Origin of the sequence: Streptomyces sp. NBC_01551, assembly GCF_026339935.1 — a bacterium.
Taxonomy (GTDB): domain Bacteria; phylum Actinomycetota; class Actinomycetes; order Streptomycetales; family Streptomycetaceae; genus Streptomyces.
The window spans coordinates 5,275,137-5,331,024 of sequence record NZ_JAPEPX010000001.1; the positions used below are offsets into that span (position 1 = coordinate 5,275,137).

At 74.7% G+C, this 55,888-nt stretch carries 52 protein-coding genes and 1 tRNA gene (2 of these 53 only partly in view); 25 read left to right on the forward strand and 28 right to left on the reverse strand.

Annotated features, from left to right (window positions below; genetic code table 11):
* From OG982_RS23855 to OG982_RS23870, 4 genes are all read right to left on the reverse strand, one after another.
* On the reverse strand, positions 1-1,363 hold the 5' portion of the coding sequence (locus OG982_RS23855) for an alpha/beta hydrolase (protein ID WP_266783504.1). Its footprint begins 386 nt before the window's first position; the window shows 1,363 of its 1,749 coding nt (coding positions 1-1,363); its start codon is at positions 1,361-1,363; its stop codon lies off the left edge, out of view.
* A 113-nt stretch (positions 1,364-1,476) separates the two neighbouring features.
* Entirely contained in the window at positions 1,477-2,532 is a 1,056-nt protein-coding gene (locus OG982_RS23860; protein ID WP_266783501.1) for a TIGR04222 domain-containing membrane protein, read from the reverse strand.
* The gene (locus tag OG982_RS23865; protein WP_266949966.1) at positions 2,529-3,830 is read right to left on the reverse strand and encodes a DUF692 domain-containing protein; all 1,302 of its coding nucleotides are present in this window, start codon (positions 3,828-3,830) and stop codon (positions 2,529-2,531) included. Before OG982_RS23865 ends, OG982_RS23860 begins: the two co-directional genes overlap by 4 nt.
* A 170-nt stretch (positions 3,831-4,000) precedes the next feature.
* Complete coding sequence (locus tag OG982_RS23870) at positions 4,001-4,756, reverse strand: aminoacyl-tRNA hydrolase (protein WP_266791752.1); 756 nt, start codon at positions 4,754-4,756, stop codon at positions 4,001-4,003.
* Positions 4,757-4,863: 107 nt separating this feature from the next.
* Between OG982_RS23870 and OG982_RS23875 the strand changes: the two genes are divergently transcribed.
* Genes OG982_RS23875 through OG982_RS23890 form a run of 4 tightly spaced genes read left to right on the forward strand, consistent with a single transcriptional unit; the run spans position 4,864 to position 7,238 of the window.
* Positions 4,864-5,538: an AIM24 family protein gene (locus OG982_RS23875; protein WP_266783499.1), complete on the forward strand. Its 675-nt coding sequence runs from the start codon at positions 4,864-4,866 to the stop codon at positions 5,536-5,538.
* A gap of 43 nt (positions 5,539-5,581) precedes the next feature.
* The gene (locus OG982_RS23880) at positions 5,582-6,397 is read left to right on the forward strand and encodes an ATP-binding cassette domain-containing protein (RefSeq protein ID WP_266949967.1); all 816 of its coding nucleotides are present in this window, start codon (positions 5,582-5,584) and stop codon (positions 6,395-6,397) included.
* Positions 6,394-7,032 (forward strand): ABC transporter, encoded by a 639-nt coding sequence (locus tag OG982_RS23885; RefSeq protein WP_266949224.1) that lies wholly within the window; start codon positions 6,394-6,396, stop codon positions 7,030-7,032. Before OG982_RS23880 ends, OG982_RS23885 begins: the two co-directional genes overlap by 4 nt.
* Before the next feature lie 14 nt (positions 7,033-7,046).
* Positions 7,047-7,238: a hypothetical protein gene (locus tag OG982_RS23890; protein ID WP_266783495.1), complete on the forward strand. Its 192-nt coding sequence runs from the start codon at positions 7,047-7,049 to the stop codon at positions 7,236-7,238.
* 43 nt (positions 7,239-7,281) lie between these two features.
* On the opposite strand, the gene OG982_RS23895 is transcribed toward OG982_RS23890, so the two are convergent.
* The 3 genes from OG982_RS23895 to OG982_RS23905 are packed head-to-tail and all read right to left on the reverse strand — an operon-like array spanning position 7,282 to position 10,544.
* Positions 7,282-8,193 (reverse strand): polysaccharide deacetylase family protein, encoded by a 912-nt coding sequence (locus OG982_RS23895; RefSeq protein ID WP_266783493.1) that lies wholly within the window; start codon positions 8,191-8,193, stop codon positions 7,282-7,284.
* A gap of 17 nt (positions 8,194-8,210) precedes the next feature.
* Positions 8,211-9,143, reverse strand: coding sequence for a PPK2 family polyphosphate kinase (locus OG982_RS23900; RefSeq protein WP_266783491.1), 933 nt, complete (start codon positions 9,141-9,143; stop codon positions 8,211-8,213).
* A 54-nt stretch (positions 9,144-9,197) separates the two neighbouring features.
* Entirely contained in the window at positions 9,198-10,544 is a 1,347-nt protein-coding gene (locus tag OG982_RS23905) for an alkaline phosphatase PhoX (protein ID WP_266783489.1), read from the reverse strand.
* 177 nt (positions 10,545-10,721) lie between these two features.
* Between OG982_RS23905 and OG982_RS23910 the strand changes: the two genes are divergently transcribed.
* A complete protein-coding gene (locus tag OG982_RS23910) occupies positions 10,722-11,360 on the forward strand; it encodes a GNAT family N-acetyltransferase (RefSeq protein ID WP_266949225.1) in 639 nt (212 codons plus the stop codon).
* Positions 11,361-11,474: 114 nt separating this feature from the next.
* Here OG982_RS23910 and OG982_RS23915 read toward each other — a convergent pair whose 3' ends face one another.
* A complete protein-coding gene (locus OG982_RS23915; RefSeq protein WP_266783485.1) occupies positions 11,475-11,900 on the reverse strand; it encodes an OsmC family protein in 426 nt (141 codons plus the stop codon).
* 97 nt (positions 11,901-11,997) lie between these two features.
* On the reverse strand, positions 11,998-13,119 hold the full coding sequence (gene zapE / locus OG982_RS23920) for a cell division protein ZapE (RefSeq protein ID WP_266949227.1): 1,122 nt from the start codon (positions 13,117-13,119) through the stop codon (positions 11,998-12,000).
* 36 nt (positions 13,120-13,155) lie between these two features.
* On the opposite strand from zapE, the gene OG982_RS23925 reads away from it, so the two are divergent.
* From OG982_RS23925 to msrB, 4 genes are all read left to right on the forward strand, one after another.
* The gene (locus OG982_RS23925; RefSeq protein WP_266783481.1) at positions 13,156-13,929 is read left to right on the forward strand and encodes a pyrimidine reductase family protein; all 774 of its coding nucleotides are present in this window, start codon (positions 13,156-13,158) and stop codon (positions 13,927-13,929) included.
* 135 nt (positions 13,930-14,064) lie between these two features.
* Positions 14,065-14,532, forward strand: a complete 468-nt coding sequence (locus tag OG982_RS23930) for an indole-3-glycerol phosphate synthase (RefSeq protein WP_266783479.1) — start codon at positions 14,065-14,067, stop codon at positions 14,530-14,532.
* Positions 14,533-14,601: 69 nt separating this feature from the next.
* Positions 14,602-15,999 (forward strand): UDP-N-acetylmuramate--L-alanine ligase, encoded by a 1,398-nt coding sequence (gene murC, locus OG982_RS23935; RefSeq protein WP_266783477.1) that lies wholly within the window; start codon positions 14,602-14,604, stop codon positions 15,997-15,999.
* A 23-nt stretch (positions 16,000-16,022) separates the two neighbouring features.
* Positions 16,023-16,430, forward strand: coding sequence for a peptide-methionine (R)-S-oxide reductase MsrB (msrB, locus tag OG982_RS23940; RefSeq protein ID WP_266783475.1), 408 nt, complete (start codon positions 16,023-16,025; stop codon positions 16,428-16,430).
* Here the strand turns inward: msrB and OG982_RS23945 are convergent.
* The 5 genes from OG982_RS23945 to OG982_RS23965 form a co-directional block, all read right to left on the reverse strand.
* Complete coding sequence (locus OG982_RS23945) at positions 16,411-17,373, reverse strand: NAD(P)-dependent oxidoreductase (protein ID WP_266949229.1); 963 nt, start codon at positions 17,371-17,373, stop codon at positions 16,411-16,413. The two genes, msrB and OG982_RS23945, sit on opposite strands and share 20 nt — an antisense overlap.
* Positions 17,370-18,485: a cytochrome P450 gene (locus tag OG982_RS23950; RefSeq protein WP_266949231.1), complete on the reverse strand. Its 1,116-nt coding sequence runs from the start codon at positions 18,483-18,485 to the stop codon at positions 17,370-17,372. Before OG982_RS23950 ends, OG982_RS23945 begins: the two co-directional genes overlap by 4 nt.
* Positions 18,486-18,639: 154 nt before the next feature.
* Positions 18,640-20,124: a class I adenylate-forming enzyme family protein gene (locus tag OG982_RS23955; protein WP_266949233.1), complete on the reverse strand. Its 1,485-nt coding sequence runs from the start codon at positions 20,122-20,124 to the stop codon at positions 18,640-18,642.
* Entirely contained in the window at positions 20,124-20,870 is a 747-nt protein-coding gene (locus tag OG982_RS23960; RefSeq protein ID WP_266949234.1) for a glycosyltransferase family A protein, read from the reverse strand. The genes OG982_RS23955 and OG982_RS23960 overlap by 1 nt, the downstream gene beginning before the upstream one ends.
* Positions 20,867-21,889: a 3-oxoacyl-ACP synthase III family protein gene (locus tag OG982_RS23965; RefSeq protein WP_266783464.1), complete on the reverse strand. Its 1,023-nt coding sequence runs from the start codon at positions 21,887-21,889 to the stop codon at positions 20,867-20,869. The genes OG982_RS23960 and OG982_RS23965 overlap by 4 nt, the downstream gene beginning before the upstream one ends.
* Positions 21,890-22,118: 229 nt before the next feature.
* Here OG982_RS23965 and OG982_RS23970 point away from each other — a divergent pair, with 229 nt between their 5' ends.
* Entirely contained in the window at positions 22,119-24,179 is a 2,061-nt protein-coding gene (locus OG982_RS23970; RefSeq protein ID WP_266783463.1) for a phosphocholine-specific phospholipase C, read from the forward strand.
* Positions 24,180-24,352: 173 nt separating this feature from the next.
* Complete coding sequence (locus tag OG982_RS23975; RefSeq protein ID WP_266783461.1) at positions 24,353-25,108, forward strand: alpha/beta fold hydrolase; 756 nt, start codon at positions 24,353-24,355, stop codon at positions 25,106-25,108.
* A gap of 54 nt (positions 25,109-25,162) precedes the next feature.
* On the opposite strand, the gene OG982_RS23980 is transcribed toward OG982_RS23975, so the two are convergent.
* The 3 genes from OG982_RS23980 to OG982_RS23990 form a co-directional block, all read right to left on the reverse strand.
* Positions 25,163-25,235, reverse strand: a tRNA-His gene (locus OG982_RS23980).
* Between the two features lie 73 nt (positions 25,236-25,308).
* Positions 25,309-26,112, reverse strand: coding sequence for a hypothetical protein (locus tag OG982_RS23985; RefSeq protein WP_266783459.1), 804 nt, complete (start codon positions 26,110-26,112; stop codon positions 25,309-25,311).
* Between the two features lie 104 nt (positions 26,113-26,216).
* Complete coding sequence (locus OG982_RS23990) at positions 26,217-26,717, reverse strand: hypothetical protein (RefSeq protein ID WP_266783457.1); 501 nt, start codon at positions 26,715-26,717, stop codon at positions 26,217-26,219.
* 69 nt (positions 26,718-26,786) lie between these two features.
* On the opposite strand from OG982_RS23990, the gene OG982_RS23995 reads away from it, so the two are divergent.
* Both OG982_RS23995 and OG982_RS24000 read left to right on the forward strand, forming a co-directional pair.
* On the forward strand, positions 26,787-27,644 hold the full coding sequence (locus OG982_RS23995; protein WP_266949235.1) for a LysR family transcriptional regulator: 858 nt from the start codon (positions 26,787-26,789) through the stop codon (positions 27,642-27,644).
* 91 nt (positions 27,645-27,735) lie between these two features.
* A complete protein-coding gene (locus tag OG982_RS24000; protein WP_266791748.1) occupies positions 27,736-28,812 on the forward strand; it encodes an aminopeptidase P family protein in 1,077 nt (358 codons plus the stop codon).
* A 36-nt stretch (positions 28,813-28,848) separates the two neighbouring features.
* Here the strand turns inward: OG982_RS24000 and treZ are convergent, their stop codons facing one another.
* Positions 28,849-30,618: a malto-oligosyltrehalose trehalohydrolase gene (gene treZ / locus OG982_RS24005; protein WP_266949236.1), complete on the reverse strand. Its 1,770-nt coding sequence runs from the start codon at positions 30,616-30,618 to the stop codon at positions 28,849-28,851.
* 110 nt (positions 30,619-30,728) lie between these two features.
* Between treZ and OG982_RS24010 the strand changes: the two genes are divergently transcribed.
* On the forward strand, positions 30,729-31,292 hold the full coding sequence (locus OG982_RS24010) for a DUF1707 and FHA domain-containing protein (RefSeq protein ID WP_266783451.1): 564 nt from the start codon (positions 30,729-30,731) through the stop codon (positions 31,290-31,292).
* Between the two features lie 76 nt (positions 31,293-31,368).
* Complete coding sequence (locus tag OG982_RS24015; RefSeq protein ID WP_266783449.1) at positions 31,369-31,911, forward strand: GNAT family N-acetyltransferase; 543 nt, start codon at positions 31,369-31,371, stop codon at positions 31,909-31,911.
* Here OG982_RS24015 and OG982_RS24020 read toward each other — a convergent pair.
* The 3 genes from OG982_RS24020 to lpdA all read right to left on the reverse strand — a co-directional run bounded on the left by OG982_RS24020 (position 31,875) and on the right by lpdA (position 35,422).
* A complete protein-coding gene (locus OG982_RS24020) occupies positions 31,875-32,309 on the reverse strand; it encodes a VOC family protein (RefSeq protein WP_266783447.1) in 435 nt (144 codons plus the stop codon). The genes OG982_RS24015 and OG982_RS24020 overlap by 37 nt on opposite strands.
* Positions 32,310-32,389: 80 nt before the next feature.
* Positions 32,390-33,676 carry a M14 family zinc carboxypeptidase gene (locus OG982_RS24025; protein WP_266791746.1) on the reverse strand — a complete coding sequence of 429 codons (1,287 nt, stop codon included), beginning with the start codon at positions 33,674-33,676 and terminating at the stop codon, positions 32,390-32,392.
* Positions 33,677-33,982: 306 nt separating this feature from the next.
* The gene (gene lpdA / locus OG982_RS24030; RefSeq protein WP_266949237.1) at positions 33,983-35,422 is read right to left on the reverse strand and encodes a dihydrolipoyl dehydrogenase; all 1,440 of its coding nucleotides are present in this window, start codon (positions 35,420-35,422) and stop codon (positions 33,983-33,985) included.
* An 83-nt stretch (positions 35,423-35,505) separates the two neighbouring features.
* On the opposite strand from lpdA, the gene OG982_RS24035 reads away from it, so the two are divergent.
* The gene (locus tag OG982_RS24035) at positions 35,506-36,378 is read left to right on the forward strand and encodes a LysR family transcriptional regulator (RefSeq protein WP_266783443.1); all 873 of its coding nucleotides are present in this window, start codon (positions 35,506-35,508) and stop codon (positions 36,376-36,378) included.
* Here the strand turns inward: OG982_RS24035 and treY are convergent.
* Positions 36,361-38,715 carry a malto-oligosyltrehalose synthase gene (treY, locus tag OG982_RS24040; RefSeq protein WP_266949238.1) on the reverse strand — a complete coding sequence of 785 codons (2,355 nt, stop codon included), beginning with the start codon at positions 38,713-38,715 and terminating at the stop codon, positions 36,361-36,363. The genes OG982_RS24035 and treY overlap by 18 nt on opposite strands.
* Before the next feature lie 82 nt (positions 38,716-38,797).
* Here treY and OG982_RS24045 point away from each other — a divergent pair, with 82 nt between their 5' ends.
* Entirely contained in the window at positions 38,798-40,072 is a 1,275-nt protein-coding gene (locus OG982_RS24045; RefSeq protein ID WP_266783439.1) for an MFS transporter, read from the forward strand.
* On the opposite strand, the gene glgX is transcribed toward OG982_RS24045, so the two are convergent.
* Positions 40,057-42,171, reverse strand: coding sequence for a glycogen debranching protein GlgX (glgX, locus tag OG982_RS24050; RefSeq protein WP_266783437.1), 2,115 nt, complete (start codon positions 42,169-42,171; stop codon positions 40,057-40,059). The genes OG982_RS24045 and glgX overlap by 16 nt on opposite strands.
* A 276-nt stretch (positions 42,172-42,447) precedes the next feature.
* On the opposite strand from glgX, the gene OG982_RS24055 reads away from it, so the two are divergent.
* The gene (locus OG982_RS24055) at positions 42,448-43,722 is read left to right on the forward strand and encodes an SAV2148 family HEPN domain-containing protein (protein WP_266783435.1); all 1,275 of its coding nucleotides are present in this window, start codon (positions 42,448-42,450) and stop codon (positions 43,720-43,722) included.
* A gap of 65 nt (positions 43,723-43,787) precedes the next feature.
* Positions 43,788-44,525, forward strand: a complete 738-nt coding sequence (locus OG982_RS24060) for a 3'-5' exonuclease (RefSeq protein ID WP_266783433.1) — start codon at positions 43,788-43,790, stop codon at positions 44,523-44,525.
* A 37-nt stretch (positions 44,526-44,562) separates the two neighbouring features.
* Here the strand turns inward: OG982_RS24060 and OG982_RS24065 are convergent, their stop codons facing one another.
* The gene (locus OG982_RS24065; RefSeq protein ID WP_266783431.1) at positions 44,563-45,420 is read right to left on the reverse strand and encodes a phosphotransferase enzyme family protein; all 858 of its coding nucleotides are present in this window, start codon (positions 45,418-45,420) and stop codon (positions 44,563-44,565) included.
* A 144-nt stretch (positions 45,421-45,564) separates the two neighbouring features.
* Here OG982_RS24065 and OG982_RS24070 point away from each other — a divergent pair, with 144 nt between their 5' ends.
* The 5 genes from OG982_RS24070 to OG982_RS24090 are packed head-to-tail and all read left to right on the forward strand — an operon-like array spanning position 45,565 to position 50,646.
* Positions 45,565-46,467, forward strand: a complete 903-nt coding sequence (locus tag OG982_RS24070) for a carbohydrate ABC transporter permease (protein WP_266783429.1) — start codon at positions 45,565-45,567, stop codon at positions 46,465-46,467.
* A complete protein-coding gene (locus tag OG982_RS24075; protein ID WP_266949239.1) occupies positions 46,464-47,420 on the forward strand; it encodes a carbohydrate ABC transporter permease in 957 nt (318 codons plus the stop codon). Before OG982_RS24070 ends, OG982_RS24075 begins: the two co-directional genes overlap by 4 nt.
* Complete coding sequence (locus tag OG982_RS24080) at positions 47,420-48,778, forward strand: ABC transporter substrate-binding protein (RefSeq protein ID WP_266783425.1); 1,359 nt, start codon at positions 47,420-47,422, stop codon at positions 48,776-48,778. Before OG982_RS24075 ends, OG982_RS24080 begins: the two co-directional genes overlap by 1 nt.
* A gap of 36 nt (positions 48,779-48,814) precedes the next feature.
* Positions 48,815-50,095, forward strand: a complete 1,281-nt coding sequence (mgt, locus tag OG982_RS24085; protein ID WP_266949240.1) for a macrolide-inactivating glycosyltransferase — start codon at positions 48,815-48,817, stop codon at positions 50,093-50,095.
* Positions 50,092-50,646, forward strand: a complete 555-nt coding sequence (locus tag OG982_RS24090) for a DUF1697 domain-containing protein (RefSeq protein WP_266783421.1) — start codon at positions 50,092-50,094, stop codon at positions 50,644-50,646. Before mgt ends, OG982_RS24090 begins: the two co-directional genes overlap by 4 nt.
* Before the next feature lie 43 nt (positions 50,647-50,689).
* Here OG982_RS24090 and OG982_RS24095 read toward each other — a convergent pair whose 3' ends face one another.
* Positions 50,690-52,573 carry a DNA/RNA non-specific endonuclease gene (locus OG982_RS24095; RefSeq protein ID WP_266783419.1) on the reverse strand — a complete coding sequence of 628 codons (1,884 nt, stop codon included), beginning with the start codon at positions 52,571-52,573 and terminating at the stop codon, positions 50,690-50,692.
* 201 nt (positions 52,574-52,774) lie between these two features.
* Entirely contained in the window at positions 52,775-53,623 is an 849-nt protein-coding gene (locus tag OG982_RS24100) for an aldo/keto reductase (protein WP_266783417.1), read from the reverse strand.
* 44 nt (positions 53,624-53,667) lie between these two features.
* Here OG982_RS24100 and OG982_RS24105 point away from each other — a divergent pair, with 44 nt between their 5' ends.
* A complete protein-coding gene (locus OG982_RS24105) occupies positions 53,668-54,669 on the forward strand; it encodes a ketopantoate reductase family protein (protein ID WP_266949241.1) in 1,002 nt (333 codons plus the stop codon).
* 8 nt (positions 54,670-54,677) lie between these two features.
* Here the strand turns inward: OG982_RS24105 and OG982_RS24110 are convergent, their stop codons facing one another.
* Both OG982_RS24110 and OG982_RS24115 read right to left on the reverse strand, forming a co-directional pair.
* A complete protein-coding gene (locus OG982_RS24110; protein WP_266783413.1) occupies positions 54,678-55,118 on the reverse strand; it encodes a hypothetical protein in 441 nt (146 codons plus the stop codon).
* Between the two features lie 112 nt (positions 55,119-55,230).
* Positions 55,231-55,888: the 3' portion of a sirohydrochlorin chelatase gene (locus OG982_RS24115; RefSeq protein WP_266783411.1), read on the reverse strand. 98 nt of this gene lie beyond the right edge of the window; 658 of the gene's 756 nt are visible here — the last part of the coding sequence; the start codon falls outside the window, past its right edge; it ends in the stop codon at positions 55,231-55,233.

The window sequence follows — 55,888 nt, forward strand, 5'->3', positions numbered from 1 at the left end:
CGTTCGCCCAGGTCTCCAGGGGCGCCCGGCGGGCCAGTTCGGTGTTGTCGCGGTCCCAGGTCTCCCAGTCGGCGGGCCACGGGGCGTCGTTGCACAGCACCGCCGTGTAGACCGCCGTCGCGTTCTCCGCCTCGGCCGGGCCGTGCGGGCCGGGGCCGGCGAGGGCGGCCAGCGGGTCCGGATCGCCGTCCAGGAACGCGCTCAGGGCCGCCGCCAGGTCCGGCCAGGCGTCGTCGTAGTAGGCGGCCTGGAGGGCGGCCGCCCGCAGTTCGCCTGTGCCGACCAGGCCGGCCGCCGGAATACGGGCCACCGCGGCCCGGACGCGTTCGTGACTCGCCTGCACGGCCGCCGGGGTGGCGCCGAGGCGGTACGCGGCGTGGTGCCGGGCCGCCCAGGCGCGGAAGTCGTACCAGCGGCGCTCGAACGCCGGTGCCTGGGCGAGGTTGTTGCGGTACCAGACGCGGCGCGGGTCGGGGTCGACCGCCGAGTCGAAGACCATGCGGCGCACGTGGCGCGGGTAGAGCGTGGCGTAGACCGCGCCGAAGTAGGTGCCGTACGAGGCGCCCATGAAGGTCAGCTTGGGCTCGCCGAGCGCGGCGCGGAGCACGTGCAGGTCGCGGGCGTTGTTGAGGGTCGTGTAGTACGGGAGGGCCGCGCCGGCCCGCCGCGCGCAGCCGAGCGCGTAGGCTCGGGCTGCGGCGACGCGTTCCTGCTTGTACGCGGGGGAGGGCTCCGCCGGGACCTGGGTGGGGGCCTTCGCGCGGGCCGCCGGGTCCTGGCAGGACAGCGGGGCGGAGCGGCCGACCCCGCGCGGGGCGTAGCCGACGAGGTCGTAGGCGGCGGCGATCCGGCGCCAGGCGGGGCGGTCGGCGAGGAGCGGGAAGTACATGCCGGAGGCACCCGGTCCGCCGGGGTTGAAGACGAGGGAGCCCTGGCGGGCGGCGCCGCCGGTCGCGGTGACGCGGCTGACGGTGAGGGAGATCTGCGGACCGTCGGGCCGGGCGTAGTCGAGCGGGACCCGCAGGGTGGCGCACCGGACGGGCGCGGGCAGCCCCTCGCCGGCGGGACAGGGCCGGAAGCCCAGCGCGCGCCCACCGACGGCGGCCGCCCGCCGGGCGACGACCTCGGCCCCGGCATCCTCGGCCCCCGTCCCCGCGCCGGGCGGCGTGCCCGCGGCGGCGTGCCCCGTGCCGGCCGCTGTTCCCGCGCCGGCCCCCGGCCCCGCGATGGGCTTGGGCCCCGTGATCGATGAGGTTGCCGTCGGGGTGGTGGGGCCGGCCGCGGCCGGTGGGGGTGGGGTGAGGGCCAGGGCCAGGGTGAGGGCCGTCGCGGCCAGCGCGGAGTGTACGGGTGGCGTCCGCATGGCGGCCCCTTCATCTCATCGGCTGGTCCGATGAGATTCCGGGGCCGCCTCCCGGTAAAGGAGCACCGCCGGACCGCGCCGGCGATTGCCCCCGTTGCCGTAGCGCGGACGGGTCAGGAACTGCTGCTGGAGCAGCTGGAGCTGGACGAGCCGCAACTCGAACTGCTGCTGGAGCAGCTGCTGGAGGACGACCCGCAGCTGGAGCTGGAGGATCCGCAGCCGGACCCGGACGACCCGCAGCCGGAACCGGAGCCGCCGCCACAGCCGGAGCCGCCGCCGCAGCCGCTCGAACCGCCCCCGGATCCCCCGTCGCCGCTCGCGCACCACACCACCGGCAGGATCTCGGCGGAGGACGCCCACGCCGCGTCGGAGCCGTGCGACCCGGCGGACCGGCGGTGCCCGGCCTGGGCCGCCGCCAGCCGGGTGCCGCGCACCGCCGGCACCAGCTGCTCGCGCAGGTACGGGTCGCGCAGCCCCCGCAGCCCGAGCAGCGCCGTCTGCACGTGCGGGGTCTGGTTCGTCAGGTACGCCGACCGCATCGCGCGCAGCGCCGTCCGCCCCGCCGGGGTGATCCGCTGCTTGGCCCGCGAGGCCGCGACGGCGCCGATGACGAGCCCGCCGATCAGCACGGGGAGCACCTTGACGAGGAACGGCACGCGCGAGGTCGGATCCAGCGCGAACCCGAGGATCGTCAGCACCAGCGAGACCGGCAGCAGGGCCCCGCACAGCACGGCCTGCGTCACGCCCCAGCGCCGCCACCGGCGCCCGGAGCCGGGCGGGCTGATCAGTCCGCGCCCGGCCAGCCCGTCCCCGATCTCCTGGATCGCGGGATCGGTCATGGCCGCGTACCGCACCTGGTAGAGCCACCCGGACGGCGCGCTCGCGTGCGCCTGGAGCACGGCCCGCTCGGCGACGTCGACGGCCCGCGCCCCGGGCCGTACCTGCACGATGCCCGGGCCGCCGCCCACCATCCGCTGGTCGCCCAGCAGCGAGACGATGGCCACGTCGACGACGTTGCCCGGGCCGCCCGCCATGAACGCGGCCTCGGACAGGTCGTGCAGCGCGGGCGCGGCGCCGCCCGGCGAGGGCCGGGACCGGCGCAGGCCGGCCAGCAGCAGCACGCTGGAGACGATGACGGCGATCCAGATCGCCGAGGCGAGGACGTTCATGCGGCTCTCCCCACGAGGGCCCGGGCCCAGCGCACGATCCGGCGGGGCGGGCGCACCCCGGCCCGCTCCTGCCACCATTCGGTGAGCCGGCGCCGGGCCGCCGGGTCGGCCGGCAGGTCCCGGATCAGCAGGTGCTCGGCGAAGTCCAGCGCGTCGCGGCGGTAGCCGCCGCCCATGGGCCGGTTGCGGGCGTACGCCAGGAACGCCTCGCGGTACGGCTTCTCGCCGCCCAGGATCCCGGGCAGCTCGGGCGCCACCTTGGCGACGACCCCGGCCCGCTTGGCGGCCAGCGCCCGCGTCTGCACCCGGATCCGCTGCCGGTCGAACCCCTCGGGCACCGGCGTCCCGGCCACCAGCGCCGACAGCAGCGCGGCCTGTTCCAGCCCGACCCGCGTCCGAGCGGCTTCCAGCCCCGCCGGCGTGTGAGGCGCGCGGTCCTGGGCGGCGTCCCGGGAAGCGGGAAGGGGCGGGGAGGGGGCGAGCGCCGCAGAGTTCACCACGCCCCGGATCGCCTCGAGTTCCCCGGCGAGCTCGCCCTCCGGGGGGAAGTCGTCGTCCCGCTCCAGCAGCACGCCGGGCGGGTCCACCCGCCGCCGCAGCTCAGCCAGTACGTCCAGCACGACGCCCGGCACCGGGTGCGCGTGGGTGTCGTGCCAGACGCCGTCCCGCTCGAACCCGCCCGCGACGTGCACGTACGCCAGCGCCTCCAGCGGAATCGCGTCCAGCACGGCCGCCGGGTCCTCGCCCCGGTTCACCCGGTTCGTGTGCAGGTTCGCCACGTCGATCAGCAGCCGCACCCCGGTGCGCTCGACCAGCTCCGTCAGGAACTCGCCCTCCGTCATCTCCTCGCCGGGCCACGAGAACAGCGCGGCGATGTTCTCCAGCGCCAGCGGCACCGGCAGGGCGTCCTGCGCGATCCGCACGTTCTCGCAGAGCACGTCCAGCGCGTCCCGCGTGCGCGGCACCGGCAGCAGGTGCCCCGCCTCCAGGGCCGGCGCCGGCGCTGTCGTCCGTACGAACGCGATGTGCTCGGTGACCAGCGGCGCCCCCAGCGCCACCGCCCGCTCGCCGAGCGCGGCGAGGCTCTCCGGGTCGGGCCGGTGCGCCCCGCCGAGGCCGAGGGAGACCCCGTGCGGCACGACGCGGACGCCGCGCTCGCGCAGCCGCAGCAGCGAATCCGGCAGGTGGCCCGGGCAGATGTTCTCGGCCACGACCTCGACCCAGTCCAGCCCCGGCAGCCGCTCCACCGCGTCCGCGATCTCCGGCCGCCAGCCGATGCCCACCCCCAGGTGTGCCATGGGCTTCATGTCCCCCCGCCCCCTCTCATCAGTCCATGTGCCCATGTCATGGCCCCCGCCGGAACAGGCCAACCTCCGGAGGCGGACGTTCAGAGGAACATTTGAGGTTCCCCGGCGCTCCTCCCGCGGCACGGGGCACCGGGCACGCGACACCGGGGCGGGCCAGGGTCTCAGAGCCGCGCCCGCAGGGCCGGGTGGTCCGCGACCACCGTCGCGCTGCCGGGCGCGATCTCCGTGAAACCGGCGTCCCGGACGACCGGAAGCCCGCTCCCGCCCAGCCGCGCCCACCTCTCGCGCGGGGCCGTCCGTACGGCCAGCCGAAAACCGGAGTCCCGCCACGCGGTCCGCTCCGCGCCGGTCAGCTCCCACCACGCCAGCTGGGCGGCGTGCCCGGCCTGCGCCATCGCCTTGCCGGCGGACATCTCCAGATCCGGGTTCAGCCACAGCACGGGCGCGCCGTCCGACGCCGGACCGGCCGGCTCCGGGTCGTCCAGGTCCGTCCCCGACACCTGGAGCTTGGCCAGCTCCTTGGGCCACCCGTCGAGCGGGACCGGCGGGAACACCCGTACCTCCGCCGCGTCACCGTGCACCGTGACACCCGGCAGGGTCTGCGCCTTGCGCCACTCCGCGCCGCGCGCCCGCCGGACCACCTTGCGGATCCGCGCGTCCTGCCAGTCCCGCACCGCCTCGGCCCATTCGCCCTCGCCGTGCGAGCGCTCGTCGCTCAGCAGCACCAGCACCGCGCGGGCCGCCGTCTCCAGCGCGTCGGTACGGGCCGGGGGTTCGGCCTTCTCGATCCGCACGACCAGCGGGAGCACGAACTGCGGTGCCTCGTCGCGGGCGATCCGCTCCTGCCGGAACGGGCTGTCCGCCCCGACGGCGGGTACCGGGGTGCTGTCGTCGTGGTGCGTGTCCGGGCTGCTCATCGCGCTGTTCATCCCCGGCTCATGCCGCTGTTCATCCTCGCAAAGGATGCCAGCCTCCCCCTTCAGGATGATGCCGCGGGGGCTCGGGCCGGGTGAGGATCGAACCCATGAAGAGCGACCTTTTCGCGTCCGAGCACCTCGCCCAGCCGGCCTCCGCCCCGGGCATGACCCTGCAGAACGCCAAGTCCGTGAAGTACGCCGTCAACGGTGAAATGCTGGCCCGCCAGGGCTCGATGGTCGCCTTCCGCGGCAACCTCCAGTTCGAGCGCAAGGGCCAGGGCATAGGCGGCATGCTCAAGCGCGCCGTCACCGGCGAGGGCCTTGCGCTGATGGCCGTACGCGGACAGGGCGAGGCGTGGTTCGCCCACCAGGCCGGCAACTGCTTCATCATCGACTTCGAGCCGGGCGACGCCCTGACCATCAACGGGCGCAACGTGCTCTGCTTCGACTCGACGCTCTCCTACGAGATAAAGATGGTCAAGGGCGCCGGCATGACCGGCGGCGGGCTCTTCAACAGCCTCTTCACCGGCACCGGCAAGCTCGCCGTGGTCTGCGACGGCCACCCGATCATCATCCCCGTCACCGCCCAGAACCCGGTGTACGTGGACACGGACGCGGTCGTCGGCTGGAGCGCCCGGTTGGAGACGGGCCTGCACCGCTCCCAGTCGGTCGGCTCGATGATCCGCGGCGGCTCGGGCGAGGCCGTCCAGCTGATGCTGAGCGGCGAGGGCTTCGTCATCGTGCGCCCGAGCGAGCTGACGGAGCACGCGGCCGCGCACTGAGCGGGACCGCACCGAAGACGAAGACGAGACGAAGACGATGGCCATGCGCCTGGACGCCGTGGGCCGCCGCTACGGCACGCGGCGGCCCTGGGTGCTGCGCGGCGTCTCGATGGAGCTACCGCCCGGCGCGCTCGTCCGCGTCGAAGGCCGCAACGGTGGCGGCAAGTCCACGCTGCTGCGGCTCGTGGCCGGCATCGACACCCCGACCGAGGGGCGGATCACCGGCCGCCCGCGCCGCACGGCCTACGTCCCCGAGCGCTTCCCGGCCGCCCTGCCGCTCACCACGGCGACCTACCTCGGCCACCTGGGCCGGATCCACGGGCTGGCGCGCGCCGAGGCCGAGCGCCGGGCCGCCGAGTGGCTGGAGCGGTTCGGCGCGGCCGGGCACGCCCGCACCCCGCTGGCCGAACTGTCCAAGGGGACCAGTCAGAAGGTGGCCGTCGCCCAAGCCCTGCTCGCCGCACCGGGGCTGCTCGTCCTCGACGAGGCGTGGACCGGGCTCGACGCGCCCGCGCGCGCCGAGCTGGACCGGGCCGTCGCCGAGCGGACCGCCGCCGGGGGCACGGTGCTGTTCGTGGACCACGACCCGGCGCGGCTCGCCGGGGCGCCCGACCGGCACTACCGGGTCGAGGCGGGCGCGTTGGTCCCCGTACGGCAGGGCGCCGACCCCGGGCCCCGGGTGCGGATCGAGGCCGCCGGGCCGCCCGGAGCCGAACCGCCGCCGGGTCTGGCGGCCGAGCCCCTGCCCGGCGGGGGGTTCCGGCTGACCGTGCCCGCCGCCCGGTCCGACGCGGTGCTGCGCGAGCTGCTCACCGCGCGCCCGCCGTGGCACATCCGCGACCTGAGGGACATCCCGTGACCGCTCTGCTGCGCTACCAGGGGGCCCTCTTGCTGCGCTCGCAGCGCTGGCTCGCGCCGGTGCTGCTGTACGCCGCGTTCCTGGCCGTCGGGTTCCGCCCCGGGGATCCCGTACCGGACTCGCTGGGCTACGCGGCCGCCGCGCTGGTCCCGGTGACGGCCTGGCTGGTGCGGATCTGCGTCACGGTCGAACCCGACGCGGCGCGGGACTGCGCCGCCGCCGCTGCCGGTCCGGTACGGGCGCACGCGGCGGCCCTGCTCACCGGGCTCGGCTGGGGCTTCGGCGCCGGGGTGCTCGGCGCCGTCGCGGTGCTGCTGCTCGGCGACCGCGCCGGTACGACCCTCCCCGCGGCCGCCCTGGCCGGGGCCTCGGCGGTGCTGGTGTGCGCGCTGACGGGCGCGGCCGTGGGCGCCCTGTGCGCCCGGCCGCTGCTGCGGGCGCCCGGGTACGCGGTCGGGGCGGCGGGCCTGGGCTGCCTGCTGGCTCTGGTCACGGCGGGCTCGCCGGCCCGGGTGGCGGTCAGCGCCCTGGTGGGGGGCTCGGTGGCGCTCCCCTTGGGCGCCCTGGCGGGCGCGGCGGTGACGGCCTGCGCGGTCGGCGTGGCCGCCTGCCTCGTCGCCGCGCGGCGCGGGTGAGTACGCTCTCAGGCATGGAGCAGACCGAGCGGACCGGGTCCTACTGCCCCGCGCCGGCGGTGCCCGCCGTGGTCGTGGCGGGACCGCCCTACGCGGACTGCCTGGAGTGCGGCAAGCCCACCGAGTACGGGGTCGAGACCCCCGGCGTGGTGCTGTGCCCGGTCTGCGAGTGGCAGGACGCCCAGCGCACCGCCTGCTCGGGCTAGGGAGTGTCGGGACGGCTCGCGTCGGGACGGCTCGCGCCCGGGGCTACTTGCCGACGAGTTCCGAGACCTTCACGAAGCGGTAGCCGCGCTTGCGGAGTTCCGGGACGATCTTCCGGATGGCCTCCTCGGTGACGGGCGCCGCGCTGCGGGTGCAGTGCATGACGACCACCGAGCCCGGCTTCACGCCCGCCAGGACCTGCTCGGCCACCGCGTCCGGGTCCTTCGCGAAGGCGTCCCCGCTGACCACGTCCCACTGCACCGCCGTGACCTTGGCCGTGGACAGGGCCCGCAGCGCCTGGTCGTCGTAGCAGCCTCCAGGGAAGCGGAAGTACGGGACGGTGTTGACCGCCCCCGCCGTACGGAAGGCCTCGAAGGCCCGGTCCACGTCGGCGCGGGCGGCCGCGGCGTCGAGGGCGGGCAGCCCGTAGCAGGGGGACTTGAAGGCGTGGTGGCTGTACGAGTGGTTCGCGATCTCGAAGTTCGGGTCCGTGCCGATGGACTTGGCCTGGTCCGGGTACTCCTCGGCCCAGCGGCCCGTCATGAAGATCGTCGAGGGCACCTTGAGCGTCCGCAGCGTGGCGATCAGCTGCGGGTTGTCGAAGTGCTCCCCGTCCGCCGCGCGCGGCCCCTGATCGGAGGTCATGTCCGCGTCGAAGGTCAGCGCGACGGTCTTCTCGGTCCGCTGTCCGGCCCGTTCGAAGACCGGGGTCAGGCCGCCCGGGCCGGGGGCCAGGGTCGGCGCCTTGCCGGGCGCGCCGGCCCGCGGGGCGGCGGAGGAGGCCGGTCCGGACGCGGCGGCGGACGCGGCGGCCGAGGGGGCGGCGGGCGTGGCCAGTCGGGCCTGGCCGGGAGCGCCGTTCGAGGTACCGGCGCCGCCCCCGCAGCCGACGAGGACGGCGCCGAGGGCGCCACTGAGAGCGGCCGCGGCCGCCGCTTTGCGCAGGGAAGAGGTCACCTACGCAAAATATATGACTATGTGGCAATCAGACGGGCACGGCACTCCTCCACGTCGAAGCCCGCCTCCGGGTACTGCGGATCGATGAGTTCCAGGTGCTCCCGCAGCAGGGTGCTCACCGCCCAGTTGCGGTACCACTTGCGATCCGCCGGGACGACGAACCACGGCGCGGCGTCCGTGGAGCACCGCTCCAGCGCCAGCTCGTACGCCTCCTGGTAGGCCGGCCACAGCGCGCGGTCGTCGATGTCGGACGGGCTGAACTTCCAGTGCTTGAGCGGGTCGTCCAGGCGCGCCAGGAGGCGCTCGCGCTGCTCCTCCCAGCTGATGTGGAGGAACACCTTCAGCACGGTCACCCCGTCGGCCGCGAGGGATTCCTCGAACCGGTTGATCTGCTCGTACCGGTGGTTCACCTGACTGCGCGAGACCAGCTCGCGGACCCGGGCGACCAGGACGTCCTCGTAGTGCGAACGGTCGAAGACGCCGATCTCGCCCGGCTCGGGCAGGGCCCGCGCGATCCGCCACAGGAAGGAGTGCTCCCGCTCCTCGGGGGTGGGCGCCTTGAAGCCCCTGACCCGGCAGCCCGAGGGGCTGAGCGGGCCGGTCACGTGCTTGACCGTGCCGCCCTTGCCGCTGGTGTCCATGCCCTGGAGGACGAGGAGCAGCCGGCGCCGGTCGCCCGCGGTGCTCGCGGCGTAGAGCCGCTCCTGGAGGGAGGAGAGCGGCTCGGCCAACCGGGCGGTGGCGGCGACTGCGGCCGCCTTCCCGGCGGGCCCGGCCGGGGTGGCCGCCGGGTCGAACCGGCGCAGGTCCAGCCGCTCGCCCGCCGGTACGCGCAGCAGCTCGCGCAGGGGCGGCGCCGGGGGCGGCGGTGGCGGTTCCGCGGCGGCGGCCCCGCCCTTGCGGCCGCCCTTCTTCCGCTTGCTGTCCTTCTTGGCCACGGCTGCCCCCATCCGGTCGGGTTCCGTTCGATCCTGCTACGGATCGAACGGCGCCGCGACGGGAGGTCAGTGCCAGGGGCCGGTGACCGCGAAGGTGGTGCCGGGGGAGTAGGCGTTGACGTACATCGTCCGCCGGTCGGGGGAGAAGGTGACCCCGGCGAACTCGCCCCACTCCGGGGCGCCGGGCTTGCCGATGTCGTCGGCGTTGCGGGCCATCGGGTAGACCTCGCCGCTCCGGGTCACGCCGAAGACGTACTGCGCCCCGCCGCCGTCCTCGCACACCATCAGGCCGCCGTCCGGGGCCAGGCAGATGTTGTCGGGGGAGTCCCCGGGCAGCTCGACGTCGGCGGCCGGGCCGAACAGTACGTCCAGGCGGATCGTGGCGCGCACCGGGTCGTGGAACCACACCTGCCCGTGGTGGTCGGCGCCCGCGCCCTCAGCCGCGCGGGCGAAGCTGGAGACGAAGTGGACGCCGCCGTCGCCCCAGTAGCAGCCCTCCAGCTTCTGGGCGTGGGTGATCCCGCCCCGGCCGAAGTCCTGGAAGCGGATGGCGGTCCCGGCCGCCGAGGGGTCGGGTACGGGCACCCACTCGACCGGGAACTCGGCCCCCGGCTCGTCCACCACGGCGAGGTCGGGCACGCCGGGGACGCGCAGGGCCTCCAGGGCCCCGCCGGCCCGCAGCGAGCCGGGTCCGCCGAGGGGCCGGGCCGGGAGGAACCGGTAGAACAGGCCGAAGGGCTTGATGAAGGCGTCCTCGGTCTCGTAGACGACACCGCGGTACGGGTCGACGGCGACGGCCTCGTGCGCGAACCGGCCCATCGCGGTGAGCGGAACGGCGCCGGAGCGGTACGGGTCGGCGGGGTCCACCTCGAAGACGTACCCGTGGTCCTCGGCGTACCCGGTGTCACCGCCCGCGCGGTCCTCGGTCTCCTCGCAGCTGAGCCAGGTGTTCCAGGGGGTACGCCCGCCCGCGCAGTTGACGGCGGTCCCGGCGAGGGCGACGCGCTCGGCGCTGACCCGGCCGTCGGCGTCGAGTTCGAGGAGGGTGCAGCCGCCGAGGGCGTGGGGGTCGTAGGTCAGCCCTTCCACGGCGGGCACGCGCAGGGCGGCCGTGGTGCGGTTCTCGTGGTTGCGGACGAGGCGGACGCCCTGGCGGGGGGCGCCGAACGCGGCCATGCCGTCGCAGTTGGCGGGGACGGCGCCCTCGCCGGAGCGCAGCGGGGTCCCGGCGCGGGAGAGCACCCGGTAGGAGAATCCGGCGGGCAGGTCGAGGAGCCCCCGCGGGTCGGACAGCAGCGGCCCGTACCCCCGGGTGCCCGGGCTCGCGCCGACCGTCCCGGCGAACAGCGCGCCGAGCGCTCCGCTGAAGGCGATGCCGGCCGCGGCGAGCAGGCTGCGTCGGGTGACGGACATCGGCAACTCCCAGCGGTGGCGCAGGACATGTGACCGAGCCGTGGTACCACGCGGCCCCCCGCCCGGGCGCCCGACGCGGTCGCACCCGTCGCCCTGTCACCCCACCGGGTGCCGCGGCTCCCGGGACGGGACCCAATTCGCTCGACAGCCCCGGGCCCCGTCGGCCAGGCTCCCGCCATGGAAGCCCATGTCTGGCCCTTGTACGGCCTGCGCGTCACGACGCCCCGGCTGGAGCTGCGGCTGCCCGGCCTGGACCTGCTCGCGGAACTGGCGGCGGTGGCGGCGGCGGGGGTGCACGACCCCGCGCTGACGCCGTTCACCGTCCCGTGGACCGACGCGCCCCCCGAGGACCGCGGGCGGGCCGTCTTCCAGCACGTGCTGGGCACCGTCGCGAGCTGGAGCCCGCGGGCCTGGACGCTGAGCCTGGCGGTGCTGCGCGGCGGCGAGGTGGTCGGCCGCCAGGACCTCGGGGCGGACGAATTCGCGGTGACCCGGGAGGGGCACACCGGGTCCTGGCTGGGGCTGGCCCACCAGGGCGAGGGCATCGGCACCGAGATGCGGGCCGCCGTGCTGCACCTGGCCTTCGCCGGGCTCGGGGCCCGTGCGGTGACCTCGGCCGCGATGACCGACAACCCGGCCTCGCTCCGGGTCTCCGAGAAGCTCGGCTACCGCCCGGACGGCCTGACGGTCGCGTGCGTGCGGGGCGAGGCCCGTACCCTGCGGCGGCTGCGCCTGGACCGCGCCGGATGGGAGGCGCACCGGACGGTCCCGGTGGAGCTCCACGGCCTGGAACCGGCGCGCGGCCTGTTCGGCTGAGGCAGCTCCCGTTCCCGCTCCGTTCCCGCTCCGCTCCCGTTCCCGCTCCGCTCCCGGGCCCCGGTCGTGAACCGGGCACCCGGGCAGCGGGGGACGGCAGCCGTCAGACCGGGATCAGATCAGCTCGGCGGAGAGCGTGATCGTCGTGCCCGTCAGGGCCTGGCTGACCGGGCAGTTCTTCTTGGCGTCCTCGGCGGCGGCGGCGAAGCCCTCGGCGTCCAGGCCGGGGACCTCGGCGCGCACCGTCAGGTGGATGCCGGTGATGCCCTCACCCGGCTGGAACGTCACGTCGGCCTTGGTCTCCACCCGGGTGGGCGGGGTGCCCGCGCCGTCCAGGCCGTGCGACAGGGCCATCGAGTAGCAGCTGGAGTGCGCGGCGGCGATCAGCTCTTCCGGGCTGGTCTTGCCGTTCGCGGCCTCGGCGCGCGAGGGCCAGGAGACGTCGAACGAGCCCTGGCCCGAGGAGTCGAGGGTCACGACGCCGGACCCCTTGAGGAGGTTGCCTTGCCAGTCGGTGTGGGCGGTACGCGTGGTGGCCATGGTGGATCCCTTCGCAGAAGTGGCAACGGCCGGACCGCCGCCGCCCGTACGAGGATCCGGAGGATCCGTACGGGCGAACGGTCCGGCGTTCCCAAACCTACTGGGACACCAGGGGCTTCGCGTCGCGCGCCAGGGCGGTGAGCCGCGATATGGCGCGGAAGTACTTCTTGCGGTAACCGCCGTTCAGCATTTCTTCACTGAACAGCCGGTCGAAGGGGACCCCCGACGCCAGCACCGGTACCTCGCGGTCGTACAGCCGGTCCGCCAGGACGACCAGCCGCAGGGCCGTCGACTGGTCCGGGATCGGGCCGACGTCCGTCAGGCAGACGGCCGATATCCCGTCCGTCAGCGCCCCGTACCGGCTCGGGTGCACCCGGGCCAGGTGCTCCAGCAGGCCCGGGAAGTCGTCCAGGCTCGCGCCCGGCGTCGCGTACGCGGCCTTCGCGACCTGCTCGTCGGAGAACGGCGCGGGCGCCTCCGGCAGGCCCCGGTGGCGGTAGTCCTGGCCGTCGATCCGCAGCGGCCGGAAGTGCGCCGACAGGCCCTGGATCTCCCGCAGGAAGTCGGCGGCGGCGAAGCGGCCCTCGCCGAGCTTGCCGGGCAGCGTGTTGGAGGTCGCGGCCAGCGCGACGCCCTGCTCGACCAGCCGGCTCAGCAGCGAGGACACCAGCACGGTGTCGCCCGGGTCGTCCAGCTCGAACTCGTCGATGCACAGCAGCCGGTGCCCGCCCAGCGTCCGCACGGTCTGCTGGAAGCCGAGCGCGCCGACCAGGTTGGTCAGCTCCACGAAGGTGCCGAACGCCTTCAGCGCCGGCTCCGCCGGGGTGGCGTGCCACAGGGAGGCCAGCAGGTGGGTCTTGCCGACGCCGTAGCCGCCGTCGAGGTAGACCCCGCGCGGTCCGGGTGCGGGGGCGGCGCTCTTGCGCCCGAACCAGCGCCGCTTGCCGGCGCCGCTCGCGTGCGCCCCGCCCAGACCGGCCGCGAAGTCGCTCAGCACGGTGACGGCCTCGGCCTGGCTCGGCTGCGTGGGGTCGGGGTTGTACGTGTCGAAGCGCACCGAGTCGAAGCGCGGCGGCGGCACCATCTCGGCGACCAGGCGCTCGGCGGGCACGTGCGGCGCGCGGGCGCACAGGGCGAGCGGGCCCACGTCGGCTATCGGCGGCCGCCCGGAGGCCGGACCACCGGAGGCGGGACCAGAGGTCGAGAGTGAGGTTGACACAGCCCTTAACTCTACGGGGCGTGTCACACTGCACCGATGCGACGCCTGTTCCCTGTGACCGATCAGACATCAGCGACCCGGGCCGACCGGGAGTGGTCGCTGGACGAGCTCGCGGACGCCTACGCGTACCCGCCGCTCTCCGGTGACGCCCACTGGCTGCGGGCGAACATGGTCTCCACCCTCGACGGGGCCGCCCAGCACGACGGGCGCTCGCAGCCCATCTCCGGTGAGACCGACATGCGGATCTTCGGCACGCTGCGCGCGCTGGCCGATGTGGTGGTCGTCGGCGCGGAAACGGTTCGCCAGGAGGGTTACCGCCCGGCGCGTGCCCGGGAGGCCTTCGCGGCCCGCCGCGAGGCGGCCGGCCAGGGCCCCGCGCCCGCCATCGCGGTGATCACGGCCAGTCTGGACCTGGACTTCTCGCTGCCGCTGTTCACCGCCCCGCTCGTGCCCACGCTGGTGATCACCGGCGCCACCGCCCGCGCCGACCGGGTGGCCGCGGCCGCCGCCTCCGGGGCCGAGGTCGTCATCGCCGGCGACGGGGCCGCCGTGGACCCGGCCCGGGCCGTGCGCGAACTCGCCGAGCGGGGTCTGCGGCGTCAGCTCACCGAGGGCGGGCCCCGGCTGCTGGGGCAGTTCGTCGCCGCCGACGCGCTCGACGAGCTGTGTCTGACGATCTCCCCGATGCTCACCGCGGGGGACGCCCAGCGCATTGCCGGCGGCCCCTCCGTCGCCGTGCCGCACCGGCTGGCACCCGCCTCCGTACTGGAAGAGGCCGGGTTCCTCTTCACGAGCTACCGTCGGATCTGAGAAGCAGCGGAATTCGCCGTTCCGCTTAGCTTCCGCTGGGCACATATACCTGCGCAAGCCCCGTGCGACAGCGGGGCAGGATGGTTTCCGCAGGGGCCGGCCGACCGGCCTCGGCCCATGAAGGAGAGGGCGTCCGTGTTCACGAGCGTATTGATGATCGAGCAGCCGCTGACCCCGGTCGACGTGGACTTCGTCACCACCCTTCACGGAGACGACCAGGTCTCCTTCGTCGTCCTCATGCGGCCCCGGGGCGACCAGGACCGACTGCTGCGCGCCATCGACGACGTGGCGCTCGGTGAACTGCCCGAGGCCCTCCACGAGGGCGACGAACCGGAGGGCGAGGCCGCCCGCGGCCCCGCTGAGCAGGCCCTGGAGCACTCCCTGGCCGCCCTGCGCAGGAAGGGCGCCACGGCCGTCGGCCAGATCATCGAGGACCACCCGCTCGACAAACTCAAGGCCGTCGTCGAGGAGACGAACGCCGACGAAGTGATCGTTCTGACCGCCCCGCACTTCGTGGAGGAGTTCTTCCACCGGGACTGGGCCTCCCGGGCACGGCACAAGGTCGGGGTTCCGGTGCTCAAGCTCTTCGCCCACAACGAATAGGCTGGCGTCCGACACCCTCACCGGGTGCCACCTTCCGCCGTACCGACCCGCACCTTGGGGAGAACCCGTATGACGCCGCCCGGCCTGCCGACCGCCATGGAACGACCGCACTTCATCGGCATCGGCGGCGCCGGGATGTCCGGCATCGCGAAGATCCTCGCCCAGCGAGGCGCGAAGGTCGCCGGCAGTGACGCCCGTGACTCCGAGACCGCCCAGGCGCTGCGCGCCCACGGCGCCGAGGTCCACATCGGGCACGCCGCCGCACACCTCGCCTCCGACTCCACCTGCGTGGTCGTCTCCAGCGCCATCCGCTCCGACAACCCGGAGCTGGCCCGCGCCGCCGAGCTCGGCATCCCCGTCGTGCACCGCTCCGACGCCCTCGCCGGGCTGATGGACGGCCTGCGCCCGATCGCCGTCGCCGGTACGCACGGCAAGACCACCACCACCTCGATGCTGGCGGTGTCCCTGTCGGCCCTGGGCCTGGACCCCTCGTACGCCATCGGCGGCGACCTGGACGCGCCCGGCTCCAACGCCCACCACGGCGAGGGCGACATCTTCGTGGCCGAGGCGGACGAGAGCGACCGCAGCTTCCACAAGTACACCCCGCAGGTCGCGATCATCCTGAACGCGGAGCTCGACCACCACGCGAACTACGCGTCGATGGAGGAGATCTACGAGTCGTTCGAGACCTTCGTCGGCAAGGTCGTTCCCGGCGGCACGCTCGTCGTCGCGCACAGCCAGGCCGGCGCGGCCGAGATCGCCGCCCGGGTCAGCGGCAACGAGGGCCTCACCGTCGTCACCTACGGCGAGGAGGACGGCGCCGACGTCCGCATCGTGAAGATCACCCCGCGCGGGCTGGCCAGCGAGGTCACCGTCGTCATCGACGGCCGGATGCTCACCTTCACCGTCTCGGTCCCCGGCCGCCACTACGCGCACAACGCCGTCGCCGCGCTCGCGGCCGGTGTCGCCCTCGGCATCCCGGCGCACAACCTGGCCTCGGCCCTCGGCAAGTACACCGGCGTCAAGCGCCGCCTCCAGCTCAAGGGCGAGGCGGCCGGCGTGCAGGTCATCGACTCCTACGCGCACCACCCGACGGAGATGACCGCCGACCTGGAGGCCATCCGCGGCGCCGCCGGGGACTCCCGGATCCTGGTCGTCTTCCAGCCGCACCTGTTCTCGCGCACCCAGGAGCTCGGCAAGGAGATGGGCCAGGCCCTCGCCCTCGCCGACTCCGCGCTGGTCCTGGACATCTACCCGGCCCGCGAGGACCCGATCCCCGGCGTCACCAGCGAGATCATCATCTCCGCGGCCCGCGCCACCGGCGCCGACGTCACCGCCGAGCACGAGAAGGACGCCGTCGCCGACGTCATCGCGGGAATGGCGAAGCCCGGTGATCTCGTTCTCACGATGGGCGCGGGCGACGTCACGGACCTCGGTCCGGCGATCCTCGCCCGCCTGTCGAGCTGAGCATCCGAGGGAGCGGGAGAGTCATGTCGTACGAGGTTCACAAGACCGACGAGCAGTGGCAGGCGGAGCTGACTCCGTCCGAGTACCAGGTGCTGCGCCTCGCGGGCACCGAGCCGGCCTTCCGCGGCGAGTACACCGACACCAAGACGGAGGGCGTCTACTCCTGTCGCGGCTGCGGGTCCGAGCTGTTCCGCTCCTCGGAGAAGTTCGAGTCGCACTGCGGCTGGCCGTCCTTCTTCGACCCGAAGGACACCGACGCGGTCGAGCTGATCGCGGACACCTCGCACGGCATGGTCCGCACCGAGGTCCGCTGCGCGAAGTGCGGCTCCCACCTGGGCCACGTGTTCGAGGGCGAGGGCTACCCCACGCCCACCGACCAGCGCTACTGCATCAACTCCATCTCGCTGCGGCTCACCCCCACCGAGGGCTGACGCCGCCCGGGCCGGTGGCGGCCGGGGCCGTGGCCAGGTAGTCGTCCAGGGTCCGGTGCGGTGACCAGCCCTGGGAGCGGGCCCGGGTGAGGTCCAGGACCACCGGGTGCGCCAGCTGGTCCACCGCGTAGCGGCTGAGCGCCGGTTCGCCGTGCCCGGCCCGGGCGAGGGCCTCCGCCGCGAGGGCCACCGTACGGGCCAGGCCGAGCGGGAGGTGCCGGACGCGGGCCCGGCTGCCGTGGGCCCGCAGCACCCGGCGCACGGCGGCGTCCCGCGCGTACGGCTCGGCGTCGGCCACGTTGTACGCGCCCGGCGCCCAGCCGGCCGCCGCCAGGCAGGCGTCGGCCAGGTTCTCCACCGCCGTCAGGCTCAGCGGGACGTCCGGCCCCGGCAGCAGCAGGCTCCCGGCCCGCACCCGGGAGAGCAGCCGGGGCAGCAGTTGCGTGTCCCCCGGCCCGTACACGGCGCGCGGGCGCAGCACCACCGCCCCGGCCGCCAGCGCCAGCGCCTCGCCCGCCGCCTTGGTCCGGCCGTACGCGTTCAGGTGCCCCGAGCGCGGATGGTCCTCCCGGACCAGGCTCCGGTCCGGGCGCGGGTCGTAGACGCTGGCGCTGCTCACCCACACCACCGGCAGCCCCGCCGCGGCCTCCAGCAGCCGCTCGGTGCCGCCGACGTTGACCGCGCGCATCCGCGCCTCGGCCGGCGAGCCGGGGGCCGGGTCGCCGACCGCCGCCGCGCAGTGCACGACCAGGCCGACTCCCGACAGGTCCGGCAGCGCGCGGGCCGCGTCCCAGAACCGGTGGACGCCGACCGGGCCGGGCCGACGCCCCAGGCACACCACCCGCGCACCGCGGGCCGCGGCCGCGCGCGCCACGTGGCCGCCGCAGAATCCGCTCGCCCCGGTGACCGCGACGGTGACGCAAGAGGGCCTACGGGAAGTCACGAGCCCGCCCGTACGGTCAGCGAGCGCCAGCCGGGCAGGGCCGCCCGCCGGTCCACCCGGGCCCGCGCCACCACCGGCCGGTGCGGAGCCAGCGCCGCCAGTACGTCGGCCAGCTGTACGCGGGCCAGCCGCGCGCCCGGGCACACGTGCGGCCCCGCCCCGAACACGAGGTGGGCCACCCCCGCCCCGGCCGGGTCGCGGCCGTCGGGGTCGCGCCCGTGCGCCTCGGCGGCGTGCCGGGCCACCAGCACCAGCCGGTCGCCCCCGCGCACCGGGCAGCCGCCGACCGACCCGGCGGCCGCCGCCACCCTGGGCAGCACCGGCGAGGCCGCCGTCACCCGCAACAGCTCGTCCGCCAGCCGGGGGAGCAGCTCCGGGTCCGCCGCCTGGTCCCACAGCCCGGCGTCGGCACACCAGGCCACGGCCCGGGGCAGCGCCGCCACCGAGGTGTTGACGGCGGCGACCGCCACCATCACGGCCAGCGCGTCGTCCGAGCGGCCGAGCAGCTCCTGGAGCCGCACGGCGCTCCGGGCGGCGGCCGCCCGCGCACCCGGGCGGCGCGGGCCCGGCAGATGGCTGCGCACCGAGGCCGCCGCGGCGTCGGCGGCGGCCCGCGCGACCGTCCCGGGATCGGCGCCCGAGCCCAGCAGCGCGCAGACCACCGACCCCGCCAGCTCCCGGGCCAGCTCCACCAGGTCCACCTCGCCACCCCGGGACAGCGGCGCGACTCCCCGTACCAGCAGCGGCTCCCACACCGCCCGGAGCCGCGACACCCCGGTCGCGCCCAGCCGGTCGGCCAGCCCCCGCCGGTCCGCACGGTGGCCGCCGCCCTCCTGGTCGAAGAGCACGCCGCCGCCCTCCGGCAGCGCGGCGCGCGCCGCCCCGCCGGTGGTGCCGGCGGCCGTCCGGTCGAGCGGCAGCCGGGTCAGCGCCTCCCGGTAGGCGGCCGCGTCGTGGACCAGCAGGGTCCGGCCGAGCCGGCGCACCGGGCGGCCCCGGGTGGCGGCGAGCAGCCCGAACAGCAGCGGGTGGCCGCCCAGGTAGACCCGGCGGTCCCGGGCGCGGGCCCGCGCGTGCGAGGGGGGCGCCGGGCGGGTCGTCGGGCGGGTCATCGGACGTGTACCTCCGTGGTGTCGGCGGGCCGGTAGCGCCGGTCCCAATACCAGAGCAGGGTGCGGCGGGCGCCCCAGGAGCGCAGCCGGCGCAGGCTGTTGTGCACTCGCCGGTGTGCCGCCAACACCCGCGCGGGCACCCGCATCCGCAGCGTCATGCCCCGCCGCCGCGACCCAGGAGGGTCGCCGCCAGGGCCGCCGTGGCCGGGCGGTCCGGTTTGCGGGAGCGGCCCGACAGGGGGATCCGGGCGAAGACCAGGGCGTCGGGGCGGGCCGTTCCCATGCCCCGCAGCGGCTGCGACAGGGCCGCGCGCAGGGCCGGTTCGCCGACGCCCCGGCGCGGCTGTACGACGGCCACGAGGCGTTCGTCGCCGTCGCCCGCCGGGACCCCGACGAGCACGCCCAGCTCCACCCCGGGCACGTGCAGGGCGGGCTCGTACAGCCCCGGGTAGATGTTCTCGGCCCGGCGCAGCACCATGTCCTTGCTCCGGCCCTCCAGGACGATCCGGCCGGCGCCGTCCAGCCGCGCCCGGTCCCCCGTACGCACCCACGGGTCGGGCTCCTCGCCCAGGTACCGGTCCCGGGCGGCCGGCCCGGACAGCAGCAGCTGCCCGTCCGCGTCCCGTTCGGCCCGTACGCCGGGCAGCGGGGCGCCGACCAGGTCCCCCGGGCCCTCGAACGCGGCCTTCTCCCGAGCCTCGACCGCCGCCGCCGGGAACAGCTCGGTCAGCGCGTACACCCCCCAGGCCTGCGCCGCACCCGCCTCCCGTACGCGGCCCAGCAGTTCGGCACTGGCCGGCGCCGAGCCCGTCCACACCCGGCCCCCGAACCGGGCCCCGGCGCCGAGCGCGTCCCGCAGCTGCGGCGGGGTGAGGTACGTGTCCTGCGGGCGCAGCCGGCGCAGCTGCCGGGCCAGCACCCGGGGCGAGCGCGCCGGAAGGGCGACGGGGGCGCCGCGCGTCAGCGCCGGGACGAGCACGAAGAAGGTGCCGCCGAGCACGGGTTCGTCCGGCCGGGCGGCGGCGAACAGCGCCGACACCGTCTCCATGCCGGCCGCCAGCCCGGCCCGGGTGTGCACCACGGCCCGCGGTCGCGAGGTGGTCCCGGACGTGAACACGATCACGGCGTCGCCGTCGGAGGATCCCGCCCGCGGCACCCCGGCGAGCGGCGCCCCCAGGTCCAGCCCCGGCGCGCACCCCGGCAGCCGGGGCCCCACCGTCGCCACCGGCCCCAGCTCCGCCAGGTCCGGCAGCGCCAGCCGGGCCCGCCGGGCCAGCGGCCGGGCCCACCCCGCCACCGCCTGCGCGGCAGCGTCGGCCAGCACCAGCGAGGGCCGGGCCAGCGCCAGCCGGGCCCGCAGCACCTCGGCCCCCGCCCCCGGGTCGAGGACGGCGCCGCGCAGCCCGAGCCGCCACAGCGCGAGCAGCACGGCCAGCGCCCGCGGCCCGGGCCGGACGGCGACCCCGACGGTGTCCCCGGCCCGCAGCCCCCGGGCGTGCAGCGCGGCGGCGAACGCGTCCGACAGGCCGGCGAGTTCACCCCGGGTGGCGCGCACCCGGGTCGCGCCGGTCCGGGTGGTGGTCAGGACGGCCGGCCGCTCGGGGCGGGCGCGCAGCGCGTGGTCGAGTCGGTCCAGCATCAGCGGGGGTCGTCCGTTCCATGTGCTCCGCTGCCCTGGTCGAGGTACCAGCGGGCGGTGCCCGCGAGCCCGTAGGCCCGCAGCCGCCGCGTCGAGTTCTCCACGATCATCGACCGGCAGTGCGTGATCCGGTCGGTGTGCCGGCGTACGGCGTTGAGGAACAGCCGGTCCGTCGGCGAGGGGCGCCGGGGCATCCCGCCCACGGCCAGGTACAGCTCGGCGGTGATCGCCATGTTGTTCCCGGCGTGCATGCGGTAGGGCGCCCGGAAGCCGTTGCGGCGCGCGTGCTGCGGCCGCAGCCGCCCGAACAGCGCGGCGAGTGCGACGAGCGCGCCGAACCCGGCCCGGCCGAGGGGGCCGTGCTCGTCGCGGCGGGCCACGATCCGCCCGCAGACCAGCCCGGGTGCGCGGGTCAGCGCCGCGCGCGCCGCGCCCGTCCAGCCCGGCCCCGGCAGGCAGTCGGCGTCCGTTCTGGCCAGCAGGGTCGCGCCCCGGCCGATCGCGTACCGGAAGCCGGTGTCCACGGCCGAGCCGACGCCCTTCTCGGGCTCCTCGACGACCTCCACCGCGAAGGGGGCCTCGGCCGCGAACTCCCGGGCGAGCGCGCCGGTGCCGTCCGCCGAGGCGTTGTCGACGACCAGCAGCGTGAAGTCCCGGTCCCGCTGCGCGGCGAGCGCCCGCAGGGTGTCGCCGAGCCGGGCCGCCTCGTCGTGCGCGGGCACCACCACCCACAGCGGGCCGCTCACGACTTCTCCCAGACCATCGTCATGATGCTGATCCCGCCACCGAGGCCGACGAACAACACCCGTTCGCCCGGCTCCAGTTCGCCGTACACCCGGTCGAGCTGCACCCCGATGCTCGCGCTCGCGACGTTGCCGAGCTCGGGCACCGTGACCACCAGCTTCCCGGCCGGCACCCCGGTCAGCTCCGCGAACCGCTCCAGGTAGGGCACCGTCACCTGGTGCACCAGCACCTTGGCGAAGCCGTCCCAGTCCATCCCCGTGCGGTGCAGCGTCCGGTCGACGACCGCCGTGCCCACCTTCTCGAATACCCCGCGCAGTTCGTGCCCGTCGCCCTGGAAGTAGGTGTACGCGTCCCCCCGCGGGTGACGCGACCCGCCGCCCGGGATCCCCCCGACCTCCCAGTGCTCGGAGTGCGTCTCGCTGTCCACGTCGAGGATCCCGCCGCGCTCCACGGCCTCCACCACCACGGCCGCCCCCGCGTCGCCGAAGGTGTACCCGGCGAATCCGGCGCGGAACTCGGCGAAGTCGGCGGGCGCCGTCCGCACCGCCCGGCTCGGGGTCTCCCCGGTGACCACCAGGGCCCGCCGGGCCCGCCCGGCGAGGATCATGGAGCGGGCGAGGTCGATCCCGTTGACGAAGCTGTTGCAGGCGTTGGTGACGTCCAGGGCGTGGGCCCGCGAGCCGAGTTCCGCCTGCACGATGTGCGCGGTGGCGGGCTCGACCATGTCGCGGGACGCGGAGGCGAACACCAGCAGGTCGACGTCGGGCGGGGTGAGCCCGGCCGCCGCCAGCGCCCGGCGCCCCGCGCCCACGGCGAGCGTGGAGGCGTACACCCCCTCGCCCGCGACCCGGCGGGAGACGATCCCGGTGGCCTGGGTCAGCAGCCTGGGCGGCAGCGCGAGACCGGTGTGGCGCGCCACCTCCCGCTGGAGGTCCTCGGAGGAGACCACGTCCTCGGGCAACAGGCTGCCGACGGCGGTTATCCCGGCACGCGGCCGCGGAACAGACGGCTGAATGAGCATGTCCACACGATGGCAACCGCCGCCGGGCCGGACCTGAGTACGGATGCTCAGATCATCTCCCGGGAGTGCTCAGCGCGACCTGAGTAGAGACCGGCCAAGCCGGCGGGCGGGTCTTCCGTTTTCCAGCTGTACGGCGCAGTGTCACGCAAGCAACGCCGACCGGTACCCCGCGACCGCTGTCCTTGGGTCGCCCCTCGACACCCCCTCACCCCGCAGAGGTCGACACCCCATGGCAGAACTCAATCGCCGCAGGTTCCTGCAGATCGCGGGCGGCACCGCCGCCGTCGCGATGCTGAACGAGAGCATCGCGCGCGCGGCCGCCATTCCGGCGCAGGGCAGCACCGGGACGATCCAGGACATCGAGCACGTCGTCGTCCTGATGCAGGAGAACCGTTCGTTCGACCAGTACTTCGGTGCGATGAAGGGCGTCCGGGGCTTCGGAGACCCGCGCCCGGTCCTCCAGGACAACGGCAAGTCCGTCTTCTACCAGTCCAACGGGACGAAGGACATCCTCCCCTTCAACCCGCAGGTCAACGACCTGGGCATGAAGTTCCTGGCGGGTCTGAACCACGACTGGGCCGGCGGCCACGCGGCCTACAACAACGGCAAGTACGACAAGTGGGTCCCGGCCAAGACGGCCACCACCATGGCGTACATGACCCGGAACGACATCCCGTTCCACTACGCGCTCGCCGACGCCTTCACGGTCTGCGACGCCTACCACTGCTCCTTCATCGGCGCCACCGACCCGAACCGCTACTACATGTGGACGGGCCACACGGGCAACGACGGCACCGGCGGCGGCCCGGTCCTCGGCAACCAGGAGGCCGGCTACGGCTGGAAGACCTACCCGGAGCGCCTGGAGGCGGCCGGGGTCTCCTGGAAGATCTACCAGGACATCGGCGACGGCCTGAACGCGGCCGGCTCGTGGGGCTGGATCAGCGACGCCTTCCGCGGCAACTACGGCGACAACTCGCTGCTGTACTTCAACAACTACCGCAACGCGGCGCCGGGCAGCGCGCTGTACGAGAAGGCCCGCACGGGCACCGACGCGAAGGCGGGCGAGGGCTACTTCGACAAGCTGCGCGCCGACGTCGTCAACGGCACGCTGCCCCAGGTGTCGTGGATCGCCGCCCCCGAGGCGTTCAGCGAACACCCGAACTGGCCGACGAACTTCGGCGCCTGGTACATCTCGCAGGTCCTGGACGCGCTGACCGCGAACCCGGCGGTGTGGGCGAAGACGGCCTTCTTCATCACCTACGACGAGAACGACGGCTTCTTCGACCACGTCGTGCCGCCGTACCCGCCGGCGTCCGCCGCGTGGGGGCTGTCCACGGCCGACGTCTCGAAGGACCTCTACGCCGGGGGCGGCGGCTACGCGGCCGGCCCGTACGGCCTCGGTCCGCGCGTCCCGATGATCGTGGTCTCCCCGTGGAGCAAGGGCGGCTACGTCTGCTCCGAGACCTTCGACCACACCTCGGTGATCCGCTTCATGGAGAAGCGCTTCGGCGTGCAGGAGCCCAACATCTCGCCGTGGCGCCGCGCCGTCTGCGGTGACCTGACCTCGGCGTTCGACTTCACGAGGGCGGACGCGGCGCCCGCGGCCCTCCCCTCCACCGCGGCCTACGTCCCGCCGGACCACAACACCCACCCGTCGTACGTCCCGACCCCGCCGGCGACGGGCACCCTGCCCAAGCAGGAGGCGGGCTCGAAGCCGACGCGCGCGCTGGGCTACGCCCCGTACGTGGACGGCAAGGCCACGCCCTCCACCGGCAAATTCACCCTGACCTTCTCCTCCGGCCCCGCCCTCGGTGCCCACTTCCACAGCACCTCGGGCAACCGTACGGACGGCCCCTGGCCCTACACGGTCGAGGCGGGCAAGACCCTGTCCGACACCTGGAGCACCAGCAGCTCCACCGGCAACCAGATCGACCTGACGGTGTGGGGCCCGAACGGGTTCCTGCGCACCTGGAAGGGCCCGGCGAAGAAGGCCGGTCCCGAGGTGACGGCCCGCCACGACGCGGCCACCGGCAACCTGAAGCTGACGCTGGGCAACTCCGGCTCGGCGGCGGTCAACCTCACGGTGTCCAACGCCTACGGCGGCGCCTCCCAGACCCTCCGGGTCGCGGCCGGCGGCACGGCGACGTACACGGCGAACCTGAGCACCACGGGCCGCTGGTACGACGTCAAGGTCGTCTCCGACACGGACACCACCTTCCTGCGCCGCTTCGCCGGCCACGTCGAAACGGGCGCCCCGGGCGTCTCCGACCCGGCGATCAAGACCGTCTGACGTCACCCCGGGGGGGGAAGAGCCCCGGATCCCACGCCCGCGAGGTCAACGCTCGCGCCAGCCTCGCGGGCGTGGCCAAGCCGGCCGGGGGGTGCGGGTCGGTGTGATGGTAGGCCCGGTGGGCAGAACGTACGGCGTCGCATCGCTCCGTCCCCGTCACCGAGGGAGAACGCATGGCCATCGCCCACCGCAGGATCGGCACCGGGCCCGTCCGCGTCATCGTGCTGCACGACTGGTTCGGCACCTCCGCCAACTGGGGCTCCGTGCTGGACTACTTGGACCCGGGGGAGTTCTCGTACGTCTTCCTCGACTACCGCGGCTACGGCGACCGCCGGGACGTCGCCGGCCGGTACGACCTCCCCGAGATCGCCGACGACGTGCTCGCGCTCGCCGACCAGCTCGGCTGGGACACCTTCTCCCTGATCGGCCACTCCATGGGCGGCAAGGCCGCCCAGCAGGTCCTCGTCCGGGCCCCCGAGCGGATCGAGCGCCTCGTCGGGATCAACCCGGTCCCGGCCGCCCCGTACGACATGGACGACGCCACCCGCACGCTCTTCCACGGCGCCGCCGAAAGCCCCGAGAACCGCCGCGCCATCCTCGACCTCGTCACCGGCAACCGGGCCGGCCGCCGCTGGATCAACCGGATGGTCGCCCACTCCCTGGAGATCTCCCGGCCCGAGGCCTTCGCCGACTACCTCGCGAGCTGGCAGCCGCTGGACCTGTCCGACGCCGTCAAGGGCAACACCGTGCCGGTCCTCGTCCTCGTCGGCGAGTACGACCTCGCGCTCACCGCCGACGTGATGCGCGCCACCTGGCAGGTCTGGTACCCGAACTGCCGCGTCCAGACCCTCCCCGGCGCCGGCCACTACCCGCCGCACGAGACGCCCGTGGCCTTCGCCGCCGAGGTCGAGGCGTTCCTGCGCGGCTAGGGGAACGCGAAAAACCCCCGGGGTACGAGGAGACCTCGTACCCCGGGGGATCAGGGTGAGTGACGGGACTTGAACCCGCGGCCACCTGGACCACAACCAGGTGCTCTACCAACTGAGCTACACCCACCACGAAGGGCGGCGGACCGCCCGTCGATGTGCATGCACAGCATAGCTGATCAGGTGGGTGCTCCCGCCACGCGTTATCCGGCGGACCGGCTCGCGGCCAGCGCCCCGGCGAGGCGGCCGGTGACGCTCCCGGCACGCCGGGCGGCGTGCGCCACGGCCGCCGTGGCCAGCGCCTTCACCACCGGGTGCGGCCGGGTCCCGTCGCCCGCCAGCTCCGGCTGGAACAGCGTGGCCAGGAAGAACGGGTGCTCCGGCAGCTCCGCCATCCGGACCTGCCCGTCCTCGTCGTGCCCCGACAGCCGCAGTCCCCGCGAGGTGAGCGCCGGCAGGTGCCGGGGCGCCGGACCGTAGTTGCAGTGGTAGCGCTCGACGGACCGCTCGGCGCCGAGCGCCGACTCGGCGAGCGATCCCGGCTCGGCCCGTACGAGGCCCTCGTGTCCGACGAGCGAACAGGCGAGCGGCGCGATCAGCAGGTCCTCGGCCCCGGGGTCGTTCTCGGCGTGCGCCGCCCCGGTCAGCCCGCAGGCGTTGCGGGCGTACTCCAGCAGGGCGTGCTGGAAGCCGCCGCAGGTGCCGAGGAAGGGGATGCCCTCCTCGCGCGCCACCCGGATCGCGGCGAGCGCCCCCGCCTCGCTGGCGTACGGGCTGCCGGGCAGCACCCACACCGCGTCGAAGCCGGCGAGCGCTCCGGAGGCGGCCTCTGCCCCGGCCTCGCCGGTCGGGATCCAGTACGCGTCCAGGACCAGTCCGTCGCGGGAGGCGAGGGCGTCGAGGAGGAGCGGGATCCGGGTGTGGGACTTCACGTGCGGGGAGCGGTCGCCGACGAGGGCGATACGGGCGATGGCGGAGGTCGGCGCGAAGGTGTGTGCGGTGCTCATGCGGATCATCCTGTGGCCGGGTCGCACTTCAGCGCCAACGATTGTTCCTGCACGACCCATCAGCAGAACTGATCGGCTGTTGTCCGTGCCGGGGCGCGGGCGGCTCAGTGCTTCAGCGCCGCCTTGGTCGCCACGATGATCAGGCCGAGGACGAGGTTGACGACCCCCTCGGCGGCCAGCTGGCGGCGGGTGGCGCCCGCCCGGGCGGCCCCCAGGCACGCCCACAGCACCTGCTGCCCCACCGCGACCCCCATCGCCAGCCAGGCCGTCGCCACGAAGTCCAGCCCGAGGAGGCCGCTGATCGCGACCGCGGCTGCCGGCAGCACGGCGGCCTCGACGATGGGCCACTCGTGCAGGGCCACCCGCTGGATCTCGGACCGGCTCCAGGGCTGCCCGACCAGCCGCTCTCCCGCCAGGATGGCGTAGACGTGCGTGGCCCAGAACACCAGCCCCGTGACGATCAGCAGGAGGATGAGCTGGAGCCGCGGGTAGCTGCCGGCGGTGCCCGCCGTGGCCACCACCGAGGTCGCGAGCAGCGAGCCGTACACGGCGCCGGCGGAGTCGGTCCTGACGCGGCGCCCGGACGGGACACTGGGGGTGCTCACCCCCCTCACGATAGGCACGCCGGGACCCGGCCGGCCCGGGGCGCGCCGGGGCGGTGGCACGCTGAGGCCATGGATCCGCACCTGCTCCGCACCTTCGTCGCCGTCGCCCGCCTCGCCTCCTTCTCCGGCGCCGCCCGCGAGCTCGGCTACACCCAGTCCGCCGTCTCGCAGCACATCGCCGCGCTGGAGGGCGACCTGCGCACCGAGCTGCTCACCCGGCGGCCCGTGGAGCCGACCCGGGCCGGGGCGCGGCTGCTGGAGCACGCCCGGCCGCTGCTGCTGCGGCTCGACGCCGCCCGGGCCGACGTGCTGCGGCTGGCCGCCGCGCCGCCCGGCCGGATCACGCTCGCCGCCTCCCCGCTCGCCGTCGGGCCCGCGCTGCTCGCCGCGATGCCCGCCACCGGGGTCACCCTGCGGGTGCTGGCGCCGGGTGAGGTGCCGGCCGCCGTCGCCGGCGGGGACTGCGACCTGGGACTGGTCGACGGACCGGCCGCGCCGAGCGATCCGCTGCGGCTGCCCGACGTGGCCCCGCTCGTGGTGACGGGCGTGGCCGAGGAGGAGCTGGCCGTGCTGTTCCCGGCCGGGCATCCGCTCGCCGCGCGGGCCGCCGTCGCCCTGGACGACCTGGCCGACGCGCGCTGGCTCGACGCGCCGGGCGTGGGGCCGCTGCCCGACGCGGTCCGCACGGCGCCCGCCCTGCGCTACGAGGGCACCGACCTGGCGGCGCTGTGCGCCCTGGCCGCCGCCGGGCACGGCCTGGCGCTGCTGCCGCTGCGGGTGGCGCGGGCGGCGGGCGCGGGGGTCGCCGTACCGCTGCGGGCACCGCGCCTGGTGCACCGTACGGAGCTGCTGGCGCCCGGGACTTTGTCCGGCGCGGCCGCTGCGCTGGCCCTGCGGCTCGGGGCAGGATCCCCGTATGGACCATGAAACCGCCCGGCCCGCCGCGCCCGTAGCGGACGCCGCGCCCGCAGGGGCCCCCGAGCCCGAACCGTTCACCACCGCCGACTACGCCGCCCGGATGGCCGCCGCCGCCGAGGCCGCCGCCGACGCGGGGCTCGCCGGGCTGCTGATCGCCCCCGGACCGGACCTCGCCCACCTCACCGGCTACCGCCCGACCGCCGAGACCGAGCGGCTCACCCTGCTCGTGCTGGCCGCCGGGCAGGAGCCGGTGCTCGTGGTGCCGACGCTGGAGGCCCCCGACGCGGCGAAGGCCCCGGGCGCCGGGGCGCTGACCCTGCGCGACTGGACCGACGGCAAGAGCCCGTACGCGACGACCGCCCCGCTGCTGGACGCGGCCGGCCGCTTCGGGGTGAGCGACAACACCTGGTCGCTCCACCTCCTCTCGCTCCAGCGGGAGTTGCCCACCACCTCCTACGTCCCGCTCACCGACGCCCTGCCGATGCTGCGCGCCGTCAAGGACGAGCGGGAGCTGGCCCGGCTCGCGGCGGCCGGGGCCGCCGCCGACGCGGTGTACGCGCAGGTCCTGCACCTTCCGTTCGCGGACCGCCGGGAGCGCGACGTCGCCGCCGACCTGGCCGGGCTGCTGCGCGTACACGGCCACTCCCAGGTCGACTTCACGGTCGTCGGCTCCGGCCCCAACGGCGCCAACCCGCACCACGAGGCCGGGGAGCGGGTCATCCGGCGCGGCGACATGGTCGTCCTCGACTTCGGCGGGCTCAAGGACGGATACGGTTCCGACATCTCCCGTACCGTCCACGTCGGCGAACCCGGGGCGGAGGAGCGGCGCGTCCACGACGTCGTCCGCGAGGCCCAGCAGGCCGGGGTGGCGGCCGTCCGGCCGGGGGTCTCCTGCCAGGAGGTCGACCGGGCGGCCCGCGCGGTGATCACCGAGTTCGGCTACGGCGACCGCTTCATCCACCGCACCGGGCACGGCATCGGCGTCACCACCCACGAGCCGCCGTACATGGTGGAGGGCGAGGAGCAGCCGATGGTGCCCGGGATGTGCTTCTCCGTCGAGCCGGGCATCTACCTGCCGGGGCGGTTCGGGGTGCGCATCGAGGACATCGTGACCGTGACGGCGGACGGCGGGCGCCGCCTCAACAACGCCCCGCGCGAACTGGCCGTCGTCGAGTAGCCGCTCGCGGTCCGGCCGCGGCTCACGGGCGCCGGCTCACGGGCCGAGGACCACCGCCGACTCGCCCGGTACGTGGATCCTGCCGTCCGGGCCCGGGTGTTCGAGGGGTTCCCAGGACGCCAGGACCCGGACCCCGTTGCGGCCGAGCGCGATCGTGGCGGGTTCGGCGGACAGGTTGACCACGATACGGAGGTCCCCGCGCCGGAAGGTCACCCAGCGGCGCTCCTCGTCGAAGGCGACCCGCACCGCCGCGAGGTCCGGGTCGCGCAGGTCGGGGTGGGTGCGGCGGAGCGCGATGAGGGTGCGGTACCAGGACAGCAGCCGGGCGTGCGGCTCCTGCCCGGGCTCCGCCCAGTCCAGCCGGGAGCGGTCCCGGGTTGCGGGGTCCTGCGGGTCCGGGATCTCCTCCGCCTTCCAGCCGTGCGCGGCGAACTCCCGGCGCCGCCCGGCGCGCACCGTCTCGGCGAGCGCCGGGTCGGGGTGGTCCGTGAAGTACTGCCACGGCGTGCCGGCGCCCCACTCCTCGCCCATGAACAGCATCGGCACGAACGGCCCGGTCAGCGCCACCGCCGCGGCGCAGGCCAGCAGCCCGGGGGAGAGCGAGGCGGAGAGCCGGTCGCCCAGCGCCCGGTTGCCGATCTGGTCGTGGGTCTGGGCGTAGCCGAGGAAGCGGTGCGCGGGGGTGCGGCGGCGGTCCACGGGGCGGCCGTGACCGCGGCCCCGGAAGGAGGACCAGGTGCCGTCGTGGAAGAAGGCCCGGGTCAGGGTCTTGGCGAGGGCGGCGAGCGGGGCCTCGGCGAAGTCGGCGTAGTACGCCTGGGACTCGCCGGTCAGCGCGCAGTGCAGGGCGTGGTGGAAGTCGTCGTTCCACTGCGCGTGCAGGCCGAGCCCGCCGGCCGCGCGCGGGGTGGTGGTGCGCGGGTCGCAGCGGTCCGACTCGGCGATCAGGAACAGCGGCCGGCCCGTCTCCGCCGCCAGGTCGTCCACGGCGGCCGCCAGCTCCTCCAGGAAGGTCAGCGCCCGCCCGTCGGCCAGGGCGTGGACGGCGTCCAGGCGGAGCCCGTCGATCCGGTAGTCCCGCAGCCAGGCGAGGGCGCTGCCCAGGAAGTACGCCCGTACCTCGTCGGAACCCGGCGCGTCCAGGTTCACGGCCGCGCCCCAGGGGGTGTGGTGGGTGTCGGTGAAGTACGGGCCGAAGGCCGGGAGGTGGTTGCCGGAGGGCCCGAGGTGGTTGTGGACCACGTCCAGCACCACCCCCAGCCCGGCCGAGTGCGCCGCGTCGACGAACCGGGCGAGGCCGGCCGGGCCGCCGTACGGCTCGTGCACCGCCCACGGCGCGACCCCGTCGTACCCCCAGCCGTGCCGGCCGGGGAAGGGGCAGACCGGCATCAGCTCGACGTGCGTGACGCCGAGCGCGGTCAGGTGCGGGAGCCGGGCCGCGGCCGCGTCGAAGGTGCCCTCGGGGGTGAAGGTGCCCGGGTGCAGCTCGTACAGCACCGCGTCCTGGAGCGGCACGCGCGGCGGCTCCGCCGTGGGGCGCAGCGCCTGGAGGTCCACGACCGCGCTGAGCCCGTCGGGGCCGTCCGGCAGGCGCCGCCCGCGCGGGTCGGGGCGTACGGCGGCCCCGTCCTCCGCGTCGCCGACGCCGAGCAGGAACCCGTACCGGTCCCCGTCGGAGGCCGGCGCCTCCACGGTCCACCAGCCGCCCCGGCCGGCGTCCGCCGGGTCGGGCGACATCTCGTACGTGGCGCCGTTCAGCCGCAGCGCGACCCGGTCTGTCAGCGGTGCCCACACCTCGAATTGCACGGACGGTCCCCTCGTCTGCGGCGGTGCCCAGCCTGCGTCTCGCGCCCATCATCGCGGGATCGGCGGGGCCGTTCTGGACACTCCGGCCCTGACGGGCCGACAATCACCCTGTGACGTCGAGTTTCGAGTTTCCCGCCTACCCCGCCCCGCGGCTGTCCGACGCGGAGCGCGACAAGGCGCTGGGCCAGCTCAGGGAGGGCGCGGCCCTCGGCAAACTGTCGCACGACACCTTCCTGCGGCGCATGGAACTCGCGTTGGTCGCCCGCCGTTCCGAGGAACTCGCCGTGCTCACCGCCGACCTCAAGGACCGGGAGGGCACGGAGAGCCCGTGGAGCCGCCGGCTGTTCGGCTGGGTGGGGCGGGCCTCCGCAGTGTCCGTCGGCGTCCGCCGGGCCTGGGCCGCCGAGCGGCTGCCCAAGCTGCTGTTCCCGCACCCGGGCTTCGGGCCGCTGCGGATCGGCCGCGATCCGGGCAACGGGCTGCGGCTCACGCACGAGACCGTCTCGCGGGTGCACGCGGAGCTGAGCCTGCGCGACGGGCTGTGGGTGCTCAGGGACCTCGGCTCCACCAACGGCACCACCGTCAACGGGCGCCGGGTGACCGGCTCGGCGGTGGTGCGCGACGGGGACCAGGTCGGGTTCGGGCGGATCACGTACCGGCTGTCCGCGAGTTGATCCGCCTTCGGGGGCGCAACGGTCCGCCACGGTGCCGGTGGGCGGCGGGATCCGGGCGGGGCGCAGGATGGGGCCCATGGAAGAAGCCACTCCCGTAGCCCCGGCCACTCCCGCGGTCCGGGCCGCTCCCGTCGTCCGGCCGGCCCGGCCCGAGGACCTGCCCCGCCTCGTCCAACTCGTCGACGAGCACGTCGCGTACGAGCGGTCCGCCCCGCGCCCGCCGGGACTCGCCGGCCGGCTCGGCCCGCAACTGTTCGCCGAGGGCGCCCGGCTGTGGGTGCTGCTCGCCGAGACCCCGGACGGCACGGTCGCCGGATACGCCGCCTGCTCGGCGGAGTTCGCGTTCTGGGACGCCCGGCACTACCTCCACATGGACTGCCTCTACCTCGCCGAGGACGCCCGGGGGCACGGTCTGGGCGCCGCGCTGATGGAGGGCGTGGCCGGGCTCGCGCGGGAGCTCGGCCTCGACCAGGTGCAGTGGCAGACCCCGGACTGGAACGAGGGCGCGATCCGGTTCTACGACCGGCTGGGGGCGACGGGCACGGCGAAGCGCCGGTACGGGTGGGAGGTTCCCGGCGCTGTTCAGCCCCAGGTTCGGGAGCAGAGCACCAGTCGGTAGCCGTCCGGGTCGGCGACCGTCACGCCGTACTCGTCCCAGTACGGGTTGTGCGCGGGGACGCGGGTTCCGCCGGCCGCCACCAGGGCGTCGACCAGGGCCTCGTCCACGGGGGCGCCGAGGTAGACCACGAACAGGTCCTCCACCGTCGGCGTCGGCTCCAGCGGGTGTTCGGGGTCGTGCGTCAGCTCGAAGTGCCAGGCGCCGCCCGGCGGGCCGACCATCACGAGGTCGTGCTCGCCCGGTACGCGCTCGGTGGTGCGCCACTGCACGGCCAGGCCGAGGCCGTCCACGTAGAAGCGTTCGGCTGCGGCGAGGTCCCGGGAGGGGCGGGCCACCCGGACATGGGTCGCGGCACCGACGGCCGGGGCGGCGGGCTGGGACGACGTTTCCTGAGGCATGGCCCGACCATACGATCTTGGAACCCGCTCTGGCCAGATCGGTCCGGGATCCGCCGCCGCCGGACGCGCCCCGGTCGCTCTCACGGGTCCGGCGTCACCGCCACGAGCCGTTCGTACGCCGCCAGTACGGTCCGGGACTGGTGCTCCACCTGGGTGGCCACCGGCACCCAGCGGGCCTGGAAGCGCGCCGCGAACTCCTCGCACCAGCCGGTGACCAGCCGGTCCAGCCCGGGCGCCGCCGGATGGTGGCGCACGCGCAGGACGCGCAGCAGCATCGCGGCGGCGCGCAGCGACAGGCGGCGACCGAAGGCGTCGATGCTGCCGATGTACGCGGCGGTGGCCTCGGTGGGCGCGCCGGGCCCCGTCCACTCGGCGGCGATCAGCGGGATCAGGGCCAGCGTCCAGTCCACGGCCCGCAGCAGCGGCGCGGCGCCGTCGCCACCGTCCGCCCCGCCGTCCGCGATGCCGTCCGGGAGGCCGTTGCGTACGGCCGCGACCCGCGCGGCGTCCACGGTGAGCCGGGCGGCCAGCATCCGCAGGGCCCCGCGCGGGTCGGGGTGCGGGGCCGGGTCGTCCACCAGGTCGGAGGCCCACATGGGGACTTCGACGATCGCGGTGGTCCCGGCGTACCGGTGGGCGTGGTACCAGGTGCTGAGCCGGGTGTCCTCCGGGTGGAAGGCCCCGGCGGCGTTGGTAGCGGGCTCCGGCATGACGAAGATCCCCGCGCCGGGGGAGGGCCAGCCGGCCGCGTCGGACGCGGAGGTCTCCACGGGGATGCGCAGTTCGGCGGCGGACTTGCCGAAGGGCTCGGCGAGGCCCGGTATGTCCCGGGTGAGCTGGACCCAGGAGCCGCCGAGGTCGGTGCCGTGCAGGGAGACCTGGAGGACCGGCCGGAGTTCGTCGATGACGGCGGTCAGGGCGCGGGTCTCGGGCGGCAGCCGGTCCGGGGGCAGTAAAGACGGGGCCCACTCGGGCTGTTCGGGGCCGGGCGGCCGGAAGAAGTTGCGGTGGTAGTCGAGGAGGGAGTACGGGCGCGGGGTGCGGTGCAGGGCCGCGCCGTCGGGGTCCGCGCAGAGCAGGAAGTGCCAGCCGCACCCGGCGCGGGGCGCGGGGTCGCGGATGACGCGGCGGGCGAGGTCGAGGGCGGTGGCGCCGCCGACGGGCTCGTTGGCGTGGGCTCCGGCGACGACGAGCACGTGCCGGGACGCTCTCGCGGGTCGCACGGAGAGCAGCCAGAGCGGAGCCCCGCCCCGGGAGGTCCCGGCCTGCCGGAGCCGGACCAGCCGGGGCTCGGCGTCGGCCAGCGCGCGGGCGGCCAGGGCCAGTTCGTGCGGGGTGGGATAGCACATGTCACGGATGAGGGTCACAAGTGATGCCATGCCCGCCGCGCATGCCCCCTACTGCTCCGCACGCCCCACCATTTTCCGAAGAAACCCCTGGCCAAAGCCTCGCCACCCCAGCGCCCGCACGGGCGGCCGAGAGCCGATCGAACTCCGATCGAACTCGCCGGCGAGGCCGCCGACGCCCCCTCCGGGGCGGTCCGGGCAGCGGCGGCGCGCGGCGGCGCCGGCACGGACGGCTGCGGCGGCGACGGCGACGCGAACGCCGAGGTCGCCTGCCAGGCTTGACCGGGCCGGGCCGGGCCGGGCCGGGCCGGGCGCGGCTCGGGGGCGCTACTGCTGGTGGAGGCCTCGGGAGGCGAGGGTGAGGAAGGCTTCGCCCACCGCCTCCGACAGCGTCGGATGGGCGTGGACGTGCCGCGCCACGTCCGACGGCTCCGCGTCCCAGCCCACGATCAGCTGGCTCTCCGCGATCATCTCCGACACGTGCGGCCCCACCAGGTGCACGCCCAGCACCCGCCCGTTCCGCTGCGCGACCACCTTCACCGAGCCGCCCTGCCCGTGCACCATCCCCTTCGCCACCGCCGTCAACGGCATCGTGTTGACCACCACGTCGTACGACGCGGCCCGCGCCTCCGCCTCCGTCAGCCCCACCGCCGCCGTCTGCGGCGACGAGTACGTCACCCTCGGCACCGCCGCGTAGTCCACCGGCGGGCTCGCGACCCCGGCCAGGGTCTCGGCCACCAGCAGCCCCTCCGCGAACGAGGCGTGCGCCAGCCCCAGCGACGGCGGCGGCAGCAGGTCGCCCACCACGTGGATCCCCGCGACCGCCGTCTCCAGCCGCGACCAGTCGGCCGGCGCCACGAACCCCCGCCCGTCGGTGGCCAGTCCGGCCGCCGCCAGGTCCAGCCCGTCGGTCACCGGAACCCGCCCGACCGCCACCAGCAGGCGCTCCGCCGTCAGCTCCCGCACGTCCCCGCGCGGACCCCGCACGGTGGCCCGTACGCCCCCGCCCGCCGGCCGCTCGACCCCTTCCAGCCGGGCCCCGGTCCGCACGTCGATCCCGCGCTTCTTCAGCCCCCGCGTCAGATGCCGCGAGACGTCCGCGTCCTCCAGCGGAACCAGCCGGTCCGCAGCCTCGACCAGCGTCACCTCCGCGCCCATCGAGCGGTGGAACGAGGCGTACTCCACCCCGATCGCCCCGCCGCCGAGCACCAGCACCGACCCCGGCAGCCCGGGCGCGAACAACGCGTCGTCGCTGGTGACGACGGTGTGCCCGTCCGGCTCCAGCCCCGGCAGGACGCGCGGCCGCGAGCCGGTGGCCAGCACGACGCCGCGCCGCGCGGTGAACTCCCGCCCGTCCTGCGTCCGCACGGAGCGCGGCCCGGTCAGCCGGGCCCCGGTGCGCACCACCCGCACGCCCGCGTGCTCCAGGTGCCCCTCCACGCCCTTGTGGTTGCGCGCGACGATGCCGTCCCGCGTCGCGGTCAGGGCGGCCCAGTCCACGGACTCCACGCTCGCCCGGACCCCCCACCGCTCCCGCGCCTCGGCCACGCCGTCAACGAGTTCGGCCGCGTGCAGCATCGCCTTGCTGGGGATGCAGCCGCGGTGCAGGCAGGTCCCGCCGACCTTGTCGCGTTCCGCGAGGACGACGCTCAGGCCGAGGGTCGCGGCGCGCAGGGCGGTGCTGTAGCCGCCGGTTCCGCCGCCGATCACGATCACGTCCGCGGTGTCGGGGATGGTCTCGGTGCTCACGCTGGTCTCGGTGTTCATGTGGCCAGCCTGCGCGGCCCGTTGCGATGAATCCAAGGCAATGATCTTCTCGGTTCCATGCACGCTCTTTATGCTTCCTGCTCATGAGCCTGCGCCAGATGGAGTACTTCCTCACTGTCGTGGAGGAGTCCTCCTTCACCCGGGCCGCCGAGGCCCTGCACGTCACCCAGCCCGCCCTCTCCCACCAGGTCAAGGCCCTGGAGCGGTCCGTGGGCGGCGCGTTGCTGGAGCGCATGCCGCGCGCGGTCCGGCTCACCGCCATGGGCCGCGCCTTCCTGCCGCACGCCCAGCTCGCCGTCCGCAGCGCCCGGCAGGCCGAGCGGGCCGCCCGCGCCGCGGCCGGGGCGACCGGCGGGGAGCTGCACGTCGCCACCGTCCACGCGGTCGCGGTCGGCCTGCTGCCCGCCGTCGCCGCCCGCTGGCGGGAGCTGCACCCCGGCGTGGCGCTGGTGCTGCGCGAGTACGGGTCCACCGAGGCTCTGGAGGAGCAGCTGGAGCGGGGCGTCGCCGACCTCGCCGTGGGGCCGGAGCCCAAGGACTGGAGCGGTCCGGTGCTTCCGGTCGGGCAGGAGGAACTCGTCCTGGTCGTGCCGTTCGACGATCCGCTCGCTGGGCGGGGCGCCGTCCGGCTCACCGAGCTCGCCGACCGGGACTGGATCCGCTGCGCGATGGAGCCCGTGGTGCACGGCGAGGCGTTCATCGACTGGGCGTGCGGGCGGGTGGGCTTCACCCCGCGCACGGTGCTCCGTACGGAACACACCTCGACGGCGGTGCGGATGGCCGCCGCCGGGGTGGGCGTCGTCGTGGCCCCGGCCCACATGGTCCGGGGCGCCGTCGGCGAGGACTGCGTGCTGCTCTCCCTGGATCCGCCGTGGCACCGGCCGCTGGCGGTGTTCTCCCGGGTCCCGCTGACCGGTGCCGCCGCGGCCTTCGCCCGGCTACTCGACGCGCAGTAGCGCCACCGCCGGCCGGTCGCGCAACAGCTCGGCCAGCGGCGTCTCGCCCAGGTACGAGCCGTACGAGCCCTCCTGGCCCAGGGGAGCCCAGCGGCCCGGCGGCAGGGCCAGGGCGGTATCGCGCCAGCCGCCGGCCCCGGCGAGCCGGAGCGAGAGCCGGGTGGCCACCGCGACGAGCCCGGGCGAGGCCCCCGCCCCCGGGCCGGCCCCCCGGGCGAAGGCGACGCAGTGCCCGGCCGCCGGGCCGCGCGCGGCGAGCGGGGCGTAGCCGCTGAACAGCCCCGGCCGGTCGCGGCGCAGCCGCAGCAGCGCCGCCGTCAGGGCGAGCTTCTCGTCCGCCGCGCCCTGTGGGGCGGCGCCCGCGTCGAGCCGGGCCAGCTCCTCCCGGGGGAAGCGGGCCGGGCGCCGGTTGTCGGGGTCGACCAGCGCCCGGTACTCGGTCTCGGCGCCCTGATAGATCTCCGGCACCCCCGGCATGGCCAGGTGCAGCAGCGTCATCCCCAGCACGTTGGCCCGCGCGGCGCCCGCGAACTCCGCCGCCCCGGGCCCGACGACGTCCACCGGGTCGCCGGGCGGGCCGGGGAGCAGCGCTTCGATCCCCGGGCCCGGGACCAGCGCGTCGATACCCGCCTCGTACGCCGCGTCCGGGTCGGTCCAGGTGGTGCGCAGGCCGGCCTCGCGGGCCGACTTCAGCAAGGCCTCGGTCAGCCGGGTCGCCCGGTCCGGCGCCTCCCCGAGGCCGAGCGCGCTCTGCCGGGCCACCCAGGCGAGCTGCGGGTCCGCGCCGTCGGCCGGCGCCGGCCCGCCCATCAGCCCCGGTGCCTGCGACAGCACCGCGATCCGGGCCCGGACGTCCGCGCTGCGCTTGGTGTCGTGCGTGGACAACACCGTCCCGGAGGCGGGCCAGTCCCGCTCCAGCTCCGCGCAGTACGCGTGGAACTCCGCCACCGGCACCGCCGGATCCCCCGGGTCCCCGCCCACCTCCGTGGCCGACAGCAGCGGGGCGTACCGGTAGAACGCCCGGTCCTCCAGGGACTTGGCCCGCAGCGCCGCCGAGGTCTGGGCGAAGCGCGCCGCGAACGCCGGATCCCGCAGCAGGAGGTCCCGTACGGACGCCACCGCCTCGGCGCCGACGGCCTCGGCCGCCCGCTCCAGGGCCCGCGGCGGCAGCCCCGGGCCGCCCGGATACGGCCGGTAGACCGGAAATGCGATCAGCAACTCCCGTACGGCTGCGGCATGTTCCGGCCCAGCCAGGCGTTCCAGCGCCGCCAGCTCCGCGGCGAGATCGCCGGTCAGGACCTCCCGCGCACAGGCCGCCGCCGTCTCCTCCCAGTCGGGCAGGCCGGTGAACTCCACGTACCGCGCGGCGAGTTCGCGTACCCCTTCCGGGTCGGTGAACAGCCCGTCCACCCGGTGCAGCGCGTCGTACCCGGTGGTGCCCGCCACCGGCCAGTCGCGCGGCAGCCGCTCCCGGCGGGCCAGGATCTTCTCCACCACCACCCAGCACCCGTCCCCGACGGCCGTCCGCAGCCGCCGCAGGTACTCCTGCGGATCCGCCAGCCCGTCCACGTGGTCGATCCGCAGCCCCTCGGCCACCCCGTCCCGGACCAGCTCCAGCACCTTGGCGTGGGTGGCCTCGAACACCCCCGGGTCCTCCACCCGGACCCCGATCAGCTCGGAAATCGTGAAGAAGCGGCGGTAGTTGAGCTGCGTCCGCGCCTCCCGCCACCACGCGGGCCGGTACCACTGCGCGGCCAGCAGCTCCGGCAGCGGCAGTCCGGCCGTCCCCGCCCGCAGCGGGAACACGTGGTCGCCGTGGCGCAGCAGCTCCCCGTCGGCCGTGAGCTCGCCCGGGGAGAGGGGCCCGGCCAGCACCGGCAGCAGCACCTGCCCGCCGCCCGCCTCCCAGTCGATGTCGAACCAGCGCGCGTACGGGGAGTGCGGCCCCTCCCGCAGCACCTCCCACAGCGGCCGGTTCAGGTGCAGTGGCCGCGGTACGGCCATGTGGTTCGGGACGATGTCGAGGACCAGGCCGAGCCCGTGAGCCCGGGCGGTCTCCGCCAGGGCCCGCAGCCCCGGCTCGCCGCCGAGCTCCGGGCGCACCCGGGTGTGGTCGGTGACGTCGTACCCGTGATCGGAGCCGGGGACCGCCTCCAGTACGGGGGAGAGGTGCAGGTGGGAGACGCCGAGCGAGGCGAGGTGGGACACCGCCTCCCCGGCCGCCGCGAACGGGAAGTCGGGGCCCAGCTGGAGGCGGTACGTCGACGTGGGTGACGCCTGGGTGACGGCTGTCGGAACGTCAGGTTCCGATCGGGGGCGCGCGTACGGCTGGCTCATGAGAACGTACGTACCCACCCTGCGGGATTCCGTGCCATTACCCAATGCATCCGGGTGATCGCATGGAGTTAGCGTTGATCAAGTGTTTGGAACCGTCGACACCTATCGAAGAGTCATCGCCCTGACCGGGCCCCTCCTGCCGCTCATGTCCTTCCTCGCCCGACTGCCCGTCGCGATGTCCCAGTTCGGGAGCGTCCTGCTGGTCGCCGAGACCAGTGGCTCCCTCGCCACCGCCGGCATCGTCGGCGGCACCCTCTCCGCCGGCCAGGTGGTCTGCGGACCCGTCCTCGGTCGGCTCTCCGACCGCCACGGGCAACGCCCCGTGGTGCTGACCGCCGCCGCCGTCAACGCGGTCGCCACCGCCGCCCTCGTCGCCGGGGCCCTCGGCGGCCTCGCCACCCTCCCGCTCGCCGCCCTCGGGGCCGTCACCGGCGCCTCCGTACCGCTGATCGGCCCGCTCGCCCGCACCCGCTCCGTTGCCCTCGCGCACCGCGCGGGGTCCGGCGAGGGCGTGGTGGGCGCCGTCCACTCGCTCGAAGGCACCCTCGACGAGGTCTCGTTCGTCATCGGCCCGGCCCTGGTCGGGCTCGCCGCGCTGATCGCCCACCCAGCCGTCGCCCTCGGCGGCGCCGCGGCCCTCGTCGCCGTCTTCGGCACGGCCTACGCCCTGCACCCGACCGCCGCCGTCACGGCCGGGTTGCCCGCGGCGGACCGGGCCCGCGCCGCCAAGGGCCGCGTCCGGACCCGGCAGCCGCGCGTCGTGTACGCCGTGCGGGGTTCGCTCGCCCTCCAGGGCGCCATGTTCGGCGGCTGTCAGGCCGGAATCGCCGCGCTCACCGCGCAGTTGGGCGTCCCCGGCCAGGCCGGCATCGTCTACGCCGCCATGGGCGTCGTCAGCGCCGCCGTCGGCCTCGCGCTCGGCGCGCTGCCCGCCCGCATCGGGCTCCGGCTGCGCTGGCGGGTGGCCACCGGCGCCGCGCTGCTGCTCTCCGTACCCCTCCTCCTCACCGACACCCTGGCGCCGCTGTACGCGGTCGTCACCGTCCTCGGGGCCGCCTACGCCCCCCACCTGATCACCGCGTTCGCGCTCACCGAGCGGGCCGTGGCGCCCGCCCGGCTCGCCGAGGCGATGGCCTTCGCCGCCAGCTCGCTGGTCGCCGGGCAGGCCCTCGCACTCGCCGTCTCCGGGCGGCTCGCCGAGTGGTACGGGCCCTCCGGGGCCTTCGCGGTCGCCGTGGGCGCGGCCGCGCTGTCCCTCGGCCTGGCCCTCGCCACCCGGGTCCCGGCCGCCCGCACCCACCACACCGCCGCGCCGGCGCTGACCCCGGCCGAAGGGGTCGCCTACGCCGGCCGCTGAAGCACCACCAGACACCGCCCCGTGAGCGCCACCCGGTCCCCGGCCGCGTACTGCGGCCCGGTGCCGGGTGGCAGGACGTCCGCCCGCGCCGTGTCCACCACCAGCCGCCACTGCGCGCCGTGCCCCGCGGGCACGGTGAAGTCCTGCGGGTCGGCCCCCGCGTTGAACATCAGCAGGAACGAGTCGTCGGTGATCCGCTCCCCGCGGCTGCCCGGCTCGGAGATCGCCTCGCCGTTGAGGAACACCGTCAGGGCCCGCGCGTGCTGCGCCTGCCAGTCCCGGGCCCGCATCTCCTCGCCGTACGGGGTGAACCAGGCGATGTCGGAGAGCTCGTCGTGCGTGCCCTCCACCGGCCGCCCGTGGAAGAACCGGCGCCGCCGGAACACCGGGTGGTCGCGCCGCAGCCACACCATCTGCCGGGTGAACTCCAACAACCCGGGCGCCGGTTTGCCCGGCTCGGGCCAGGTCACCCAGGACAGGTCGTTGTCCTGGCAGTAGGCGTTGTTGTTGCCGCCCTGGCTCCGGGCGAACTCGTCGCCGTGGCTGAGCATCGGCACGCCCTGCGACAGCATCAGCGTGGCCATGAAGTTGCGCATCTGACGCTCGCGCAGCTCCAGGACCTCCGGATCCTCCGTCGGACCCTCGGTCCCGCAGTTCCAGGACCGGTTGTGCGTCTCGCCGTCCCGGTTGCCCTCGCGGTTGGCCTCGTTGTGCTTCTCGTTGTACGAGACCAGGTCGTGCAGGGTGAAACCGTCGTGGCAGGTCGTGAAGTTGATGGAGGCCAGCGGCCGCCGCCCGTCGTCCTGGTAGAGGTCCGAAGAGCCGGTCAGCCGCCCCGCGAACTCCGCGAGGGTGCGCGGCTGCCCGCGCCACAAGTCCCTCACGGTGTCGCGGTACTTGCCGTTCCACTCGGTCCACAGTGGCGGGAAGTTGCCCACCTGGTAGCCGCCCTCGCCCAGGTCCCACGGCTCCGCGATCAGTTTCACCTGGCTGACCACCGGGTCCTGCTGCACCAGGTCGAAGAACGAGGACAGCCGGTCCACCTCGTGGAACTGCCGGGCGAGGGTGGCCGCCAGGTCGAAGCGGAAGCCGTCCACGTGCATCTCGGTGACCCAGTACCGCAGCGAGTCCATGATCAGCTGGAGCACGTGCGGGGAGCGCATGAGGAGCGAGTTCCCGGTCCCCGTGGTGTCCGTGTAGTGCCGCGGATCGTCCGCCAGCCGGTAGTACGAGGCGTTGTCGAGCCCCCGGAACGACAGGGTCGGCCCCAGGTGGTTGCCCTCCGCCGTGTGGTTGTAGACCACGTCCAGGATCACCTCGATCCCCGCCTCGTGCAGCGCCCGCACCGCCGACTTGAACTCCAGCACCTGCTGGCCGCGGTCGCCCGAGGCGTAGCCGTTGTGCGGGGCGAAGAACCCGATGGTGTTGTAGCCCCAGTAGTTGCTCAGCCCGTCGTCCACGAGACGGTGGTCGTTGACCGACTGGTGCACGGGCATCAACTCCAGCGCCGTCACCCCGAGTTTGGTGAGGTGGCCGATCACCGCCGGGTGCGCGAGCGCCCCGTACGTCCCGCGCAGTTCCTCGGGGAGATCCGGATGGCGCATGGTCAGACCCTTGACGTGGGCCTCGTACAGCACCGTGTGGTGGTACTCGTGGCGCGGCGGGCGGTCGTTCGCCCAGTCGAAGTACGGATTCACCACCACCGAACTCATCGTGTGCGGCGCCGAGTCCAGATCGTTGCGCGAATCGGGCCGCCCGAAGTGGTACCCGTACACCTCCTCGCCCCAGTCGACACTGCCCGCGATCGCCCGCGCGTACGGGTCGAGCAGCAGCTTCGCCGCGTTGCAGCGCTGCCCGCGCTCGGGCTCGTACGGGCCGTGCACGCGGAAACCGTAGCGCTGACCCGGCATCACGCCGGGCAGGTAGGCGTGCCGGACGAAGGCGTCCGTCTCCCGCAGCTCGACGGCGGTCTCCGAGCCGTCGTCGTGCAAAAGACACAGCTCAATGCGTCGGGCGGCCTCCGAATAGACCGCGAAATTGGTGCCGGCGCCGTCGTACGTGGCACCGAGCGGATACGCCTGTCCCGGCCAGACCTGCATGGATAACGACTCTTCCCCTCTGCGACGGGCTTGATCCGGCGTGGACCACGTCACTGCCAGATCTTCCCCGAAAGAGGGTCCCCAAGCGGGGACTTGGGATGCTCCCACCGGGTGACCCGGAGAGCCGATATGCGGGTCAACGGACTATGCGGGCATCGGATAATGGGTCAACGGACCTGCGGCGTACGGCCCGTCGGGCTGCGTCGGGGCGCACGCGCGGAGTACCCTTCCGTGATCACTGGAGACGGGCGTCCAGACGCAGAAGGCGGTGCACGGGTGAGCTCGGGAGGTCTGGAGCTGCCCCCTGGTGACAGCGGTCACGAGGGCGGCCCGGCTGATGCCGCAGGCGGGGCGCCGGGCGGCGCGCCCGCCGGGGTGCCGGCCGGGGCGGTGTCACTGGCCCCGTCGTCGACCGGGAACGTGCGCACCGGGGCCGAGCTGGACTGGGGCGCTGAGGCGTGGAGCGAGGTCCGCACCCGGGCCCAGCGCGCGGGCCGCGCGTACATCTGGCTGAATCTCGTCGAGCAGCGGCTGCGGGCCGTCGTCGGCGCGGTGCTGCGCCCGATCTACGAGCCGGTGCACGGGCAGGACGACTGGGTCGTCGCGGCAGCCGGGCCCGCCGGGCAGGAGTGGGTGCAGCGCGCCGTGGCGGTACGGGAGGTCAGCCGGCGCAAGGGCTACCTGCTGGACCCGGCCGACGACAACGTGCTGAGCTTCCTCACCCTGCCCCAGCTGCGGGAGCTGATGGTCCAGCACTGGCCCTGCTTCGAGCCGTACTTCGACGACCGGCGCGACATCGAGCTGGCGCTGGACGAGCTGGAGGTCACCCGGAACGTGGTCTCCCGCAACCGGGCCCTGTCACGGGCGGTGCTGGAGCAGGCCGAACGGGCCTCGGCACGGCTGCTGGAGGTCCTGGGCGGGGGCGCGGGCAGCCCGGCGGCGGACCGGCTGCCGATCGACGCCGTCGAGGACCTGGTGGGCGACCGGTACGCGGACGTCATCTCGGTCCACCCGGACCGGGTGCGGCTCCAGCGGCAGCTGCCGGCCGAGGACCTGTTCGGGGGCGCGCGGCGGCTCGACGCCATCGGCATAGGCCTCAACCTGCTGGTGCAGAACTTCTCGGGCCGAAGACTCGTCCGCCTCACGGAGGCGGGCTGCCGGGTGCGGCTGCTGTTCCTGAACCCGGCGAGCAGCGCCGTCAAGCGGCGCGAGCGGGAGCTGGGGCTGCGCAAGGGCGAGCTGAGCCGGTCGGTGGAGATGAACATCCTGCACGTGCGCCGGGTGCGGGCGGGGCTGAAGGACCCCTCGCGGTTCGACATCCACGTCTTCGACGAGACCCCGCGCTTCACCGCCTACCTGGTGGAGGGGGAGTCCTCGGGCATCGCGGTGGTCCAGTCGTACCTGCGGCGGGCGCGGGGCATGGAGGCCCCGGTGCTGGTCCTGCGCGGTGGCGGCGGGCGGGGCGCGGCGAAGGACGCGGACCACGGACTGTTCCCGACGTACCGGGAGGAATTCGAATCCGTGTGGGAGGACTCCCGCCCGGTGTCGTGACTGTCAGTGCCCCGTGGCAGGCTGAAAGTCGTTGACCGGATGGATGTACGGGGGAGGGGCGCGTCATGGTGGCGTGGCACGGGGGAGCGCTGGTCGGATTCGACCTGGAGACGACGGGGACGGAGCCGGGGGAGTCGCGGATCGTGACGGCCGCGGTGGTCGAGGTACGCGGCGGCGAGGTGCGCGAGCGGCGCGGCTGGCTCGCCGATCCGGGGATACCGATCCCGGAGCAGGCCTCGGCGATCCACGGGATCAGCACGGCTCGGGCCGTCGCGGAGGGCCGCCCGGTGCGGGAGGTCGCGGAGGAGGTGGCGGCCGTCCTGGTGGAGCACTGGCGGCGCGGCGCGGTGGTGGTCGCCTACAACGCGGCCTTCGACCTGACGCTGCTGTCCGCGGAGCTGGCCCGGCACGGGCTGCCGTCGCTGTCCGACCGGCTCGGCGGGGCCGAGACGGGGCCGGTGGTGGACCCGCTGACCATCGACCGGGCCGTGGACCGCTACCGGCGCGGCAAGCGCACGCTGGAGGCGGTGTGCGGGGTGTACGGGGTCACCCTGGACGACGCGCACGACGCCGGGGCGGACGCGCTGGCCGCGGTCCAGGTGGCCCGCGCGATAGCCGACCGCCACCCGGAGGTGGCCGGCCTCACCCCGGCCGACCTGCATGACCGCCAGAGCGCCTGGCACGCCCGCTGGGCCCGCGACTTCCAGTCCTACCTCCGCCGCCAGGGCACCCCGGACGCGGTGATCGACACCGCCTGGCCCCTTCGCGGCCTCATCCCGGCCGCGGCCGCGGCCACGGCCTGAGGGCGGCGGGGCCGGAGGGACGCCGGTACCGCGCCGGTCAGAAGGCGTGCCAGCGGGTTTCGGGGGTGTTGTCGCGGAGCGAGGTGACGCGGCGGCGGAATTCGGCCAGGGCGTTGGGGTTCGTCGGGGCGTGTTGGGCGACCCAGGCACAGCTGGCCGTTTCGCGGGCGCCGCGCAGGACCGCGCAGCCTGCCCAGGTGCGGACGTCCCAGCCGTAGGCCGTGGCGAACGCGTCGTAGGAAGCGGCGGGCAGGCCGTAGCGGTCGCGGGACAGGGCCATCACCACCAGGTCGTGCTCGCGCAGGTCGGCCGAGACGGTCTCCAGGTCGACCAGCACCGGTCCGTCCGGGCCCACGTGGACGTTGCGGGGAAGGGCGTCGCCGTGGATCGCGCCCCGGGGCAGGTGCGGGGTGAGGCCGGCCACCTCGCCGGCGTACGCGTCGCGCCGCTCGCGCAGGTAGGCGGCGTCCGCCGGGTCGATGGCCTGGCCGGCCAGCCGCAGCCAGCGCTCGACGCCGCCCAGCAGGTCCCGCGGTGGCAGGTCGAACGGCGGGGCGGGCAGCGCGTGGACGCGCCGCAGCAGCGCCGCGAGGTCCTCCGGACCGGCCGGGCGGACCGCGTCCGGCAGCCGGTGCCACACCGTCAGCGGGTGCCCGTCCACCAGCCGCGGCTTCGGCTCGGCCGCGCGCACGGCCGGGACACCGGCGTCCGCGAACCAGGCCGCGACCGCCAGCTCCCGCTCGGCGCGCTCCAGCAGCGCCGCCTCCCGACCCACCTTCACGACCAGGTCGCCGACCGCGAAGACGGCGTTCTCGCCGAGGGCCAGCAGCGCGGCCCGCTCCGTGGGGCCGAGCCCCGCCGCCGTCAGTACGTCCCTGGCCCGCGCCTCGTCCATGCCGCCCTCCGCCACCCGTCCGGTTCGTCGTGAATCCGCCAAGTCTCGCATCCGGTTGCCGCGCGCCTTGACGCGCCAAGGGGCCCTGCGCACGATGACCGAGGCGGACCGGATCCCGGTGATCCATCCGGAAGGCGGGTAGAAGTGACCTCAGCCGTCGCGGCCCCGGCACGCCGGCGGGCCGATCACGGAGCCTGGTTCCTGGTCCTGCCGGCGCTCGTCCCGATCCTCCTCCTCAGCGTCGGCCCGCTGCTCTACGGCATCGCCCTCGCCTTCACCGACGCGCAGTCCGGCCGCACCGCCGCCGCCCAGTGGACCGGCGTGCTCAACTTCCAGGACCTGCTGCACGACCGGCTGTTCTGGGAGTCCTTCCGGATCGGCCTGCTCTGGGCGGTCGGCGTCACCGTGCCGCAGTTCCTGCTGGGCCTCGGCCTCGCCCTCCTGCTCAACCAGAACCTCCGCTTCCGCTGGCTGGCGCGGTCCCTCGCGATCATCCCGTGGGCCATGCCCGAGGTGGTCGTCGCCATCATGTGGCGCCTCGTCTACCACCCCGACGCGGGCGTCCTGAACGAGACCCTGTCCGGCCTCGGCCTCGGCGGCGACACCGACTGGCTCAGCGGGCTCGCCACCGCGCTCCCCGCCGTGATCCTCGTCGGCGTCTGGGCGGGTATGCCGCAGACCACCGTGACCCTGCTCGCCGGGCTCCAGAACACCCCGCACGAACTCCACGAGGCGGCCGCCCTCGACGGGGCGGGTGCCTGGCGCCGCTTCCGGGCCGTGACCTGGCCCGCGCTCAGGCCCGTCGCGCTGTCCGTCTCCGCGCTGAACCTCATCTGGAACTTCAACGCGTTCGCCCTGGTCTACGTCCTCACGGGCGGCGGGCCCGGCGGCCGCACCCGCCTGCCGATGCTCTTCGCCTACGAAGAGGCCTTCCGCTACGGCCAGTTCGGATACGCCGCCGCGATGGGCTGTGTGATGGTCGCCGTGATCTCCGTACTGCTCGCCGGGTACCTGGCCGGACGGCTGAAAGGAGACGACGCCCGATGACCTCCCGGATCCACGGCACCCGCCGCACCGGGCGTGCGGGCCGCACCCCCCGCACCCCCCGCACCCCCCGCGCCGGCCGCGCCGGGCGGGGCGCCCGTACCCGCCGCGCCGGCCGCACCCCCCGTACCCGCCGCGCCGGGCGGGCCGCCCAGTACGCCGCGCTCGCCGCGTACCTCGTCTTCCTCGGCTTCCCGCTCCTGTGGCTGCTCTCCACCGCCTTCAAGCCCCCGCGCGAGCTCGGCAGCCTGCACCCCACCTGGCTGCCCGAGGACCCGACCCTCGACAACTTCCGCCAGGCCTTCGAGGAGCAGCCCCTGCTGCACGCCGCCCTCAACAGCCTGACCGCCGCGCTGTGCGCCGCCGTGATCGCCGTCGTGCTCGCCACCCCGACGGCCTTCGTGCTGGCCCGCCGCCGGGGCAGGCTCGCCACCGCCGCCACCGGGTGGGTCGTGGTCAGCCAGGCCTTCCCGTTCGTGCTCGTGATCATCCCGCTGTTCCTGGTGCTCAAGAACCTCCGCCTGATCAACTCGATGCCGGGCCTGATCCTCGTCTACGTCGTCTGGTCGCTGCCGTTCGCCCTGTGGATGCTGGTCGGATACGTCCGGGCCGTGCCGCCCGAGCTGGAGGAGGCGGCGGCGATGGACGGGGCCGGGCGGCTGCGCACCCTCGTCTCCGTGGTCGCGCCCCTGCTGGCCCCCGGGATCGTCGCCACCGCCCTCTTCGCGTTCATCACCGCGTGGAACGAGTTCTTCTTCGCCCTGGTCCTCCTCAAAACCCCGGAGAAGCAGACCTTGCCGGTCGTCCTGACCCACTTCCTCGGCGCCGAGGGGGCCGCCGACCTCGGCCCGCTCGCCGCCGCCGCGTTCCTGGCGACCCTGCCCTCGCTGGTGGTCTTCGCCGTCATCCAGAAGCGCATCACGGGCGGCCTGGCGGCCGGGGCGGTGAAGAGCTGATGACCCCGCCCCGTGCGGTTCGCACCCTCCGCCCGCTCCGGCGCCTGCGCGCCCTCGTGGCCGCTGCCGCCGCCGCGGCCACACTGCTCTCCGGATGCTCCGGCGGCGCGCCCTCCGACGGCGCGGGCCCCGACGGGACCGTCAGGATCCGCTTCCAGTCGCTCGCCTGGCAGAAGGAGTCCGTCGCGGCCAACAAGGCGCTCGTCGCCGAGTGGAACGCCGCCCACCCCGGCATCCGCGTCGAGTACGTGCAGGGCAGCTGGAGCAGCGTCCACGACCAGCTGCTGACCTCCTTCGAGGGCGGCGAGGCCCCCGACGTCATCCACGACGCCTCCGACGACCTGGCCGACTTCGCCTACGGCGGGCACCTCGCCGACCTGCGGCCGCTGCTCTCCGACCGCCTCAAGGCCGACATCCCGGCCCGCAGCTGGGAGACCACCACGCTCGGCGCCGACGGCGGCGTCTACGGGGTGCCCTTCCTCCAGGAACCCCGGGTCCTGATGGCCAACACCGCGCTGCTGCGCGCCTCCGGGGTCCGCGTCCCCACCCCCGAGGCCCCGTGGAGCTGGGAGGAGTTCCGTACGGCCGCGCGGCGGCTCACGACCGACGGGCGGTACGGGATCGCCTGGCCGCTCAAGGACCCGGTCTCCGCCACCCTCAACCTCGGCCTGTCCGCGGGCGGCCGCCTCTTCCACCGCGAGCCGGACGGCAGGGCCGGCATCCGCTGGGCCGAGGGCGACTCCGTCGTGCCCGCCACCATCCGGGCGCAGCTCGACACCGACCGCAGCGCCTCCCGCGCCACTCTCGGCATGGGCGGGTCCGACACCCTCCCCGGCTTCTTCGGCGGCAAGTACGCGATGGTGCCGCTCGGGTTCTCGTACCGCCAGCAGATCGTCCAGCAGGCCCCGCCCGGGTTCGAGTGGCAGGTGCTGCCGCCCCCGGCCGGGGTGGCCGGTCCGGCCCAGGGCGTGAGCCCGCAGACCCTGTCCATCGCGCGCGACAGCCGCCACCCGAAGGAGGCGGCGGCCTTCATCGACTTCCTGCTGAGCCCGCCCAACATGGTCCGCCTCGCGCGCGGCGACTGGATGCTGCCGACGGGTACGAGCGCCCTCGCCGACCCCGCCCTGCGCACCCCGGAGCTCGGCTGGGCCACGGGCGCGGCCCTGGCGGACCGGCTGAGTCCGGCGCCGGCCCCGTCGGTGCGCGGGTACCCGGAGTGGAAGGACAAGGTCGCGACCCCGGCCCTGCAGGAGTACTACAGCGGCGCGATCGGCCTCGCCGAGCTGGAGGAACGCCTGGTCGAGGAGGGGAACCGGGTGCTGGCCCGCTACCAGCGGCAGCCGCCCGGCGGGAAATGAATTGCACGAGACGTCTCGTCTCGTTAGCTTGGATTCATGACCCCAGCCAAGCCGGCCACGCCCGCCACTGCGACCACGCGCGCCACCCCCGCCAAGCCCGCGCACATCGCCATGTTCTCCATCGCCGCCCACGGCCACGTGAACCCGAGCATCGAGGTGATCCGGGAACTCGTCGCCCGCGGCCACCGCGTCAGCTACGCCATCCCCGCCTCCTTCGCCGAGAAAGTCGCGGAGACCGGCGCCACCCCGGTGATCTGGAGCTCCACCCTCCCCACCGAGGAGGAGCCCGAGGCGTGGGGCACCGAACTCATCGACCACCTCGAACCGTTCCTGAAGGACGCCGTCCAGGCGCTGCCCCAGCTCGCCGCCGCCTTCGAGGGCGACGAACCGGACCTGGTCCTCCACGACATCACCTCCTATCCGGCCCGCGTCCTGGCCCACCGCTGGGGCGTCCCCGCCGTCTCCCTCTCCCCGAACCTCGTCGCCTGGACGGGCTACGAGGAGGAGGTCGGCGTCCCGATGACGGCGGACCTGCGCGCCTCCGAGCGCGGCAAGGCGTACTACGCCCGGTTCCGCGCCTGGCTCGACGAGAACGGCATCGACGAGGACTGCGACCGGTTCGTCGGTCGGCCGCGCCGCAGCGTCGTGCTGATCCCGCGCGCCCTCCAGCCGCACGCCGACCGGGTGGACGAGTCCGTGCACAGCTTCGTCGGGGCCTGCCAGGGCGACCGCTCCGCCACCCAGGGCACCTGGAACCGCCCGGCGGCCGCCGCCGGCAAGAAGGTGCTGCTGGTCTCCCTCGGCTCCGCGTTCACCCGGCAGCCCGCCTTCTACCGGGCCTGCGTCGAGGCCTTCGGGGACCTGCCCGACTGGCACGTGGTCCTCCAGATCGGCAAGTTCACCGACGAGGGCGAACTGGGCGAGATCCCCGCCAACGTCGAGGTCCACCGCTGGGTTCCGCAGCTGGACGTCCTGCGCCGGGCCGACGCCTTCATCACCCACGCGGGCGCCGGCGGCAGCCAGGAAGGGCTGGCCACCGGCACCCCGATGGTCGCCGTCCCGCAGGCGGTGGACCAGTTCGGCAACGCCGACATGCTCCAGGGGCTGGGCGTGGCCCGGCACGTCCCGATGGACGAGGCCGATGCCAAGACCCTCCGGGAGGCGGTCCTCGCGCTGGTCGCCGACCCGGAGGTGGCCGCCCGCCTCGCCGTGGTCCGGGCCGGGACGGCCGCCGAGGGCGGCACCCGACGGGCCGCCGACCTCATCGAGGCCGAACTGCCCGCGTTGTCAGTGGCCCGTCCTATCGTTCGCCCATGACGACTCGGAAATTCGCCGCGCTGCTGCGGGGCATCAACGTCGGCGGGAGCAAGAAGGTCCCGATGGCCGATCTGCGCCAGGTCCTGGAAGGCCTCGGACACGGGGACGTCCAGACCTACCTGCAGAGCGGCAACGCCGTCTTCAGTACAACGGAGGCGGAGCCGGACCCCGTGACCCTGGCCCGGGAGCTGGAGGCCGCCATCGAGGCCCGCTTCGGCTTCAAGGTGGCGTGCCTCGTCGTCGACGGCGCCTACCTGCGCGCCGTCGCCGCCGCCTGCCCCTTCCCGGCCGCCGAACTGGAGGGCAAGCAGCTGCACGCCACCTTCCTGTCCGAGCAGCCGGGCGAGGAGCGGTTCGCGGGCATCGACGGGCCCTCGTACCTCCCGGAGGAGTACCGGATCGGCGACCGGGTCCTCTACCTCTACGCGCCGAACGGCATGGGCCGCTCCAAACTGGGCGAGGTCCTGGCCAGACCCGCCCTCCTGAAGGGCATCGACGCCACGACCCGCAACTGGAACACGGTGGTCAAACTGGTCGAACTGACGGAGTGACCGGGCAACGGAGCGACGGGGTGACCGTCCGCCGCCCGGTGCGCTAGCTCCAGTTGATGTCGGCCACGCTCTCCAGCGGCGCCCGGTCCTCCGCTGCCTCCGGCACCACCAGCGTGTCCGCCTGGACCATCGCGGCGGGGAACTTGAGCCCCGTACGCTTCTGGACCTCACCCAGCTTGACCTGGAACACCCGGAACTCGTCCAGCTCCAGGATCTCGGCCAGGACCAGGTTCTGGGTCAGCAGGAACGCCTTGGCCTTGAGGGTGCCCTTCTCGGAGTAGACGAGCACCTTCCAGAACTCGCGCGGTATCGGCACGCCCCGGTACGGGCGGTCGTCCTCGTGGAACACCGGACCGCCGAACACGCTGATCCTCAGGCCCTCGACCTCGACCTCCTCGAAGAGGGCGTTCTCCAGCTCGCCCCAGATGCCCGCCTTCGCGCTCTGGTTGAAGTCGTCCATCTGCGGGGTGATGTTGGTGTAGAAGAACGAGTCCGTGTTGGCCCGGTCCGCCTCGGGCATCGGGCCCCAGACCAGGTCGGCGCGGCGCGCTATGTGACCGCGGTCGAGCCGGTTGGCCTTGTAGATCTCGTTGCCGACCTGGGCTTTGGCCGGCAGCCGCGGGTCCTTCTTGAACTCGATCCCGCTGCGGTCGATCTTCTTGATGGCGCCGCCGTCGATGTTCCAGGCCACCCAGAAGGCGAACCGCCGCTTCCCGCTCAGCGCCAGCGAGAAGTGCGTGTACGGAATGACCTCGGTCCCGGCCAGCTGCACGGCGTCCGCCTTGAGGGCCGCGCCCAGCTGCGGAGTCGCTATCGGCACCGCGAGGAAGCCCGGGTCGTAGCCGGTCACGGCCTCCAACGAGTCGGGAGCCGGCGGCTGGAGGGTGATCTTCAGCTCCTCGAAGACCGCCTGGGGGAAGCAGGCGAGCGCCCGCTCCTCCGGGTCCCCGTCGCTCTCGCCTCCGAAGTGCAGGCCCGCCAGCACGTCGCTCGGCCGGCCGGCCCGGGTCTTGAACAGCCACGCCGAACCGGAGTCACCGGGCGCGCTGATCTCCCCGTCGTCCGCAGGCTTGTTGGGGTCGGGGCCTATCTCGAAGCAGTCGATCTCCCGCACCCCGACCGGCGGCCCGTAGTCGATGCTGACCCGGGCGAAGGGGCGGCTGACCACCCCGTGCGTGACGCCGGTCGTCCGCCCGCTCTTGACGACCTTGTCGTCGATCTGCGGCTCGCCCAGCTGCGCCGGCGTGACACCGAGGTCGAGGATGGCCGTGTCGAACTCGCGGTCCGTGATGCTGGAGACGGCGCAGTCGCCGACCAGCCCGAGGTGGGAGCGCTTGAGGGTGCCCAGCCGGTTCAGGGCGGTGCGGCTGTCGTCGGCCTTGCCGGGCTGGACCACGTCGTCGCCCAGCTCACCCTTGCGGCCGTTCAGGACGTGCCAGTTGCTCAGCAGACAGCTCGACCCGTCGTTCTTGTCGAACACGACGCAGCCGATGGTGCCGGCGGACACCTTGACGTTGCCGACGCTCACACCGGGCCGGACCGGGTCCACGCGCTTTTGCCGGTCCGGTGTCTCCGCCTCGGCGACCACCAGGAAATGCGGCTTGTAGCTGCGCTGGACGACGTCGGTCGGCACCTTCACGCCGCCGCCTATGTCGATGACGGCGGGGATCGGTGCGCTCCTGAGGCCGTTCACGCCCTCCGGCCGCACCTTCTTGTCGACCGTGAACTGAAGGGACAGTTCCTTGCCGCGCTTCCCCTTCGTCTCCTTGTAGCCGATGCCGATCGAGGAGATGTTCGGGTCGGCGAGGTAGCCCGACCCCTGGGCGCGGATGAACTGCTTGAGCGAGGTGATCAGCTTGTCCTGACCGCCCGCGGAGGCGGCGGCCGGGGTGGCTGTGGCAGTGGCGGTGCGCTTCTTGGCAGCCATGGAAGGCTCCCTTCGAGCAATGCGGGCGATTCGAGCAAGGGGTTCTCGGGTGAGGAGCCCCGCCGGAAGATGCCGCCCCCGAGGCCGCCGAATCGACACGGGCAGGCTGGTGCTCCCCGCTCTGTGCGTGCGTTTCCAGCCTACGAGCGAACCCGCGCCGCTGCCTCCGGGAGGCGGGCCCCGCGGTAGTGGACCGCTGAACTACCCGGCGAGCGCGTCGAGCAGGGCGAGTTCCCGCGGCGTGAGGCGGATCGCCGCCGCGTCCAGGTTCTCCGCCAGGTGGACGAGGGACCCCGTCCCCGGAGTGGGGCACAGGACCGGCGAGTGCCGCAGCAGCCAGGCCAGCGCGATCTGCCCCGGCCCCGCCCCGTGCTCGGCGGCCACGGCGGTGACGGCCGCCGCGCTCTCCCGGGTCAGCGCGCCGCTGCCCAGCGGGTAGTACGGGAGGAAGGCGATCCCGCGCTCCTCGCACAGCGCCAGCACCTCGGCGGAGGTCCGCTCCAGCAGGTTGTACGGGTTCTGCACCGAGGCGACCGGGACCGACTCCAGGGCCTGCCGCAGCTGTTCGGCGGTGACGGTGTCCAGGCCGATGTGCCGGATCTTCCCCTCGGCCCGCAACTCGGCCAGCGCGCCCAGCTGTTCGGCCATCGGGACCGCCGGGTCGAAGCGGTGCAGCTGGTAGAGGCCGATGCGGTCCACGCGCAGCCGCCGCAGACTCGCCTCGCACATGGCCCGCAACCGCTCCGGGCGCCCGTCGACGTGCCACTGGTCGGGGCCGGTGCGGACCACGCCGCCCTTGGTGGCGATCACGAGCCCGTCGGCGTACGGGTACAGGGCCTCCGCGATCAGCTCTTCCGCCAGGTGGGGGCCGTAGTTGTCGGCCGTGTCGATGAGGGTGACCCCGCGCGCCACCGCCTCGCGCAGCAGCGCCCGCGCTTCGGGCCGACCGCCGCGCGGGCCCCAGTAGCCGGGGCCGACCAGTCCACCCGTACCGAGTCCGAGCCGCCGCACGGGCAGGTCCCCACCGATGTCGAACCCCGAATCCGCCATGGCCCGACGGTAACGCACCGGGCGGGATGTGCCAGGCTCGGGGCATGCGTTACATCATCATCGGCGCCGGGGCGATCGGCGCGACCATCGGCGGGCGGCTCGCGGAATCGGGCCGGGAGGTCGTCCTCGTCGCGCGCGGCGCGCACGCGGAGGCCTTGCGGGCGGACGGGCTGCGGCTCACGACGGCGGACGGGGAGCGGGTGCACCGGCTGCCGGTGGCCGGCGGCCCCGCGGAACTGGGCGAACTGCGGCCTGACGACGTGCTGCTGCTGGCCGTCAAGACCCAGGACGCGATCGCCGCGCTCGACGCGTGGGGCGACGCCGAGGTCGCGGGCGGCGGCACGGCGGCGCAGCGGCTGCCCGTGCTGTGCGCGCAGAACGGGGTGGAGAGCGAACGCCTCGCCCTGCGGCGCTTCGCCCGGGTGTACGGGGTCTGCGTCTGGCTGCCGTCCACGTTCCTGGAGCCGGGGGTCGTCTCGGCGCTGTGCGCTCCGCTGACGGGCATCCTGCACCTCGGCCGCGCGGCCGGCGGGAGTGACGCGACGGCGCGGCGGGTCGCGGCCGACCTGGAGAAGTCCGGGTTCGAGGCGCCGGTCGTCGAGGACGTGATGCGGTGGAAGCACGCGAAGCTGCTGGGCAACCTCGGCAACGCGATCCAGGCGACGACCGGGCCCGAGCCGGACCCGGCCAAGGGCGCGCTGCTGCTCCGCGCGATCCGCGAGGCGAAGGCGGCGTTCGACGCCGCCGGGATCGCGTACGCCTCGGAGGCCGAGCAGTCGGCCGCGCGCGACGGCAAGGTCGAACAGCCACCGGGAGTACGCGGCGGCTCCTCCTGGCAGTCCCTGCGCCGGGGCACCGGCTCGATCGAGGCGGACTACCTCAACGGCGAGATCGCGCTGCTGGGCCGGTTGCACGGGGTGGCGACCCCGGTGAACGACACCCTCCGCCACGCGGCGAACATCTTCGCCCGCGAAGGCCTCCCGCCGGGCGCGATGAGCATCGACGACCTGACGGCCCTGGCCGACGAAGCGGCGGCCAGGGCCTAGGCCTGGCGTCAGAACGTGCGGTCGCTGCGCCAGGTCGCCTGGCTGGACGGGTTGTTCATGTCGAAGGTGGTGCCGGAGAGTCGGCGGTCCGGGCCGAGGGAGCCCGTGTAGCGGCCCTTGGGTCCGTGGTTCCACTGGACGACGAAGAAGATCTTCTCCCCGTCGACGGAGCCTTCCTGCAGGGTCCCCACGGTGTTTCCGGACGACGTGGATCCGTAGAGGTGCCCGTTGCCGTCCTGGCGCAGGTCCACCCGCACGGTGGCGTTGCTCTGGTAGATGGTCCAGACCCCACTGGCGTTGAATGCCGCCACCCGGGCCTCCCGCACCGCACTCGGCGCGCCGGAGACGGCGGCGTTCGCGGGGGCGGTCAGGCCCGCCCCCGCGACGGACAGGATCAGGGCGGCGACGGACGTGGAGAGGAGCTTGCGCGTACGGCGTGAAACGGACATGAGCCCTCCAGGGGCGGCCAGAACGATCGATTCCGTTGCGTCATGCACGGAACCTCGCGGCTGGACTACCCGTGATCCACGACTCCGAGCCCTGGATTCACCCGAACGAGAATCAGGCCGCGGCGAGGAGCGGCACACCGAGCGAGGCCGCGTCGAAGCGGCGCAGCAGCAGGCGGGCCAGTTCCGGGGCCGCGCCCAGGACGTCGGCCACGATGTCCGCGCCGCCGGCCGCCGCGCCCGCCGCGATGCGGTCCGGCAGCCGTCCCGGTGCGATGACGTACGGGGCCACCGCGATCCGCCGGACCCCCTCGGCGCGCAGCGCCCGTACGGCATCCTCCGTGCGGGGCAGGGAAGCGGAGGCGAACGCAGGCCGCACGGCGCACCAACCGGTGTGCCGCCACTCCCGCGCGATTTCAGCGATCACTGCGATCGCCTCCGGGTCTGTGGAACCGGCGGACGCGAGCACCACACCGGTGGTGGCGCGGTCCGCCGGGACGAGGCCGGCCTCGGACAGCCGGCGCTCAAGGGCCGAGACGAGCAGCGGGGACGGCCCGAGGACCTCGGCCACCCGCACCGCGAGTCCCGGGTGCCGGACCGTCGCCTCGGACAGCGCCGCCGGGATGTCGGCCTTCGCGTGGAAGGCCCGGGTCAGCAGCAGCGGCAGGGCGACGACGTCGCGGACCCCGTCGGCGTACAGGGCGGCGAGCACCTGGTCGACGCGCGGCGCGTTGAAGTCCAGGTACGCGGTCTCCACGCGCAGCCCCGGCCGC

Coding starts and splice junctions, on each gene's coding strand:
- OG982_RS23860 (WP_266783501.1), bottom strand. CDS start 2,532: ATGAACGTCCTCGCCTCGGCGATCTGGATCGCCGTCATCGTCTCCAGC.
- OG982_RS23865 (WP_266949966.1), bottom strand. CDS start 3,830: ATGGCACACCTGGGGGTGGGCATCGGCTGGCGGCCGGAGATCGCGGAC.
- OG982_RS23870 (WP_266791752.1), bottom strand. CDS start 4,756: ATGAGCAGCCCGGACACGCACCACGACGACAGCACCCCGGTACCCGCC.
- OG982_RS23875 (WP_266783499.1), top strand. CDS start 4,864: ATGAAGAGCGACCTTTTCGCGTCCGAGCACCTCGCCCAGCCGGCCTCC.
- OG982_RS23880 (WP_266949967.1), top strand. CDS start 5,582: ATGCGCCTGGACGCCGTGGGCCGCCGCTACGGCACGCGGCGGCCCTGG.
- OG982_RS23890 (WP_266783495.1), top strand. CDS start 7,047: ATGGAGCAGACCGAGCGGACCGGGTCCTACTGCCCCGCGCCGGCGGTG.
- OG982_RS23900 (WP_266783491.1), bottom strand. CDS start 9,143: ATGGGGGCAGCCGTGGCCAAGAAGGACAGCAAGCGGAAGAAGGGCGGC.
- OG982_RS23905 (WP_266783489.1), bottom strand. CDS start 10,544: ATGTCCGTCACCCGACGCAGCCTGCTCGCCGCGGCCGGCATCGCCTTC.
- OG982_RS23910 (WP_266949225.1), top strand. CDS start 10,722: ATGGAAGCCCATGTCTGGCCCTTGTACGGCCTGCGCGTCACGACGCCC.
- OG982_RS23915 (WP_266783485.1), bottom strand. CDS start 11,900: ATGGCCACCACGCGTACCGCCCACACCGACTGGCAAGGCAACCTCCTC.
- OG982_RS23925 (WP_266783481.1), top strand. CDS start 13,156: ATGCGACGCCTGTTCCCTGTGACCGATCAGACATCAGCGACCCGGGCC.
- murC (WP_266783477.1), top strand. CDS start 14,602: ATGACGCCGCCCGGCCTGCCGACCGCCATGGAACGACCGCACTTCATC.
- msrB (WP_266783475.1), top strand. CDS start 16,023: ATGTCGTACGAGGTTCACAAGACCGACGAGCAGTGGCAGGCGGAGCTG.
- OG982_RS23950 (WP_266949231.1), bottom strand. CDS start 18,485: ATGACCCGCCCGACGACCCGCCCGGCGCCCCCCTCGCACGCGCGGGCC.
- OG982_RS23955 (WP_266949233.1), bottom strand. CDS start 20,124: ATGCTGGACCGACTCGACCACGCGCTGCGCGCCCGCCCCGAGCGGCCG.
- OG982_RS23965 (WP_266783464.1), bottom strand. CDS start 21,889: ATGCTCATTCAGCCGTCTGTTCCGCGGCCGCGTGCCGGGATAACCGCC.
- OG982_RS23970 (WP_266783463.1), top strand. CDS start 22,119: ATGGCAGAACTCAATCGCCGCAGGTTCCTGCAGATCGCGGGCGGCACC.
- OG982_RS23975 (WP_266783461.1), top strand. CDS start 24,353: ATGGCCATCGCCCACCGCAGGATCGGCACCGGGCCCGTCCGCGTCATC.
- OG982_RS23985 (WP_266783459.1), bottom strand. CDS start 26,112: ATGAGCACCGCACACACCTTCGCGCCGACCTCCGCCATCGCCCGTATC.
- OG982_RS23995 (WP_266949235.1), top strand. CDS start 26,787: ATGGATCCGCACCTGCTCCGCACCTTCGTCGCCGTCGCCCGCCTCGCC.
- OG982_RS24000 (WP_266791748.1), top strand. CDS start 27,736: ATGGCCGCCGCCGCCGAGGCCGCCGCCGACGCGGGGCTCGCCGGGCTG.
- OG982_RS24015 (WP_266783449.1), top strand. CDS start 31,369: ATGGAAGAAGCCACTCCCGTAGCCCCGGCCACTCCCGCGGTCCGGGCC.
- OG982_RS24020 (WP_266783447.1), bottom strand. CDS start 32,309: ATGCCTCAGGAAACGTCGTCCCAGCCCGCCGCCCCGGCCGTCGGTGCC.
- lpdA (WP_266949237.1), bottom strand. CDS start 35,422: ATGAACACCGAGACCAGCGTGAGCACCGAGACCATCCCCGACACCGCG.
- OG982_RS24035 (WP_266783443.1), top strand. CDS start 35,506: ATGAGCCTGCGCCAGATGGAGTACTTCCTCACTGTCGTGGAGGAGTCC.
- treY (WP_266949238.1), bottom strand. CDS start 38,715: ATGAGCCAGCCGTACGCGCGCCCCCGATCGGAACCTGACGTTCCGACA.
- glgX (WP_266783437.1), bottom strand. CDS start 42,171: ATGCAGGTCTGGCCGGGACAGGCGTATCCGCTCGGTGCCACGTACGAC.
- OG982_RS24060 (WP_266783433.1), top strand. CDS start 43,788: ATGGTGGCGTGGCACGGGGGAGCGCTGGTCGGATTCGACCTGGAGACG.
- OG982_RS24065 (WP_266783431.1), bottom strand. CDS start 45,420: ATGGACGAGGCGCGGGCCAGGGACGTACTGACGGCGGCGGGGCTCGGC.
- OG982_RS24075 (WP_266949239.1), top strand. CDS start 46,464: ATGACCTCCCGGATCCACGGCACCCGCCGCACCGGGCGTGCGGGCCGC.
- OG982_RS24080 (WP_266783425.1), top strand. CDS start 47,420: ATGACCCCGCCCCGTGCGGTTCGCACCCTCCGCCCGCTCCGGCGCCTG.
- mgt (WP_266949240.1), top strand. CDS start 48,815: ATGACCCCAGCCAAGCCGGCCACGCCCGCCACTGCGACCACGCGCGCC.
- OG982_RS24090 (WP_266783421.1), top strand. CDS start 50,092: ATGACGACTCGGAAATTCGCCGCGCTGCTGCGGGGCATCAACGTCGGC.
- OG982_RS24095 (WP_266783419.1), bottom strand. CDS start 52,573: ATGGCTGCCAAGAAGCGCACCGCCACTGCCACAGCCACCCCGGCCGCC.
- OG982_RS24100 (WP_266783417.1), bottom strand. CDS start 53,623: ATGGCGGATTCGGGGTTCGACATCGGTGGGGACCTGCCCGTGCGGCGG.
- OG982_RS24105 (WP_266949241.1), top strand. CDS start 53,668: ATGCGTTACATCATCATCGGCGCCGGGGCGATCGGCGCGACCATCGGC.
- OG982_RS24110 (WP_266783413.1), bottom strand. CDS start 55,118: ATGTCCGTTTCACGCCGTACGCGCAAGCTCCTCTCCACGTCCGTCGCC.